Here is a 57,671-nt window from a genome sequence, read left to right on the forward strand (position 1 = left end):
CATTCGCCATCACGTCCTTCATCTGCCTTTTCGACGGCAGCAATGAAGATTGGTTGAAGGTAAACGCGTTGTCAGTAATTCCCTGGGGTATTATCAAGAATTCTTTATTCGACGAGTTGAGTATGATAGGGCTTACGGTTTCACTCTTGTTCATAGCTTTCTCAAAAGAAAAGGACGAAGATGAATGCATTGCCAATATTCGTTCAAACTCTCTTATCTGGGCTACCATAACAGCGTATTCCCTACTGATAGTATGCACTATGCTGATTTATGACATGCAATATCTTAATTTTGTATTTATAGACTTGTTCATGATATTGTTTCTGTTCATCATAAAGTACAACATTGAACTTTATAAATTTAGGAGGAGCAACAATGACTAATACATTAAGGGTAGAAAGAGCCATCAAGCATATGACCCAACAGCAATTGGCTGAAGCCATAGGAGTGAGCCGGCAAACCATCAATGCCATAGAATCGGGAAAGTATGTCCCTTCCACCTTGCTGTCATTGAAAATATCAGAGATATTCGGAAAGACTGTAAATGAAATTTTCATGTTGGAAGAAAGTGACAGATAAAGAGAAGACTCTAAAAAACTGTTTTAATTTTATTTCAGTTTTCTTCTGAGGCAACCTGAAAAATAAAATTAAAACAGTTTCTAAAACTTGATACGCAGTTGCATCTGCAAGTCCGCTTTCCTATTTCCCGGTATCTCATCATTGCCCGAACCAATCGTCTCCCTATCCTGATAAACCGTCTGTCCGAATTTGGCAAGAAACATGAAGTTCTTACTCAAATCATATCGCAGATGAGCGGAGTAACGGAACCCTTTGCCATAGAAGGAAGGGGTATAGAAAGTATATAACAATCCACGCTCGGAGGCGTAAACACGCGAATCGTAATCGTCCGTATGAAACCAGGTTCCCTGCACGGAAACTGACAGAGGGAAGGGGAAAGTGTACGAGCAAAGTTGAGTACACTGATAACCTTGCCGTCTATCAAAGCGATACCCTTCCCCATCCTGCTGACGGAAGTGGTTATAATCTATTGTAGTACGAAAGATATATCTTCCCGGCATATAGGTCAGCCGATAACGGAGTTTATGGTGATAGATAGGTTCGATAACTGCACCGCTTGTACCCGTCACGTCTCTTTCTTTCTGTTTGTACCGATAATTAAAATACATCGAAAGGCTCTTTCGAGGAGTATAAGTAACCTGAAACATGGCATCCACTCCCTTTGAGGGCTTACTTATACGGTATTTCCACCAAGGAAAAGAAAACACATCCAGTGAAGTGAAAAACTTCCACCGGGCGAAAGGTGTGGCCTCTGCTGCCAGATACCATCCGTTCTCATTCTGCGGCATACTGCTTTCGCCAAAGGAACGCCCAAACAAAGTCCAATAATCATATGAATAATACCGGTGAACAAGTAGCAGATGATAATCGGAAGAAAGATTATACTTCAGCCGGTTCAGCAACGCATAGCCTTTACTGCCGGTTGCCGTTTCCCCCACCCAGACAAAACGGCCCAGACGATACCTATAATCCATGCCCACATTATAGAAATCACTTCCATGAAGATTGTACTTTGCATACTTGTTCAACCGAGGCTTGTAAGGATGGTTGAAAAAATAGTAAATCCCCGTCACTCCCACCTTCAGAGAGTTCTTTTCATAGGTCATGTTTCCACCTATCACCTGCAAGGCAAAGGCATTCATTTTATCTGCCTCCTTCTGCGTGCGATGCAATCCCGTCTTGTAAATGGAAGTTATCTCGCCATCCTCCACCACACCGTCCATGGAGCGATGCGAATAGAAAGCCGAAATATCCAAGTAAGGCAATACTCCCACCGTTGCCGCCACTCCCCGGAAATAATTGTACTCATCAGTAGAACTATGCTTACGGATGCCTCCGGTACGATATTCTGTTGTAGACATAGAGAATGTTTTTCCTAAACGAAAATCCGTACTAAGTACCAGTCCCTGCCCGAAGCTCAGACGGTAATTGCCCAATGCCAAAGCCTTCAGCCGCCCCAGATTCTTTATCAGAAAATAGAAAGAATAGTAATCATAGCCTTTTCTGTTGTGCAGGGCAAAGAAGGGTTCTCCGGCATCCTTCTCTCCCGTCACGCCTATTTGGAGATAATCTCCATAATGAAAATTATAGCGCAAAGAATGGTAAAGGGAAGGTCCCAGGTAATTCTTCTCATATCCTTTACGGATATAGAACGGTACATCCAAACGTGCCAATGTTTCGTGTTTCCCGTATTTCAGTATAGATTTTAAAGCAGGATCCCCCCTACCCGCTTTCACTGCCCGCACACAGACAAAGGGCAGCAGTAGGTCGATGGTACGTTTATCCATCTCCTCCACCAGTTGCAATTCATAAATGGTCTGCATCTGTCCGTATATATAGACATAAGCCAGAAGATTCTCTATCTGTATATCCGTAAGAAAAGGAAACTGCTCCAATTGCTGTTTAGTGGCGGCATTGAGGTTGACAGGCTCTTGCAGACGTCGGGACAACTCCTCCAATTCATCTTCCCAACCGTATTCTTCCTCATTCCTGATGGAAAGTTGTTCCAAATTTTCTTCCAAAAGAAGTAAAGGCTGTTCTTTCTGAAGGCCGGATATATTTTGAGCTTCAAGCATAGGAGTCATTGACAGCATACTTACAAAAACTCCTATCTTGAGTAATTCCATTAATAGTAGGTCACTTTCATGTTTTGGGAAGCGAAGTTACCTTAAATAAGTTAATTGAGCAAGGAAAAATCAACATGATGCAACAACATTACACAGAATGGTGTACTTTTGCAACATGAACGCAAGGCTTAACATAGTAATACTCATCATGTTTCTTTCTCTCGGAAGCCTGAAATGTTTTGCACAGCAGCAACCACAGTCTGCTGCGCAAAAGAGTGTCTATCTTACTCCCATGTGCGTTTACGAAGGAGATACCATCCCTTATGTCAAGCTCCCCACTGTCTACATCTTCAAGCCGCTTAAATTCAAGAACAAGCGCGACATGAACAAGTACTACAAACTCATTCGTGACGTAAAGAAGGTACTTCCCATCTCCAAGGAGATTAACCGTGCCATCATTGAAACCTACGAATACATGATGACCCTGCCCACCGAGAAAGCCCGCCAGAAACACATGAAAGCAGTAGAGAAAAGCTTGAAGGAGCAATACACTCCCCGCATGAAGAAACTTACCTTTGCCCAAGGCAAACTGTTGATAAAACTGGTAGACCGACAGACCAACTCCACCGGATATGAACTGGTAAAAGCTTTTATGGGCCCTTTCAAAGCCGGTTTCTACCAGACTTTTGCCGCACTCTTCGGCGCCAGTCTAAAAAAACAATACGACCCTATGGGAGACGATGCATTGACCGAACGGGTGATATTGATGGTAGAAAGCGGACAATTATAAACTGATGTTTATTCCCGCCTTGCGTGCCTGCGAATGTTGAAATTGGCGTTTCACATTATATGTCTTTCCGTCTTTGACGAACTTAGAACCGGTCTGCTTGAACCAGAAGTCCACTTTATTTTCCACACAAATTCTGCGAAGGTCCATCACCCATTCAAAATCACAAGGGCGGGCTTCGTAACCGGATTCTCCCCCTGCAACTATCTGTTCAATCCATTCGCCAACAGCATAAGTACTTAAATCTATCCTTTCCAGCAGCGGTTCACAGATTATTATCTTATGCTTTATAGGAGCCCTCTTATAAATGGGCAAGCGATAATCGGCGCAAGCCTGGTTTTCAACCGTACAACAAATGGTTACATTATCATATCCGTCTCCCCAATCATCGGGCAGACAGTCAGAAAAACGGTCTATACGCTTGGTAATCATCATAAAATGCAGGTCACTGCGGTAACGAATCATCTCCCATGCTTCGGCCCGCCATTTGTCAGCATCTTCCACAAAGAAATCGGAAGTAAAGCAGGTGTAGACAAATGTTCCAGATGGTATCTTGAATTCTCCGTTACGTTTTTTACGCAAAGGCAGGTCAAAGTTTTTTGTCCGCACCACCACCGAACTGTCCACCTCTCGCCGGGCATCACCACGATAAACATAACAATGCTTGCAACCTGCACTCAATTTATGGCAACCATGCCATAAGTTCCACATCATCGACTTCGCAACAATACCGTTCATTCAAACAAAAAACTTATCGTTAACACCATGTTGAAAACTATGTTAGCAACACAAATAATTAGTTATTAAACAATTGATATTAAGCTATATATTCAGTTAATAATAGAATGAACAATTGTTTATTACTACCTATTCGGGTTGTACCTCTCCTGCCATCGGAAGCTCTTTCCAACCTTCACCAAATGCATCATAAGCATCGGTAACCACTACAAAAGCCTTTGGGTCTACTTCCCTTATCTTCTGCTTGATACCTACCACTTCCTTGTAACTCACCACAAGAAACAGCATTTCCTTGTCTACATTGGTATAAAGACCACTACTCTTGATGCAAGTGGCTGTACGGTCCAAATCTTTAAGAATATAGTCGTGCAAAGCGGTAAGGCGCATATCACTGATGACAAACAGTATCTTGTCATTCTTCTCCCCATTTATCACATAGGCCAATACCCTCGAAGTGACAAAAATAGCTATCAGTGAATAGAAAGACAAATGCCACGAAGGTTGTGTAGCATCATCCGGATTTCCGATACCGAAACCGATAACCAATAGGCCGAATCCCACCACAATGCCATCTACCAGCAGTATCGCCTTTGAAAAACGTATATGACAATATTTCTGCAATATCATCGCCACAATATCCGTACCTCCTGTAGTAGCCCGGCTACGCACTACAATACCACAGCCTATACCGATAACCACCGCACCAATCACAGAAGTCAGCATCAAATGGTCGGACATATTCAGACTGCCACCCAACAACTGTGTAGGGTCCAACTGATGGAGCGCTTCTTCAGAAGGATAGGAGAGGAGAGACAGCACATTCATGGCAAGCGGAGTGAATAGTGCCGCCACGATAGTACGTGCTCCCAATTTTGCTCCCAGTACCAGCACGGAAATGATAAGCAAAGGAATATCAAACATATAACCGAAAGTACCTACCTGAATAGAAGGGAACAGATTATGAAGCACAATACTGGCTCCATACACCCCGCCAGGAACAAGATTATAAGGATTGATAAAGTAAACAAAACCTGCTGCCAGAATAGTACAACCTACAAAAATGCCTATCCATGAAGATATTATCTTTTTCATATCGATATGATTTATATATATTCAGCAAATATACAAAAAATAAGAAAAGACACCAACTGTACAGCAAGTTTTCCACATACAACCGATATGTGTTGAATACATGGTTAACAAAAAGGATAAATTAGGAGATAAAACATTAATTTACAATGAATAAAGTGGTTGATTATAAAAATAAACCACTGTTCATAAAATCTCTCATCATACCTATATAGCTCCAACAAACCCGATATATTGACAGCTTATTAACAGCCCTGTTATTATCTCAGTTTCTTGAATAAATCCCAAATAACAATACCCGCCGTAACCGATACATTCAACGAATGCTTTGTGCCGTATTGAGGAATTTCAATGCAACCGTGCGAATGGTCAATCACTTCTTGTTGAACACCCTTCACTTCATTTCCCATTACCACAGCATACTTTTTAGTCTTGTCCAGCACCAGTTCGTCCAGCATCACACTACCTTCCGCCTGCTCTACAGAATAAACGATGTATCCCTCGGCTTTTAGGTTATCAACAGCTTCAACAGAGTTATCAACATATTTCCAATCTACGGTAAATTCCGCTCCCAAAGCTGTTTTGTGCATCTCCGGATGGGGTGGGATAGCTGTAATGCCACAAAGATAAATGCACTCGATGCGGAAAGCATCCGAAGTACGGAAAACGGAACCTATATTATGGAGACTGCGGATATTATCCAATACCACTACCAAAGGCAGTTTTTCGGCTTCCTTAAATTCCTCTACACTAATACGATTCAGTTCAGTTATCTTCAGTTTACGCATGACAATATACTTTTAAATCTCCCTGCAAAGATACTTTTTTCCGTTTATATCCCGGTTAATAACCGTTGAAAAGGTGTCAATACAATAGGGAAACAATTTTAAAAATAATCCTTGCATTATTCAAAGGTCTGCATATTACAGCAGTGAAACGAACAAACCAAAAAAGTTAAGGAGAATTTTCCAGGCTTCATTCAACATATTTTTCAGCCTGGTTTCATCGGTTTATAACTCTAAAGTTATTAACTTTGCATATTATTAACAACATGTTAATGCTGTTTAGCAGAAGTCTTATTATCAACGGATAAACTTAAAAACCCCGGTTTATAAGCATAAGAGTAAAATTCAGCTTGATACTAATAACTTCATGGGCAAGAAAAATCGTATTTATTTGTCCACACTATTAACAGCCTATCATCACTATCAAAGGATTTTTAAAGAAGAAAGAGAAATTAAAAAATATAATTATGGATAATCTTATAGAAGCTATCAAGCAGCTGAAGAAGGAGAAGAACGCAATCATTCTGGGGCACTACTACCAGAAAGGTGAAATACAAGATATAGCCGATTACGTGGGCGACAGTCTGGCTTTGGCGCAATGGGCGGCCCGAACGGAGGCGGACATCATCGTGATGTGCGGTGTGCACTTCATGGGAGAAACGGCAAAGGTGCTTTGTCCCGACAAGAAGGTGCTGGTGCCCGATATGGCGGCAGGCTGTTCGTTGGCAGACAGTTGTCCGGCAGACAAATTCAGTCAGTTTGTCAAAGAGCATCCCGGATATACGGTGATATCCTATGTGAACACAACGGCTGCCGTAAAGGCGGTGACCGATGTGGTGGTAACTTCTACCAATGCAAAGCAGATTGTGGAAAGCTTCCCCAAAGATGAGAAAATAATCTTTGGCCCGGACCGGAACTTGGGTAATTATATCAACTCCATTACCGGAAGAAATATGTTATTATGGGATGGCGCATGCCATGTACACGAGGAATTCTCGGTTGAAAAGATTGTTGAAATAAAACGGCAGCATCCCGATGCGGTGGTACTGGCACATCCCGAATGCAAGAGTACAGTCTTGAAACTGGCCGATGTGGTAGGCTCTACGGCAGCTTTGCTGAAGTATGCAGTGGCACATCCCGAAAAGAGCTACATTGTAGCTACCGAAAGCGGTATCCTGCACGAGATGCAGAAACAATGCCCGCAGACAACATTTATTCCGGCTCCTCCCAACGACAGCACTTGTGCCTGCAATGAATGCAGTTACATGCGGCTGAATACACTGGAAAAGCTTTATGATTGTTTGAAAAATGAATCACCGGAAATAAAGGTGGATGCTGAGATTGCAGAAAAAGCAGTGAAACCGATTAAGAGGATGTTGGAAATATCGGCTCAACTGGGGTTATAATGTGCTGATATGCTAATGTGCCAATGTGCTAATTGGCTGCGCTGTCACGCCGAAAGGTCATTAGCACATTGGCACATTAGCATATCAGCACATTAAAAACATTATCTCATTAAGAACTTACACAACTTGTTAGTGGCCAATGCCCGGTGACTAATTTTATTCTTCAGTTCATTCCCCATTTCTGCAAAAGTCTGCGTATATCCTTCGGGAATGAATATGGGATCGTAACCGAAGCCTGAAGCGCCTTTTCTGTTTTTCGTGATTTCTCCTTTCACGATGCCTTCAAACAGATGTTCCTTTCCGTCGATGATAAGTACAAATACGGTACGGAATTGTGCCTTACGGTTCTCGATGCCCTCCATATCTTTCAGCAACTTCTTCATGTTTGCTTCCGAATTGTGTGCATCGCCGGCATAACGGGCGGAATATACACCCGGTGCCCCACCAAGGGCCTCCACTTCCAAACCGGTATCATCGGCAAAACAATCCAGATGATAGTTATCGAAGATATATCTTGCTTTCAGCAAAGCATTTCCTTCAAGTGTGTCTGCAGTTTCCGGAATGTCAGTATCGTATTTGATATCCTTCATGCTGAGAAGTTCGACCTTCTCTCCCAAAATGGCAGTCACTTCTTCCAGTTTGTGTGAATTGTTGGTGGCAAATACAAATTTCTTTCTCATATTATGTTCTCCTTATACTTGTGGCTTATACAAGTCCCTATTTCACTTTCAACCGGTCGAAACCTTCTCCGTATACACCGATGACGGAACTTTGGGAAATGAAAGCGTTCGGGTCTATATCTTTCACCATCCGGAATATTTCTACCGATTGGCGTTTGTAGGCAAGGACGACCAGTACCTTCACGTTGTGTTTACTGTACCAGCCGATACCGTCGAGTACCGTTACACCGCGATGGGTTTCTTTGGTGATGCGGTCGGCAATCTTTTCATATTCTTTGGAGAAAATAAAGAACTGGACGGATTGCCGGGCACTGTTGACTATGTAATCCAGTACAAATCCGATAACAAACAAAGTTACAAAACCAAATATCACACGTCGCCAGTCATGGAATACCACATAGCAGGAACTGATGATAATGAAGTCGCAAGCCATAATCATGCGTCCCAGCGTGACATCCTTGTATTTATGGATGATGGCTGCAATGATGTCCGTACCTCCCGTGCTGCCGTTGCAGTTGAACACGATACCCAGTCCGGCACCGCACATTGCCGCACCTATCAGGCAAGCCATGAAGTCTTGTCCTTCGCCCAGCAGTTGGGGAGGGACGCCGTCCGAACCGTTCACCAGCAACTGGAAAAACCATAAGAAGAAAGTGAGTCCGAAGATGGCAAACGTAGTCTTGATACTGAACTTCGGTCCGAGTATCTTGATGGCAAAAGTCATCAGTACGGCATTGATGATGAAGTATGACCACTGGATGGGAAATCCAGTGGCATAATAGATGATGGCACCAATACCGGTAGTACCTCCGGTCGTAATCTGGTAAGGGATGAGGAAAGCTGCCCATCCCAATGCATAGCTGATGAGCCCCAAAGTGATGAAGATATAATCCTTCAGTTCCCTCGTCACTTCCGCTTTGGTTGGTTTTGTAATTTGCATATCTGTTATTTAACAACGATGTTCACAATCTTCTTTGGTACTACGATTACTTTGGCAATGGTCTTGCCTTCTATCCATTTTTCAGAGCGTTCGTCGGCCAATACAGCAGTCTGGATGGCATCCGATGCTGCATCTGCGGGGAATTCCATGTTGAACCGTGCCTTTCCATTGAAGGAAATGGTGTAGTTGACCGTATCTTCCACCAGGTATTCTTCGTTGCATACCGGCCACTTGGCATCGCATACAGAACCTGCATTGTCCAGAGTCTCCCACAATTCTTCGCATACATGCGGAGCAAAGGGAGCCAGAACGATGATGAACTGGTTCAGAATTTCCTTCTTGCTGCATTTCATCCCGAACAACTCGTTTACACAAATCATGAAAGCACTGATACTTGTGTTGTAAGAGAATTGCTCAATGTCTCCCGTCACTTTCTTAATCAGTTTGTGGAGGGATTTCAGTTCTTCCTTGGTGGCAGGTTCATCTGTTACCAGATAATTGTCGTTGCGGTCGTAGAACAGTGACCAGAACTTCTTGATGAAGCGGTGTACACCGTCTATTCCGTTTGTATCCCATGGCTTTGATTGTTCTACCGGGCCGAGGAACATTTCGTACATGCGGAGAGTGTCGGCACCGTATTTGTCGACAATCATATCGGGATTGACAACGTTGAACATGGACTTACTCATCTTTTCCACAGCCCATCCACAGATGTACTTGCCGTCTTCCAGAATAAACTCGGCAGTTGCGTATTCGGGACGCCATGCTTTGAAAGCTTCAAGGTCCAGAACATCATTGGATACGATATTCACATCGACGTGGAGTGGGGTAGTATCGTACTGGTCTTTCAGATTTAGGGACACGAATGTATTGGTATCTTTGATGCGATAGACAAAATTGCTTCGTCCTTGAATCATGCCCTGATTCACCAACTTTTGGAACGGTTCTTCGGCTACGGAAATGCCGAGGTCGTACAGGAACTTATTCCAGAAACGGGAGTATATTAAGTGACCGGTGGCATGTTCGGTACCGCCTACGTAAAGATCTACATTGTGCCAGTATTCATCTACTTTCTTATCTACAAGTGCCTGGTTGTTGTGTGGGTCCATGTAGCGCAGATAATAGGCGCTTGAACCGGCAAATCCGGGCATAGTATTGAGTTCCAGCGGGAAGACGGTGGTGTTGTCTATCTTTTCGTTTTCCACAACACATTTGTTCACAGTATCCCAAGCCCATTTTGTGGCATGTCCCAATGGAGGTTCACCGGTTTCGGTAGGCAGGAATTTGGCAACTTCGGGTAATTCCAGGGGTAGGGCACTTTCATCAATCATATAAGGCATGTTGTCCTTGTAGTAAACTGGGAACGGCTCGCCCCAATAGCGCTGACGTGAGAAAATGGCATCACGCAGACGGAAGTTCACCTTTACACGTCCCAGATTGTGCTCTTTCACATATTTCTTGGTAGCAGCAATCGCTTCTTTGATGGTCAGTCCGTTCAATGAAAGGTCACAATAGGGAGTAACACCTTCTCGTGGAGAGTTGCATACAATACCTTCCTTGGCATCGAAGCTTTCTTCGCTTACATCGCAACCTTCTACCAGCGGGCGGATTTCGAGGCCGAAGTGCTTGGCAAAAGCATAGTCACGGCTGTCGTGTGCAGGCACAGCCATGATGGCACCCGTACCATATCCGGTAAGTACATAGTCACTTATCCAGATGGGTACTGTCTCACCGGTAAAGGGGTTGATAGCATAGCTTCCAGAGAATACACCGGTAACGCTACGGTCGGCAATACGTTCGCGTTCAGTACGTTTTTTGGTGCGTTCCAGATAAGCGTTTACTTCATCTTTCTGTGTGTCGGTGGTAAGTTGCTGTACCAGTTCGCTTTCGGGAGCCAATACCATGAAGGTGACACCGAACATGGTATCTGCACGGGTAGTGAAGATAGTGAATTCCAAATCACTGTCTTTTACTTTGAATTGTATCTCCGCACCTTCACTGCGTCCTATCCAGTTTTTTTGGGTTTCTTTCAAGGATTCGGTCCAATCAATGGTATCGAGTCCATCCAATAAGCGTTGTGCATAGGCAGATACACGGAGACACCATTGGCGCATTTTTTTCTGGATGACGGGGAAACCGCCGCGTTCACTGACACCGTCTATTACTTCGTCATTGGCCAGTACGGTACCGAGTTGTGGACACCAGTTAACCATTGTCTCGCCCAGATAGGCAATACGGTAGTTCATCAGGATTTCCTGCTGTTCCTTTTCACTCTTGGCATTCCATTCTGCGGCGGTAAAACTCAATTCCTCGCCACAAGCCACATTCATTCCTTCAGTACCGGTTTGGCTGAATGTTTCAATCAGTTCCTGGATAGGACGTGCCTGCTTTTTATCGTTGCAGTAGTAACTGTTGAACATTTTGAGGAACGCCCATTGGGTCCAATGGTAATATTCCGGTTCGCAGGTACGAATTTCGCGGTTCCAATCGAAAGAGAAACCTATCTTATCTAACTGTTCACGGTATCGGTTGATATTGTTGACGGTCGTAATTGCAGGGTGCTGTCCCGTTTGTATGGCATATTGCTCTGCTGGAAGACCGTAAGCGTCATATCCCATGGGATTCAGTACATTGAAACCTTGCAGTCGTTTGTAGCGGGCGTAAATATCCGAAGCGATATATCCCAGCGGATGACCTACGTGCAATCCCGCACCGGAGGGGTAGGGGAACATGTTCAGCACATAGAATTTCTTTTTCGTTTCGTCTTCCGTTACTTGGTAGGTTTTGTTTTCCACCCACCTTTTCTGCCATTTCTTTTCAATCTCCCTGAAATTGTATTCCATAGTGGTATTTATTAATATTTTGTTGAAAACATTGTTTATTCCATGGTTAAAACCGGTTAGTATCCGGTTAATATCGGTGCAAAGTTACGGGTTTATTTTCAGATTTGTAGCTAAGTAACATAAAAAACAATGGCAAAGGCTTGATAATTCACTTTTTATTACTTACATTTGTGATGTGCTTTTAAAACTAATTTTTTGTTTGTAATACAAATAATAGCTAAATTAATTCAATAGGATATTTACTAAAAGTATTTAGAATCTCAAAACAACCAAAAATAACCAGAAATATTCAAGCGTAAGTCTTTATCTATCAGAATATTCTAAAAATTAACACTTTTCGGCTGCTTTTTGATGCTTCCCAAATTTCCACATATTTTTGAGACGTATTTCTGACGTGGAGAATTTGCGGAGCTTGTTTTTTGCCACATCGTGCGGACAGTTGACAAGGGTTTACAACCGTTTACGATGAGCGACAACAACCGCCCTGATATGCAGCAATAGTAACATTGTGCAGAAAGGCGACAACGGTTGACCTCCGTTTACATCCGTTCACCATTTCAGAGATATACGATTGAAGGAATGAACCAGTAAACGATAAAAGCAGCATGAAAACAACCAGAAAATGCAATTTTTGCAGCAAGTCATTTGTAACCCGGAGCGGGGTACAGAAATATTGCAGCGAGGCTTGTCAGGCGGAAGCCAAACGAGCTAGAACGGAACAGAAGAACAACCTCTTCAAAGCTGTCCGCCCCTTGATGGAGATACAGCATCAGGAGTATCTCACCTTTTCCAAAGCAGCAGTACTCATGGGCTGTTCCCGACAGTACATCTATAAACTCGTAGCCCTCGGCAAACTGAAAGCCTCACGTATCAGCAACCGCATGGCGTTTATCCGCAAGACAGACATCGAGCGGATGCTGGAGGGCAATCCCTACCACCGTGTCCTGCCCGGCAGTACTTCCACTCCGAGAAAGTCCGCTTCATCTTCCCCGCTTGCCAAAAAAGAAAAAAGGGAAAAGGAAACCTATGAAGTGCTGGACTTCTATTCTGGCGAGGAGGTGATGTCGCTCTTCAAGGTCAGGCAGTCGTGGCTCTATACCACAGCCAAGCGCAACCGCATTCCCATCTGCCGCATCGCAGGGAAAAACTATTACAGCAAGAAACACGTTGACGAGTTCTTCGGTATGGCTATAGATACAAGCAATATCACCGATTGGCTCCTGATTGAAGAAGCGGAAGAACTGTTCGGCATGAAACCCTCCGCACTCCGGGCATACGCCTACCGCCACAAGATACCGACCAAAAGAGAATACGGGCGCACCTATTACTCCAAATCCCATTTGGACGAACTCCGCAGGACAGACCTCGTGAACGATGAACGCTACTACACCGTGGAGCAAGTCCGGCAGATTTACGGGCTTTCCTCCGCCAACATCAGCCATATCGTCAAGGTGAAGCACATCGAAAAGATAAAAGTAGGCGTGAAAAACCTGCTTTTACGCTCCGATGTGGAGCGTGTCATGGCTGAAAGGGAGAAACAACCGTGAGCAACCGACATTGCCGGAAAATTATTTCAAAATGATTGTCGTGGAGGTATTCACGGTTGTTTCACGTTGTTCCTTTGCCACCGTAAACACGGGAACACCCCCGAAAATGTACAACTTAAAACATCATCAATATGAGCAAATGCAAGACAGTTACCTTGCGCAAGCGCAAGATTAAGAACGGAACACAGTATTCGCTGTGTCTGGACTATTATCCCGGCTACCGTGACAACACCACCATGAAGGTGATTACACGTGAAGCTCTTGGGATTTACATCTTCGCCAAACCTGCCAACCAGCAGGAGCGTGATTTCAACGCACGCATGATGAAAAAAGCGGAGATACTGCGTAATAGGCGTTATGAAGCCATCTTCAACGAGAACAACGGCTTCTTTGACAAAGCCAAGATGAAAGGCGATTTCCTCGCCTACTTCAAGGGGTTGGCAGACAGGAAGAATATCAAGTGGCAGCACGTCTATAAACATTTCGAGCGGTTCGTGAACGGCAAATGCACCTTTGAGGAGGTGGACGTGGATTTGTGCCGCAAGTTCATGGAATATCTGCTTAACGCCCCACAATCCATACACACCAGCCAAAAGCTGCATATCAATTCTGCGGCGGGCTACTGGTCGGCTTTCCGTGCGGTACTTCACACCGCCTACCGGGACAGGAAGATAAAGGAGAACCCAAACGGATTCTTAGACCGCATCGAGTGCATTCCCACCATGAGGGAACATCTGAGCCAAGAGGAACTGATACGGCTTGCCGAAACGCCTTGTGAGGAAGAGGTATTGAAAAGGGCGTTCCTTTTCGGTTGTCTGACCGGACTAAGAAAGAGCGACATCAGGCAGCTCACTTGGCAGCAGATACAGCCGTACACCAACGGCAAGATGTTCGTGACCACCCGTATGCAGAAGACCAAACAGATTGTACACAACCCCATCAGCGATGAAGCCTACGGACTGCTTGGGGAACGGCACGAGGGACTTATCTTTGACGGTTTCAAGGACAAGATGCTGCAAGGACCACTCAAACGCTGGCTCTTGGCGGCAGGCATAACCAAGAAGATAACCTTTCACTGCACCCGGCATTCATTCGGAAGCCTGCACGTGGAAATGGGTACGGACATGGCTGTCATCCAAGCCTATCTGGGACACAAGAACATTACCACCACGCAGATTTATTCCAAGATGGCGGCACAGCAGATGTGCGAGGTCGTGGACAAGATAACCCTGAAACGCAAGGAAGCGTAAGGCGGTTCAAAATCCATGATATTCAGAGGGAGCGGTTATTGTTTGGAGCTTTAACCGTTCCTTTTATTTTGGTTGGTACTTAAAGTATGATAATTGAGTATGATTCCGGACATTTGGTGAAAAACATTGAAAAAGAAACCACTGACAAAGGATAATGAGTAATAATTGAAAGAAGACTATTAAATTTGCGAAAACAGTAACAAGTAACAACCGAATAAGACAAAGAATATGGAACCGTCCGTAAAAGACAAACATATCATTTTAGGATTTGTCGGCTTTGCCATCCTCCTAATATCTTCCATAGCGACACTGATTGTCGCTGAGAAATTCAACCAAGACACCTTTGTAAGGCTGATAGTCTTTGTGTGCAGCAACCTGTTGGGGTGGCTGCTCTACTTCTCCTTCCAGACAGTCATTTTCGATACATACGAAATCTACAGAATCAAGTTCGGCAGGAAAAAGACACCTGCCGAAATCACAGAAATTCAGGAAGACCAGTCCCAAGATGCACACAAGCCTGTAATATCGGCATCAATGCCAACAGGTGGAGAAGCGACCCCGGATATAAAACCGACAGAGATTGCCATATCCCCGGAGCTTCACGAGAAGAACCGTGCCGATTACGAGGACAGGGAGCAGCGGGAAAATGAGGAGCGCATCGCTATGGTCATGGAATACATCCATTTCATCATGCCCCGTATTGCTGACAAGGAGACCGTGAACCACATCTGTGCCGAGGTCAACAACTGGATGCGGCTCCACAGTTACAAGCCCAAGCCGATAAAAGGGCGGCTGACCAAAGATATTTCAAACATTCCGCTCCGCCATTTCGTGTGGAATATCTCCGAGCGTTTCATGTACAAGAAATACTACACGGGGGATAACCGTGCCCGCTTCATCAGCACCCTTTTCCCACGGGAGTTTGCCGATACGGACATAGCTACCATCAAGAACTTCAAGGTAGAGCCGTTAAAGACACTGATTCCCATTGACGAGCCTGAAAACGGCAGACTGGATTTCCATTATCCTGCGGATTATGTGCAGGAGAAGCGGATTTAAGCCTGTTTTAGAGTAATCACGATAATAACGACAAACAGCCAAAACTCATAATCCTCTGTTATACAATAATTCCCGAATAACTTTACCCGTCATTTGCGGTTGGGCATCGTTATTCGGGAATTATTTTGCAATGACCTTTCGTGGAGATATTCACGGCTGTATCATTCCAGTCCTTTGCGCCAAGCCTTACAAAAGAGGCGAGTACGCAAATGGAAAAAACAGTGATTACATTCAACGACCTCCCGGAGATTGTGGCTCAGCTTCGGGACGAGGTGATGAGCCTTAGAAGCCTGCTTACTGAGCAGCGCAGTGTGAACAACGCAAGGGCGGTGGACACCCATGTCCCCATGTCAGTGGAAGAGGCGGCGGAATATCTGGGCATTCCCAAAGGCACGCTCTACATGAAGCTGTCGGAGGGAAGCATTCCCGCCACCAAGCCCGGCAAACGATATTGCCTTTACAGGGACGAACTGGACAAATGGCTGGAATCCTCCCGGAAGAATCCCGTACCCCTGTCCGATGAGGAACTGAGCGAATCCTTATATTCTTCCCACCGCCGCAAGCCCGCTCCGCGTAATTGGTAAACGTCATGGAAGAGGACAAGAATTATATCAGTCTGATACATGGCGACCTGACGAGGGCGACCCAAGTACAGCACGGGATGCCGGACAGCATCGGCGTGATGAGTATCAAGACCGCCAACCGGACGATACTCGAAGCATCGCTGCTGCCCACGCCCCGTGCGCTCTGGGACAGTTTCTGGTATGAGGGGGAACTGTCCTGCCTCTTTGCGGATTCCAATGTGGGCAAGTCCATCCTTGCCGTGCAGATAGCCGACCGTATCGCCCGGACTGACGATGTGCTGTATCTGGACTTTGAACTCTCCGAAAAACAGTTCCAGCTACGCTATACCAGCGAGCATGGAACGCCATACATCTTTCCTGAAAGGCTGTACCGGGTATCGCTTGACTGCAATTCGTTGCTGGAAGCCGATTTCGAGGAAGCCATCATGGGAGGCATAGAACAGATGGCTCTGCAAACCGGGTGCAAAATCTTCATCGTTGACAATCTTACCTACCTGTGCTGCGCCATGGAGAAAGGCGATGCGGCAGGACGGCTGATGATACAGCTCAACAACCTCAAAAAGAGATACGGATTGTCCGTCCTTGTTCTGGCACATACACCCAAACGCTCTTTGGACTGTCCCATCACTTCCAACGACCTTGCCGGAAGCAAACGGCTCTACAATTTCTTTGACAGCGTGTTCGCCATCGGGAAGAGTGCGCAGGACGGAGGGCTTCGCTATGTGAAGCAGCTCAAAGTCCGGTACGGGACATTCTCCCACGATGCGGACAATGTAATCATCTACGAGATTGAGAAGGTGGACGCTTTCCTGCAATTCGTGTTCAGGGGTTATTCAACGGAAAAGGAACACCTGAAGAAACTGGGTGACAACGAATCCAGCCAGAGGGATTGCCAAATCCTGCAATTGTCCCAGTCCGGCAAGTCCGTCAGGGAGATAGCCTCACAGGTGAACTGCGGCAAGTCCACCGTCAGCCGGATAATCCAGCGCAGCAAGGAGGACAGGAATGCAGCCGTCCCAAGTGTCCCGCTGTCCCAACAGACAGGAAGTGGGACAATGGGACAGGTGGGACAGCATGGGACAAGCGGGACAGTAAGAGAAACAAAGCAGGCAGAGTTGTTTACAGGATATGGGAAAGAGGAGAATAAGGCATGAAAAAGCAGTCTGCACATAGCTGTATAAAGGATAACCGCTTCATTTACGGTACAAGGGATGATACAGGCAGAAGCCTGATGTCCCAAGGTGTCCCGGGGTGTCCCACTGTCCCAAGTCTTATAGGGACGGGACAATGGGACAGCGGGACAACAATCGAAAAACTCAAAAACAAAGACAAGCCATGAGCAACTATTCGTTACAGAAATATAAAGGAACGGCAACACGGCATACTTGCCCGAATTGCGGGGACAAGCGTTCTTTCACATGTTATGTGGATGAAAGCGGTATGCTCCTGCATCCGTCTGTCGGCAGGTGCAATCATGAGAGCAGTTGCGGGTATCATTATACTCCCAAGGAGTATTTCCACGACCACCCCGAATGCCATACCGACAAGGGGTTCTCTTTTGACAGGCAAAGGTCAGAACGGAAGCCCGGACAGACATCACCAAAAGCAAGCATAGGCTACATACCGCCAAAGTATGTGGAGAGGTCGCAAAGCGTGCACAGCAACTTCTTCCGCTTCATTTCCTCGCTCCTTGATTCCTATTACGGCAGCAAGGCAAAGGAAGTGTTGAAGCGGTTGCTGGAAGAGTACCGTCTTGGAGCAACCCGTGACGGGGCTGTCATCTTCTGGCAGATAGACCGCACAAACAGGGTACGCACGGGCAAGGTGATGCAGTACAATCCAGAGGACGGACACCGTATCAAGGGAGGAGAGGTGTCGGCAGTGGACTGGATACACAGCATACTGAAAAGGCAACGGGTACTGCCGGAGGATTGGCAACTTTCCCAATGCCTGTTCGGGGAACACCTGCTGAATGTCTATCCCGACAAGGTAGCGGTCTTGGTGGAATCCGAAAAGAGTGCCGTTATCGGCTCTGCCCTCTTTCCCGGTTATGTATGGCTGGCGACAGGCGGCAAAAGCCAGTTGAGAGAGGAAAAGCTCCGTGTGCTGAGCGGACGAACCGTGCTTCTCTTTCCCGATGCGGACGGATATTCGGAGTGGAAACAGCATGCCAGGGACATGACCTATTGCAAGGTTGTCGTGTCTGACATCATAGAGAAGAACGCCACACCGGAACAGAAGGCAGCCCATATCGACATAGCCGACTGGATTGTCTTCCAGATACGAGAAAGTAAAATAATGTGTACAGCCAATCATCTTGTAGAGGCGGAAAAAGTCCTCCGGCGGATGATAGAGAAGAACCCCGTCCTGCAAAAGCTGATAGATGATTTCGACCTTGTACTGGTCAGTACATCCCCAATCGGCAGTGGCGATGAAAACCCTCCTTAATGGAGGAGAGCGGAAGCCGTAGGCTGTAGCGGACAGACAAGGGCTTGCCCTTGATATAGCCCACTATAACTACACGCTCCGCTTTCGTAGTTGTGGGCTCTCCCGAGGGGCTGGGCGTTGCCCCGTCCCACTCAGGGCGTTTCACCCCTGAGAACCCCGAGCAAAGAGTGACCCTCTCTTTGCAATCTCCCTTATGGGCACAGCCTCTAAGAACCCCATAGCGGTTATGAGCGAACAGCGGCAAACAACTTTAGTTAATAACCAAATCAACATAAAAATGGCAACAAAATCAAGCATACATATCAAGCCCTGCAGAGTCACATCAAGTGGGGCTCATAACCGGAGAACTGCCGAATATATGCGCAATATCGGCAAGTCTCAAATCTACATCGTACCCGAATTGACTGCCGGTAACGAGCAGTGGATAAACCCGGGCTTCGGCAATCCCGACCTGCAGGCGCACTATGACTACATCAAGCGGATGGTCAAGGAAAAGACAGGACGTGCGATGCAGGAGAAGGAACGTGAACGAAAAGGCAAGAACGGGAAAATCACCAAGGTGGCTGGATGCTCGCCAATCCGTGAGGGCGTGTTGCTCATCAGACCGGACACGACACTGGCAGATGTGTGCAAGTTTGGCGAGGAGTGCCAGAGACGCTGGGGCATCACTCCTCTCCAGATCTTCCTGCACAAGGACGAGGGACACTGGCTGAACGGTCAGCCGGAAGCGGAAGACAGGGAGAGTTTCAAAGTCGGCGAAAGATGGTTCAAGCCGAATTACCATGCCCATATCGTTTTTGACTGGATGAACCATGACACAGGCAAGAGCTGCAAGCTCAATGACAAGGATATGACAGAAATGCAGAATCTGGCATCCGACATACTCCTGATGGAGCGTGGGCAGTCAAAGGCTGTTACAGGCAAGGAACATCAGGAACGTAACGACTTTATCATTGGGAAGCAGAAGGAGGAAATGAAGCGGCTTGATGCCACGAGGCAATACCGGGAACATGAGCTGGAAATGGCGAACAAAAAGATGCATGAAACGGAAAGCATTACCAACGCCCTTATCGAAAAGGCAAATGAAAAGGAACGGCAGAGTGAAGACCTTGACAGGGCTATCAGCGAGAAACGCTCCAGACTGAACAAGGAAAAAGGAAGTGAACTTCTGAACGCCGCTGTCGGCTGGGCTACCGGGAAATCGAAAGCCCTGAAAAATGAAATAGAGGATTTGCGCTGTGAGATTTCCACGCACGAGGAAACCATCGAACGGTTGCAGGATAAAATCCAGACCATACAGAACGACCACAGCCGTGAGCTGATGCAACTGGAGGCCAAACACCGGTCCGAACTGAACCGCAAGGAAACGGAACATGTACAGGAAACTACGAGACTCAAGAACCGGATTGCATGGCAAAGCCATATTATCGGCTGCCTCAGTTTCCTGCTGCTAAAAACAAGCGACATCTTCCGCAAGGCGGTACACAGTATCATCCGTTTTGCCCGTGATTATTACAAGTCCCGTTTTGACACGGAACAGGTATCTGACATCAAGAACGCCCTTAACCTGTTCGGGGATGACAGACAATCACATCAGGCGGCAGGGGATTTCCTGTACTTCACTGCCAGGCAAAAGGGTGAATTTGACAACCGGGAGCAAATCAAAGCCAGACGGGAAGTTGACAATGTGGTGGAAGGGAATTATGACCAGCAGCAGAAAAGAGGTTTTTCGATGAAAAGATAATACCTTTATCTTATAATCCTCGCTTCAGGAGTAACGATAGAAATCAGTGCAGGTTATTTGAATAGCAAATTAAATAATCCGCCACCGATATCAATACCCAATTTGTTGCCTTTATACTGAAAATACGGAGCTACTATCGGAAGCGTTTTCGTTTTATGCAACGGAAAATCGGTATGGCTTCTGACGCCGAAATCCATCCCCCAGTTGGGAATGATGTCATAGGAAACGAATCCCCCGTAATTCGAGGAACTGAAAGGAGAAGAAAGAATGAAGGAGTATGAGGCAAATGTGTTTAGACGAATTTTCTCGTTGACGGGATATGTCAACAGCCCGGACAATCCCAATAGCTGACTCTCGCGTCTGGGGACACTCCATTTTACGGTATATGCCTGCAAGTTAAATGACCAGCAACCGGGAGAATATACATATCCGATACCTGCATAGTTCATTGTTCCCAAGCCGATGAAGTTTTCCTGCCTGCCTATGCCGTAAAAATAGCCGGAAGGATAGCTTTTAATGATACCGGAGGTCGAATATTCCCCCTCATGCAAAGGCGATTTGTCGGTAGGGAATGTCGGATTATATGGGTTCTGCACGTCAAATGTTATCTGGGACGGGCAACTGCCGGAAGAAAGATCAACCGCTTTCCGTATATCCAAAGGCTTTGGGGTAATGCTTCTTTCGTTATGAGGCGAAGTATTTCCTTCCTGAACGGAAACCTTGACGGTGTCACGCGACACTTGAAATTCCTGACCGTAAGAAGCGGCTTTATTTAGAAAAAAGAAAATCACTATAAAACAAGTAAATACTTTCCTGCTCATAAAATGATAATTTTAATATTCGGGACGAACATTTGGCTATATCAGAGATTCGTCCCGAATGATTGGTGAATAATCCGGTTCAATAAGGATTACAATTGCACAGTCATTATTCCGCAGTTTTCTTCACCGGTACCGCGAGTCCACATATACAATTTCGCTCCATTTGGGAAAGGATTGCCCACGATCATAATGTCATGACCGCTTTTCACTTCTTTACCAAATTGTACAGGGCCGTTAGGCGTGTATTTCCAATAGTACGCAGTCGTATATTCCACCCAGCCCCATAAAACTTTTTTAGACGCATTTACACGGATAGCCTGTTGGTTTCCTCGCATACCAATCTGTGCGGTGAACTTTCTTTTCTTCGTTTTCACGTAAACCCTGTTTATACCATTTTCGATCGTTACACCCAGCGGGACAGGATAAAGTAAAGAAAGTTCTTTTTTATATCCGTCATAATTTTCAAACTCCTTCATGTTCTTTCTCTCACCGGCGATACATACGAACCCTTCGGGGGTCAATGTGATTGCCTTGCTTACATTCAACACCGGCATATATATCGACAAATCGGTGCTGTCCTTGTCGTTGAATATAAAATCAGTCTGGTAAGCAGTCTTAATGGATTCATATTCTTCCTTGCATGTGGCGTTTAATATCTGTCCCAAGGCTTCGCTGTGCATCCTGTACATGGAGGTGAAGCCTTTCTGTCCGGATTCCCATTGCAGAAGTTCCTCATCGGACAACGTGCCCAAGGAATCGAGCAAGGCATTGTATTCCTCCTCACTGGAAAAGGAAAGAATATTTTCATGCAAACTTCTGGAGGCCGGGAAAGAATGGTTCTCCTCATTCATCGGATTGTTCACTATGTCATCAGAACTACATGATGATAAGACAGCCATTGCCAAAGCAAGACTAAAAAGCGTTTTTCTCATAATTGAAAAAATTTAATAATTGGTTATTATTTAAACATGGGCACATATAATGATATGCCGAACTCTTTGTTATTCTTTGTATTGGAGGCAAAAGCATTGTCATACAATGGCTTGAAACCATGCTTGTAGGAAGCGGACAATTTCATGCCGTTCTTAAACTCATAGCCTAAGGTGAGGACTATCGGAAAGTCGAAAACCCGCCCTTCCAAGTTTTCCTTCAATTTATCGGTTTTGAAATAACCGGTGGGTTCAATGCCAATACCGGCATACAGTCCGGAACAGATGCGGTAATTGATTGAGCCGTTCAAAGCAAGTCCCCATATCCATGCCTTGTCAGACCAGGGAACAACGTTGTTTCCATTCAAATCGAAGGACTCTGCTTTTCCCTGAACGGCTTTTCCCAATATGGAAGCATCAATCCAGAAACGGTTGGAAAGATCGAAGCCAAACTGGTAGCCCAAATTAAAGCCTACTCCGGGTGTCCATCGGGTTTCGGGGTAGGAAGAGTTGTTCGCCGTTCCCGTACTCATGTAAGCATATCCCGAATATTTTCCCAAATGTCCGTCCGTCACACCGATGATAATGCCGGATTTTTGTGCAAAGCATCCTATTCCTGCCAGCAAGAAAAGCATTGATAAAATTGTCTTTTTCATTTTTTTTATTATTATTTAGTTTTCCTGTAAATTGTCTATCCATTTCGTCTGGAACATCCTGCATCCTCCCACGACACCTATCCCGTTTATGACATTGGTGTAAGTAGAGCGTATGGGAGCCAGTTCAGAGTTTCCAAGCCCGTTGTTTTTCTGGTCGTTCAGTGATTTCAGATACCTGTAAAACTCTTCCGAAAGGCTGTACAGGCTGATTCTGTATTTCACTTGGCGTTTGATATGTTCGGTTCCGTCAGGGGTTATGAAGTCGTCTTCATAGTCTGCCTCGTAATTGGTATTCAGACGAACCGTGTAGCTTTTCCCTTTAATTTTCGTATCGTCCCAGTAATACAAATTCCGGTAGAACCCGTTTTCAATCATCAGGATATCGTCTAACCCGGAAGATGTATTCAGCAGAGGTTCGTCGTCCAAGTTCAACGCGAGGGTACTGCTTTCTTCCGAATACTTGCCATCGTTCCAGAACAGTTGTTTACGCTCCACCTTCAACGCATAATAGTCTTTTGTCTGCGCATTGTCTGTAAAGCCTATCCGAAACTGAAGCAGGTTCGGTTCACCGTCTTTGAGAGCCAATTTGATTGATGTCAAAGGGAATCGGGACGGGACAACCGTAGCGGATGAAACCGCTTTCATTCTTTCTGCCGCTGCGGTTATGTTGACCTTGTCGCCATCTTCATACGCCTTTACCGCGTAATAGCTTTGGGCGGGGACTCCCGGTATGGAATCGTCCGTCCATGCAAGGGGTACCGCTTCACCGTTTACGGACAGGTGGACGTCCGCTCCCTTCAGTCCCCGGACGAGCTCGCCTTTCTGACTGACGGGAAGGCTGCGTGAAAGGTGGACTACCGTTGTGTCGCCGCTTCCCGGATAGCTGTATAGCACCAGTCTGGGAGAAGCGCCCACATCGTCCAGTTCAAAATGATAGGTACAGGACGAAAGTAAGCCGATATACACGGGCAGTAATATATGATATAAATGTTTCATGCACTTAAAATTTGAGGGTATAACTAAACGAGGGTATAATCGGGAAAATGCCAAATCCCTTACCCCTGAAACCGCCGTCGGGCAGACGCTCTATCCGGGTATAAAACGCATTCATACGGCAATAGGCGTTATAAATGCTGACGTTCCAGATACGCTCGAATCCCCTTTTGGTAGTACGCCGGAAATTGACACCCAAATCGAGCCGATGATATGCCGGGAGCGTGATGTTGTTCGGTTTCTCGTAAACCAGTTCCGGTTCGCCTGAATCCGGTATGCCCGGAAAAGAGGGCCCGTTTACATACTGGTTCGGGACGGTGGCACGGTCGCCGCTACGGTAAACCCATGCGGCGTAGGCATCTATACGGTCATTGAACTTATGCCGGTAGGCGATGTTCAGTTTATGCCGGTTGTCGAACTTGCTGGAATACCAGCCGGGATAAAAATCAGTAAACTTTTGCAAGCTCCATGAAAGCGTATATCCTGCTTCGATGACATTGTAACGGTCTTTGTATGCCAATGACAATTCTACGCCGTAAGACTTTCCCTTGCCGGTCTTGACCAGATTGTCCCAGTTCTCGGCAGGAAGCATCAGGCTGTTGCCCCCGTCGTATTCCAGCAGTTGGCTTGTGGTACGGTAATATCCTTCCACGTTCAAACTGATATGCCAAGGCAACTCCGTATATATCCCGGCTGCCACTTGCCTTGAACGCATGGGACGAACTTTGCGTGTGGAAGGAACCCAACTGTCTGTCGGCAGGTTCAGATAGGTGTTTGACAGTTGGTGCGCAAATTGGCTCATTTCCGTATAGGACACTTTCATCGTGGCTTTTTCCGAGCATTGGTAACTCATGGCCAGTCTTGGCTCCAAGGAATGGTACATCTTTCCGTCTGTCTGATAAAGGGTGTAATGCAGTCCCGCGTTTAATTTCGTCCTGGAGGACAGCCGCATTTCATCTTCCACATAAAAAGCGACCTCGTTACCCTTATAGCTGCTTGCGTTTTCTGTCGATAAGGTATCCCTGTCCGTCTGGTTTCTGGAAGCCGTGCTTTGCGGATGATATATGTGATGCAGATAATTGCTGCCAAAGCGTATATGATGATTCGTGCCGGGACGGTAGTCGAACTCCATGCGGTATCCCATGTCGTCGATTGTGGAACGGTTGGACCGTTCCATTCCCGTCATGGAAGTTTGTTCCCCGTCGGAAAAGAAACGGCTGCCTTCCACATAATCATACATGGAGATATTGCGTGAATAGACACCGGTGAAACTGCCGGACAACTTCGGGACGATTTGACAGTTCCACGTCAAAGCCGTAGTCAGGTTGCCCCATTGAGCCTTGAAATCGGAGTCGTAATGTTCCCCGTCTTCGAACGTCTGCCGGGCTTTTGTCTTCAGCAGGTCATTTCCGGAATACACGCTAAGGGACAGTTTATTATTGTCCGAAAAACGGTGGGTGATTTTCCCGTTGATGTCGTGAAAGGCATAGCGCACGTTCTTTTTGTCATCGGGATTGGAACGGTTGAGCAGGAAGAATGCCGGAGCTGTGAAAAGATCTGCCCAACTTCTTCGCATGGCTATGTTGAACGAGGTCTTGTCTTTTATGATCGGGCCTTCAAACTGGACTCTGCCATCGAGCAGCCCCAAGGAGAAAGTCCCGTGAAACTCCTTCATGTTCCCCTCTTTGGTGCGTACATCCACTACGGAAGAAAGTCTGCCGCCGTAACGTGCCGGGAAACCGCTTTTATAGAAATCCACGTTTTTGATAATATCCGTATTGAAAGCGGAGAACAGCCCGCCCAAATGGTTGATCTGGTAAAGCGGTGTTCCGTCCAGCAGAAAAAGGTTCTCATCGTTCTTGCCTCCGTGTACATACATGCCGGAAAGCAGCTCCGTTCCGGAAGCCACACCGGGAATATTCTGGAGGGTCTTTACCAAGTCCGGTGAACTAAGCAGCGAAAACTCCGTATTCAACTGTTCCGAGGTCAGCGACACTTTGCCGGTCTGTGTCGTGCGGAGGGAAGCGTTCAAGTCTGCAACCACTACTACTTCTTTCAGCGAAGTATTGCTTTCTTTCAGGTAGATGACACCGTTGTAATTGGATGTCAAATCCACCTCCTTCACCACATCCTGATAACCTATATAAGAGAAACGAAGTTTGTGTTTCCCCTCCGGCAGCGTAATGCTGAAAAATCCCTGTTCGTTACTCAGTGTTCCCGTTTGGGTATTCAAATCGAAAATGGTCACGTTGATCAGCGTTTCTCCGTTATCCTCGCATATGTGGCCGGAAAAAGTATAGTTGTTCTGGCGGAACAGCAGGACATATTCTCCCTGAATCTCCCATCGGATGCCGGTTCCGCTGAAAATCCTTTTTAGGTTCTCAGGCAAGGAACTGCTCCGCTGGAAGATACCTTTGGGCTTTATATTTGCCAAGGAAGAATCGTATACGAAATGAACAGAATACATTTTTTGCATGGCATCTATGGCTTTTTTCATTTCGGTTGAATCCTGTTGGGCTTTAGCACCCAGAGAGACACACAATATAATCGCAATGATTGTTAACTTCATTGTTTTACTTTTTCTATCTTTACATTCAACACTTTCTCTATAAACCTGATTATTTCATCAAGGCTTTTGTTCTTGAAGCTGGCCGTCAGGCGTTTATTCTCATTGCTTGCGGATAGTTTGACTTTATAATATCGGGACAATTCCTCAAGTACCTTTGGAAGTGGGGCGTTGTCGAAAATAAAGCTGCCCGCTTTCCGTTCTTTGATTACCTGTACGTCCGGTTGTTCTTCCGTCACTTGCGCTGCCATGCCTCCGGTCAGTATCACAACGTCCGGTTGCCCGATTGCTGAGAACTGCACCTTTCCCGATGTGACTTGCACGATAGCTGTGTCTGCACGGCTCTCATCGACGGTAAAGACAGTACCCAATACCCTGACTTGGGACAGTTTCCCTTCTACCGTAAACGGGTGGGCATTGTCATGCTTGACAGAAAACGCGACTTTTCCTTCCATGTGAACTTTGCGGCTGGATTTCCGGTAATCTTTTGCGTGGAAACGGACGGAAGAATGCGGGAACAGGGTTATGGAGGAACTGTCCGGAAGCATATAATCCACGGGGTGCGAGTAAGCCGTTACCTCCTTCCATGCTCCGTTTTCCCGGAAGCGGGGATAAATAAGGACTGCGACCAGAATGGCTGCCGCCATACCGGGAAGTATCCACCACAAGCGGAAGGATTTCCGTTCCTGTTCCGTTATCTGGTATTTCTCTTTGAAAGCCTTCAATGCTTTTTGCGTATCCAACTTGTTCTTCTGATAGTGGCGCAAGACAAAATGAAGGCATTTTTCATCCGTGGTTCTCATACTCTTTTATTTTGGTTTTCGTATTAATGACTGGGATTACAGACAAATTCACTATGCGGAATTTGTGAATATTAGTTAAATAAGAATGCGTAAACTTTCTGTGTCCCTTCCCGTATCAGTCGGAGCGCCTTGCTGATGTGGTTATCCACCGTATTTACGGAAATCTGGAACTTGGCGGCTATCTCCCTGTATTTCATGCCGTCGCGTTTGTTCAGCAGGAATATCTCCCGGCAGCGTTCGGGCAAGGCATCAATGGCAGTCCACATCCGCGCTTCCCTGACCGAACGTTCCTCCGCTTCCTCATCGCTCAACGTATCTTCAAAATCAGAAGGGGAAAGATTCGGATCATAAATCTCCTCCTTCTTCAGATAGTCCAGGCTGCGGTTGCGGGCAGTCGTATAAAGGTAGGCTTTGACATTTTCTATCTCGGCTCCACTGATACTTAATTTCTCCCACAAGGCAGAAAAACTATCTTGTACGATGTCTTCTGCAATATCCGTATCATGGACATAGTGCAGCACGTACAAGCATAACGAACGATAATGGTATTTAAATGTTTCGTCTATGTCTATTGTAAATTTATTCATACAAATAGGCTTATTATTCTGTGTGTCTACATAAAAGGACACAAAATAAGGCAAAATTCACTATTTCATATTGTTAAAGAAATATAACGTACCCCTTTCCCATATACACATGGTGGAAAACATCACGGGGTTTCCGCACTTTCCTTTCCGTTTTTCCACATTCTTTCTTTTTTTCCGTCCTATATCTATCGGAAAATAAAAAATACGTTTATGGAAGAAAAAGAAGTTGCGCAAGGTTTATTTGATGGTGGAGTTCGGAAAACCTTTTGCGGTAAAAAGGAGATGTATGTAGCCCTCATGGCAGAACCAACTTTTTCGCAGTTCTCCAAGTTCATGCCCGTATCCAAGAAAGACGAGGTATCGGCTATGAGAACGCTTATCAAGGACTGCTTCATCGAAGGTGACCACGAACTGGTAAATAATAATTTCCGGTTCCTCTTCGGCTTGATGGGACAACTCACCGACTTATTATCACCCGCTAGAGCACGCTCATAAATTAATAGAATGTTGGGCGGTACGTGACGACCAGCAACATCCGGCAACAGATGATTTACGCGCGTCACTACTTTCCCGGCGTCAACCAACATAAGGTGACGGACGAGGAGCCCGAACAACTTTCGGAAGAAGTACTCTGACTGTACGAACAGGTGATAATAAGTCAAATAAGCTAAGAAATAATAAAAATGTTAAATCTTCATCCTTTAGAATGTACAATTAAAGACAACGACCATATTCCTGACTTATTGCTTATAAAATATTGAGGAATAATTAGTTGTAAATACTTGCTCAGATTTTTAGGATATAGCGAAGGATGAAGTCTGGGAAGATTTCATCCTTCGCGTTATTGTGTTGAAGAAGAAAGTCGTATCTTTGCGCAACTTATCGGAAGTGTATGAACGCAATGAAAAATTATATTTATCATATTGTCGCCGTCCTTACGGTAGGTATTTGGGGTCTGACTTTTATTTCAACGAAAGTATTGATTGGGCATAGCCTTTCCCCGCAGGAAATATTCTTGCTTCGTTTCCTGATAGCTTATCTGGGCATCTGGTTTATTTCTCCCCGAAAACTGTTTGCTGATAATTGGAAAGATGAATCTTGGCTGTTTTTAGGAGGTATAGCAGGCGGTTCATTTTACTTTTTTACGGAAAATACAGCTTTGGAGATTACATTGGCGACGAATGTGGCATTTATTGTCTGTACGGCACCATTGCTCACGACCATTCTTTCTTTGTGGATTTATAAAAAGGAAAAGGTTACCCGTGGATTGATGGCTGGTTCTTTGCTGGCGTTGGTTGGTGTGGCATTGGTGGTTTATAATGGTAGTTTTGTATTAAAGATTTCTCCTTTAGGTGATTTCCTTACTTTACTTGCAGCTTTTTCCTGGGCATTCTATAGTTTAATAATGAGAAAAATGTCCAACCGTTACAGTATAATTTTTATTACCCGTAAGATATTTTTTTATGGGGTATTGACTATTCTTCCTGCATTTCTGATTCATCCCTGGAACTTCGACATTGTCCGTCTTCTCGAGCCGGCTATTTTGTTCAATTTACTTTTCCTGGGTGTATTGGCTTCTTTGATTTGTTTTGTAGTCTGGAACGTAGTCTTAAAACAGCTGGGAACAATAAGAGCTTCCAACTATATTTATCTGAATCCTCTCTTCACTCTGGTAGGTTCTGCTTTTCTGCTTGGCGAACAGCTTACTATAGTTGCTTTGATGGGGGCGGTACTGATATTGGGGGGAGTTTATTGGGCAGGAAAAAAATAAATACAAGATAAATGGAGTTGTGTCTGCAAAGACACAGCCCCATTATTAATGTGATTTAGCAAAATTCTTTTTATAGATTACATTTGAGTTCAGCAGACATTAAATAAGTATTATATGGTAGCCACATAGACATAATGAAATAAAGTATATTTCCTTTGAGTGATATGGGGTGAATATAAGAACCATACAATTGTGAATATTGCCAGCCATCGACTAGTTTTTGTGGTTTACTCCATTCCCCTATAATATGATCTGCTGTTCGGAATGAGATATCATAGCGTGTACTATTGAAATAGAGCAATATCCATTTTTTAAATTCTGGATGATAAGCGATGGAAAGTTCTCCAGATATATCATTGAATAATGGAGTGGCTGCAGTTTCATTTCCTTTAATCCATCCACTTCCATTCCAAAATTCGTATTCTGTTTGATTTTCAATATTTTCTTCTAAAAAACGAGCAAGGTGAGGCTTATTGTCACGTCCAGTAATTGTACCCACCATATAAATATATCCGTCTTTTTTGAAATAGCTTACTTGACCAAAATTACTTGTTGAACCAAATTTTACATTTTGGCAACGTGTCCAAGTAATTCCATTGTCTGAAGATTTGTAAAGACTTGAAAAGTTAGTTATCCATCCTGCCCAATTACGAATATTCATGTAATGAACATAATCTATGCCATTGGCACGAATGGCTGCTGTGGGAATAGAAGTCCAATCTCCATTACCACTTCCATCTTTACCTCCATAACATATTTCACGAGCATTTTTACCACTTTCATCCATAGCAGCACCATTAATGGTGAGCCCATCAGAAAGATCTTGATCGTCAGAGAAAAGCAAAACATTACTTCTCCAGTTACTCCCATTGGGTCCTGGATTTACAAAATTTGGATAAAAGTCACTACCGAATGTATCGCCGAAAAAAAATCCATAATGTCCGGGTTGTAATTCCCAAACAATACCTAAATCTGTACCACCTACATTGTATAATTCATTAGTACGATTATTTACTTCAAATTCTACAATAGGTAATCCGTTTGTGCCATTTATTTCAGCACCAGTAATACGGGATACACATTTTAAATTTGAAAATTTTAATTCTCTAGAATAATTGACGATACCTTTATTGACTATCAATTTGGAAATTTCTGATGACTGATTATTATTATCTACTGCAATAAATTCAAAATAAAATGTAGAAGGATCATCCTTTTTTATAATATATTCAAATATATATTCTGGTGATAAATTTGATTTTATATATTTCTCAGAAATGTTATTAGTATCGTTAATTTTATTTATTACTAAATAAGCTAGTTGATCGAATTCTTTTATTGATACTTTGATAGATATTATACCATTAATCGCAGTAATTTCATTTTGAGAAAGGTTAACTTCTAAATTATAACTATTTACTTTATCTGTATCCGAATTTTCACAACTTGTAAGCCCCCATATAGAAAGGAGGCTTGCAAGTAATAATACATGTATTCGTATCATGATTTTTTATAATTTTGTAATATGTAATAGCGCTCCTCCATCCCTTGCCAGATTCAGTTCAATGATATCCTTCCTTGTAACTTTCCGCACCAGTCTGTTCAGATTGTTTGGATTCCGGTCCACATCCTCCGCATCGGTATAGATCGTTGCTTGGTAGTCCCCCTCACTAAGGAAGTCCAATTTCAATTTCAGATTCCTTTCCGTACCGTTGTTTAGCGAGCCTACCCACCAGTCCGAACCGCTCCTGCGGGCCACCGTGACATGCTCATTCATTTTTGCCAGCGGAACTCTTATCTCATCCCACGTTCCCGGCACGGTACGGAGCACCTCGAACCCCGGTTGACCTTCATAAGCCTTTGGCGTATCGCACAACGAGGTGAGATGGTTTTCCAAAACCACATACATGGCCAACATATGGCAGCGTGTGCTCATTACATGAGGATTTACATACTGTATCTTGAACTCCGAGCGTGGCAGTGCCCTGAACCCTCCCAGGTGATAGTCCGTCGCTCCCGCCAGCATCCTGGTGAAGGGTATCGCAATGTCATGGTCCGCATTCACCAGCGTGTCCCACTTGCATACCTCGTAGTTGAGCGTCCCCTCCCTCGTGAACTCATTCGGATAGGTCCTCACCAGCCCTGAGGGCTTGCTCGATCCGTGGAACTGTATGAAGAGCCTGTGCCTTGCCGCACATTCCAGTATCTCCTCCTGGATACGGATCATTTCCTGGTCATTGCGGTCCATGAAGTCCACCATGAGTCCCCTGACCCCCCATTTCTCATACAGCGTGAATGCCTCCTCCAGCTTGTCATAGAGCGGTCTCCAGTGTACCCACAGATGTATGCCCACCCCCTTGCTCCTTGCATATTCCACAATTCTTGGCATGTTCAGGCATGGTATCGGTTTTGTGATGTCCGCATTGGGTCCCGCCCATCCGAAATTGAAGTTGTCATCATAGTACCAAGGAGTTTCCGCATATCCGTAGATTCCATGTACATCCAAGCCATTGCGCGCAGCAAAATCAATGTAGTACTTGTTCGTGTCGAAATTGTTCCCTGGAGAGAACGTGCTGTCCGGCACGACATTCCCGTTCCACCATGTGAACGTGGTCCGGCAAGGCTTAATCCATGAAGTGTCTTCAATCCTGCATGGTTCGTTCAGACTTGTTAGTATGTTCGTCTCCAGTAATCCTCCTACCCGGTCTGCAACGGATATCACGCGCCACGGGGTACGGTGTGGGAAACTGTCTATTTCAACCTTTATTTTTTCCTGCCCGAGTTTTGGCGAGAGCTTTCCCACCAGTCCACTCTTCTCCTTCACCAGGTACATTCCCGCGTAGTCCCTTATTGCCGCCTCTGTTATTGCCAGGGCCACCCCATTGTCGAATTCGAATGTGGCGGGCATCTCTATCAGCCTCTTCCTTGCGACCTTGTCATATCTTACATGACTGTATACCCCTTCGTGTGTATTTACATACCCGGGCAGGTACATGAGCAACGCCATCGGGTTTCCTTGTAAGTTGAACTGTGTCCTTTCATCGTACATCACGTATGAATTCCATGCTTTCTGCTTGGGAAATTCGTATCTGAATGCTATCCCATCATTGAATGCCCTTACAGCCAGGTTCACCGTTCTCTCCTTCCCGTTCTTCTCCACCAGGGGGACTATCATCTCATTGCAGTGGTTTCTTGCCTTACTGACCTTTCCTACTACCAGCTCGTATGTCTCGTCTATCTTCCTCCTTTGTACCTTTCCCGCCTTGAGTCCTGCCCCGAACTCCCCGCTGTCGAACTCGAATCCCAGCCTTGAGTCCTCCAGCAACTGCTGTTTCCCGTATTTCACGCTGTAAGCCACTTTCTCAGGTGCTATGTCCAGCACAAGCTTCAGCTTCCCGTCGGGAGATGCCACAGAGAACTTCTGCTGGGCTGAAGCGGTACCAAGGCAGAATAGGAGGGCACATATAATAAAAAGTTTTCTCATTTTTATAATAATATATTTAGTTAGAAAATACAAGCGGAATTTACATTTTTCAAATTCCGCTTGAAATATGATAGTATTATTTAGGGTTTTGTACTAAATTAGAATTACGTTGTAGCTGATCAAATGGTATTAGCATGAGATTACGTTTTGTATCATTAGTAGGCTGGTGTTCCCACCAAGTACCTTTTGTGAAATTATTATCAAAACGAATAAGTTGACTTCGACGTAAGCCTTCTAATGCAAATTCTACACCAAGTTCTTGAAGAAAACGACCATATTTTACTGGAACTCCATTATAAATTGTGGTAGCTTCTAATTCTGAACCGGTTAATTCATTGGTTGTATCGAAGTTTCTTCTACGTACTTCATTTACTAATTCGGCAGCTTCTTGTGAGCTACCTCCTGTACGGAGTATACATTCAGCTTTCATCATTAATACTTCGGCATATCTCATAATGACATAATCATTATCAGGAGTACCTGTTGCACCTATTTTGATTTCATATTTGCCAAAACGATACCCTTGATACATGGTAGCATCTCCACTAATATTAGTAACATCTTTGGTATAACTGAGCAGCATTTGTGGGTCTCCGCACCAACCATTTGTCCATAATGGAGTACCATCAAGTGCATATTGTTGTCCCATGCGCCATGTTTTTTCTAAACGCTTATCACCTTCTATATAGTTATCAAAGAAAGTAGGAACTCCGACGCACCCACCATCAAGCCAAGTGGCTTGGAGGTTGAAAGTTTGCATTTGAGAATAGTGTAAAGTTTTGCGTGCCCACATATAAATTTGACCACCTGATTTGGTTTCATCGAATGGAATTACAAACATTGTTTCATTACTCAATTCGTTATTTGTAGAAAATGGGAGTGAATAATCTCCGTCTAGTCTATATTTATTAGTAGCAATAATTTCATTGCATAAATTTTCACATTCATTATACATGGGAGTTCCTATCCATGCTTCAGCATTCAAATATAGACGTGCCAAAAGCATTTTTGCGTTCCATTTATTAAAACGTCCATAGGTGTTTAAGACATCTTCACTTAAGTTATTGATATTATTTTTTAATTCCGACTCAACGAATTCAAAAACTTTAGACCGTGGCTCTGTTGCTGGTAAATAACCATCAGGAACATCAAATCGATCAATAATGGGAACATTACCAAAAGCTTCTAGTAGTAAGTAATAATAAAATGCGCGAGCTACTTTTAATTCTGCAATATAATTTTCTTTACCATTCATTTCTATTGTTGAATTTTCAAATTGGTAAAGAACTCTATTAGCACTTGAGACACCTGAATATAATGCATTCCATATATTGTTTAGATGTGCATCTTCTTCCATCCAAGAATGTTGGTGTAAGCGAATATAAATACCTCCATCATACCATAAGCCATGATTTTTAACTGGAGTAACACAAACATCGGTAGTTTCTTCTAAATCCCACCAGTTTGAATGTTCTGTTAAGGTACGCATACTGGAATATATGGGAACCATGGCTGCCAAGAATTCAGATTCAGTTTTATAAAAGTCTTTTTCAGGGATGCTACTAAAAATTTCTTCATCCAAATTGGTACAAGAACTGAATAAAGAGATAACAGCTAAAAATGCACCAGTAATATATTGTTTTTTGAACATTGCTGTAATTTTTTAAGGTTAAAATAAAAGATTTAAGCCAACAGTGAACTGACGTGTAGTAGGATATAATTCGCCTGCACCAGATCCTTCAACACCAGGAGCAAGTCCTTTAATACTAACTTCTGGATCTAGTCCTTTATAACCAGTCATTGTGAGTAAATTATTGCCTGCTACATATAGACGAAGACGTTGAATGACTTTTTGTTTTTTAAGATTAAATGTATAGCCAACATTTATATTATCCAATTTTACATAATCACCATCTTCTACATAATAACTTTGCATAGCAGGAGCACCTTTTACATATGAATTACTACCAAATGGTTTTTCCAATACTGAGCGAGGTAGATTGCCTTCTCCAATACGTGAGGTTGTTTCCCAATGCATACGTTGGCGGTTCAAGACTTGAAAATTGAATGCACCGCGGAACATAACAGATACGTCGAAACCTTTATAGCTTAATGCTAAATTTAGACTTCCATAAGTTGTTGGAATACCATTACCAATAACTTTTTTGTCGCCATCATCAGCATCAGTCAATAATTTGGGTTGACCATCAGTACCATATACCATCCATAAACCATCAGATGTAAGACTATGAGTCTGGAAACCATGGAAATTACCAACGGGATCACCTTCTCTTACTATGTGAGTATGGGTTTGAATTGGTGAACCGGTAGCTCCTTCATACCAATAATCTTTTTGATAAAGTCCATTTGATAAAGAAATGATTTTATTTTTGTTATAGGAAAATGTTCCTGTAATGTCAAAACGTAAATAGCGTGTTTTAATAGGAGTACCACTTAATAACAATTCGATGCCTTGATTTCTAATTTTTCCAACATTTGCCATCATACTTGATACAATGTAAGGTGGAGTTGGTACTTCATAGGTAGAAAGTAGATCTGAAGTTTCACGGTGATAAATATCAATAGAACCAGAAAGTCTATTTTTTAGGAATGAAAAATCAAGTCCCAAATTTAACTCACTCTTCGTTTCCCATTTTAAATCGGGATTAGGATTTTGGTATGGACCTGCACCTTGTGTCCATTTTCCATTAATATATGCATATCCACCATAATTTAACAAATACATGGATAGTAAATTAGATGTGACTTCATTACCTGTAACGCCATAACCTATGCGAACTTTTAAGTCATCTAACCATTGGATATCTTGCATAAAATTCTCTTTGCTAATGCGCCATCCTGCTGATATAGCAGGAAACCAACCCCATTTATGGTTATCTCCAAAGCGTGATGAACCTTCACGGCGTAAACTGGCCATAAACATATACTTTTCATTGTAATTATAAGTCAATCGACCAAAAAATGAAATTAGTTTATGAGTATTTCTATAACTGGTCATAGCTGCCTTATTATCCTTCATATCATTCATAGAACCAATATTCCAAGGTCCAAACATATCTGTTGGAAAATCTTTTGCCCATTGATATATACCTTTAGCATCATCATCTTGGTAACTATAACCTATCATGGCACCTAGATTGTGTAAACCTAATGATTTGGTATAATCACCTACCAATTCTAAATTCTTTTGCATTGTATTATCAGCCCAATTCCAAACATTACCATAATCTCCGTTTACCACAGTAGTCATATGTTTAAATGTATTGCTTTTATTCTCCATGCGATCAAAACGTTGCATAGCTCCCATCACACTTAGATTAAGACCTTCAATTGGTGATAAAGTTATTTTCCCGCTCATCATTAATTGATTGTATCCTTCTACATCATATTCTTCATTAATCATGGCAACCGGATTATAAGGTTTAAGATTTACTTTATATTCCGTATAATTTCCATTTTCATCATAGATAGGGCGGGTAGGATTTTCTAATAAAGCATTTAAATAGGCTGCATACCATGCACGTTGTTGGGTGACATAACTATCATTTATATTGAATTGAAAGCGTAATTTATTATTGAACATATTATGATTTAGACCTATTTTAGCTGTAATAGATTCACGATCTGTATGACGAATGACACCTTCACGTTTGCGATAATCTATGGAAGCTACGTAATTGGATTCAGCGCTACCACCTTTCAAAGAAAGAAAATGATTGTGGCTGATAGCTGTACGACTAATAGCGTCCACCCAATCAGTGGTAGTTCCCTCATCTTGAATACCTGGAAAATCAGGATCATCTGTTAATCTACGATAATCATTGGCTGTTAACATATCAGCATGTTTTGCAAATGTTTCAAATGAGATAGATCCATTATACTCCATGGAAAGTTTAGTCGCTTTAGCACGATTGGTAGTAATTACAATGACACCATTTGTACCACGAGTACCATAAATAGCAGCTGCAGAACCATCTTTTAGCACATCTATAGATTCTATGTCTTCACTTGAAATAGCTGTTAAACTACCACCTGGAATTCCGTCAATAACGATCAATGGACTAGTATTACCAGATAATGAATTAACACCTCGAATAGTCATTTCGAGTCCTAATACAGGATCACCAGTATAATTTGAAAGTTGAAGACCTGCTACTTTTCCTTGAAGGAGTTGTTCGGGACTTTTTACCATCCCGGCAAGAAAATCGTCTTTTTTTACTGATGTAATAGCACTGGTTACTTCACCTTTTTTCATGGAACCATAACCTACCACTACCACATCATCAAGCTGAAATACATCTTCTTCAAGAATGATGTTTAAAAAAGTAGTTTTATCGTTAGTTGGAATGGTGCGAGTAATGTATCCAATATAACTTACTGTTAATGTACTGCCAGGTCTTAATTTTATCTCAAATATTCCGTCAATATTTGTTGAAACTCCATTACTGGTGCCAGTTTCCAATATTGTAACTCCTGGTAATGTGTTGCCTTTTGCATCTTTTACGACACCTTGGAAGTTTTTGGTTTGTGCAATAGCTAATTGACATATGCATAACATATATAATATTGTCATTAGTCGAATTGTATTGGACAAAGTCCTTTTTTGATAAAAATTTAGCATAGATTCAAAGTGATAAAATGTTTAGATAAATAATTATATATTTCTCAGAGTATTTTAAAAAGGTCGTACAATTTCTAGATCGTCTACTGAAGGTAATGTTGGAAATTTAGCATGTGGTTCAGTTTGATACCAAAATACAACAGAAGAAATGTCTGATTTCTGATCGAGATATCGGCCGTCGTTACGCCATCCAAGATCTTGAATTGTAACTTTTAAATCCTTTTCAAAACGGATTGGATCAAGTATGTGCCAACGATACATGCCAAAACGTTGTTGTGAACGATAAACTCCATCTGGGCGAATAATCTGATGTAATCCTGCATAAGGAGTAGTGAATTCTTCATATTGATGCGTCGTTTTATTTTCAAAGTTGTAAGATCCGCAAAAGTAATCTTCTGTACCAGTACCGCAGATTGTCGGAAATTTCTTATCACCATCCATGAAGAATTTAATTTCACCTTCACCCCACCAACCGTTATTATTCACTTGCCAAGCAATATATGTACCAACGTATTGTCCTTTACCTTTAATACCATCAACCAATACATGGTCAGAATTTATATTAGGATTTGAGCGACGAAATTGTGCATGAAAATAAGCTGCATCCTCAGGAACTTCTGTTAAAGTGTAGTTTATTTGGTAATAAACTCTCATTTCATTATTGGGGTCAATGTTTTCCATTGTAATTTTACATTTTTTGCGGAAAGGCATTTGCCAATAACAATTGAACGCACTACCAGGGTTTACACAAACTGCTAATGAACTTAATGGAGAATATAGTCCCCAACCACTGCAGAAAAAATCACCTATAGGGCACTCTACAGAAGGTTCTTTTTCATCATCCCAATAAAAGCGAATAATTGTTTTTCTCCATTCACCTGTTGGTGTCATCCAAATTTGTTGTATAGAACCAGGGCCTTCGATTTCTGCTAAAGTAAAAGTTTCGTTAGGGCCAATGTTTACATAAGGATTGACTTTCCAGCCTTGCCCTAAAGTTTTAGCTGCATGATGTGCATTAGCTTGATTTATTTTTTCTTTATCTGTAATTGGATCAGCCATACCACCTTTACCTTTCTCACCTGTAAAGTTTTCAGGGCTGATGGAACGTGTCTTGGCATTGGATAAGCGATATAAATTACCCATATTCATGTCAAGTCCATTAAAATTTTGAGCGTAAATGCTTATAGTTGCCATACATAAGGCTGCTAAGATAAAAAATTTGATTTTCATGGTTTAAATAAATTAATAGGTTTGTATATTTAGTTAATGGTTTCAGCAAGTTTTGCCAGTTCAAGATATTTCTTGTATAGTTTTTCGTAGATGAGGGCTCTTTTTTCATCCGGCCGGTATTCAGCTTCGATGTCCGACCCCATGTGCCTTGTCGCTTCATTGATATCCTTGTACACCCCTGCGGCAACTGCCGCGAACATTGCCGCTCCCAAGGCACAGGTCTGTTCCGAGCGGACCACACGGATAGGCATGTCCAGCACGTCTGCCAGCGTCTGCATCACGAAGGGCGCCTTCTTGCTGATACCTCCGATGGCATTGACCGAATCAATGCGCAGCCCCTGGCCCTTCATATGCTCCACAATACGGCGGGAACCGAAGGCGGTGGCTTCCACCAGCGCACGGAATATTTCCGGGGCGCTGGTACCCAACGTGAGTCCCGCAACGGCACCCTTCACGTTCTGGTCCGCATCGGGGGTACGGCGGCCGTTCATCCAGTCCAGGGCGACAACACCGTCCTCGGAGGGTTCCATGTCCTGGGCCTCACGGGTGAGTTCCACCAGCATGCCGTCCAGAACTTTCTGCCTGGCCTCCCCTCCGGGGATATCTTTCAGTGTCCATGCCAGCATTTTCCTGAACCAGGCGTAGATGTCTCCGAAAGCCGACTGTCCGGCTTCGAAACCGATGAATCCCGGAAGCACCGAACCGTCCACCTGGCCGCAGATTCCCTTGATACAGCGTCCGCCTACCTCGTCTTTGCCGGCAACCATGATGTCGCAGGTGGATGTTCCCATGATACGTGTCAGTATCCCCGGGGCGACGGATGCGCCTACGGCTCCCATATGGGCGTCCAGCGCCCCCACAGCCACGGCGATTCCTTGGGGAAGTCCAAGCCTGTCTGCCCACTCGGGTGTCAGTTCCCCTGCCTTGGTGTCGCTGGTGTGGGTTTCTGTGAACAGATGGGGGAGCATTTCCTTCAAGGCCGGATTAAGTTCTTCGAGAACTTCGCCGGAAGGAAGACCCCAACTGGCATGCCACATTGCTTTATGTCCAGCAGCACAACGGCTACGAAAGATCTGTTCCGGAATAGTATTACCAGTTACTAATCCGGTCATCCAATCACAATGTTCTACCCAAGCATAAGCAACATCCTTTATAGCGACGTTTGTGTTAATAATATGTAAAACCTTTGACCATACCCATTCTGATGAATAAGTACCACCTTCATAAAGCAAATAATCAAGGTTGCGTTGATTGATCAGTGCGTTGATTTGCTCAGCTTCTCGAACAGCTGTATGATCTTTCCAAAGAATAAACATAGCATCCGGTTCTTCTGCAAATTCAGGGCGCAAAGCTAATGGCATTCCTGCCTTATCGGTTAAAGCAGGAGTACTACCAGTTGTGTCAAAACATAATCCGCAAATAGAAGTAATTTCTTCTTCCTTCAAATCAGATAAAGCTATATGTACAGCCTCTGTCATGGATTCAATATAATCCAATGGATGTTGGCGATAACGATTGTTGTGTGCATCGCAGTAAAGTCCCGCTTTCCAACGGGGGTAAAAACTTACCCCCGTAGCCATTTCACGGCCAGTATATGTATCCACTACCAGTGCACGACAAGAATCCGTACCAAAATCAAGACCGATAACGTATTTCTTGTTTGATTCCATAGTCTAAAGCATTATTTGGTTGTCAATTCTTGTTTTCTTGCAATGAAGAACCCATAATAGGCAATCACTGCAAAAGCAACGGCCGGTACAACATATGCAGCCATAATACTACCCGTCTGGTCGGAGACAATACCCTGAATTTGGGTCAGAACGGCAGCACCGGCAATAGCCATTACCATGAATGAACCTCCAATCTTAGTATCATCCCCCAAACCTGTAAGACCAAAACCATAAATGGTCGGGAACATCAATGACATACAACCAGAAATGCCCATCAGGCAATAGACGCCGAAACTGCCCTTGCCGAACATGGCACCCAAACAACACATTACAGCAAGAAGCGCAAGTCCTATCAAGAGTTTATAAGCTTTCACATATTTCATCATGGCAGTACATACGAATCTCATTACTACAAAGAGAATAAGTGACATGATATAGTAAGTAGCTGCAGCCTGTTCTGCTGTACGTGGCAGCAAATCATTCAATCCAAGCCATTCACAACAATTATAGAATGCGGCAGCTACCGGTTCCACTCCCCGTAATGCATTTACAACAGCATCTGCAGAAGCAGAATCTCCTAAAGAAGCCAATACACCGTCAAAATTCAGCTGTACCATAGCATAACGGATCACGAATGACCATACGGCTATCTGTGCACCAATATTGAAAAATTGTGCTATTACACCCCATACATAATTCTTATTCTTTATAAGACGACGAAGAGTGGCACCAAACTCTATTTTTTCACCTTTTTCACTAAGATTAGGCATTTTGGTAAGCCGAATAGCAAGTAAGAGCACCAACATCACCAGACCAAGTACCACATAAGCAGTAGTAACAGCATTCAATTCCTGCCCCTGGATGGCGGCCAGCTCCTCAGCCGGAAGTTGGGCACGCTCTGTCGCTGTCATTCCATTCAGTTGTGAGAGGATGAAAATCTGACTGATCACCACTCCCGTAATCGCTCCGAACGGATTGAAGGCCTGAGACAGATTCAAACGGCGTGTCGCGGTACTTTCAGGACCGATTGCCAATACATAAGAATTAGTAGACGTCTCCAGAACTGAAAGTCCGGCAAAGAGAACAAAGATTGCCAGCAGATACATAAAGAAGCTGAAATCAACATTCACTCCCGAGCTAAGCATGGCAGGATAGAACAGTAAAGCCCCAAATGCATATAGACCAAGTCCCAGCATCACGCCTGATTTATAAGTGTATTTCTTGATAAACAAGGCACCGGGAACAGCACAACATCCATATCCCAACAAATAGCACACTACCTGTATCCAAGCTGTTTTTGAGTCACTCATACTCATGATGCGCTTGAAAGCTGCAAGCATAGTATCTGTCAGATTATTCGGCACAGCCCAAGCAAAGAAAAGAGTCGTGAGCAGAATGAATGGGAAGAGGATTCCTTTCGGTATTATTTTATTTGATTCCATACGAATTCTCTATTATATAGTTACCCTATTGAAATTTTGTTTTTATTACATTCAAATCTGCTCCAAATAAATCTTGCACGATAGGAGCCAGTTGTTCATCCTTACCCTGTATATGAATCACCTTTTGCGTATGGACCAATGAGGCACCGGGAGCCAGCTCCGCACCAGGAGAAGACGTTTCAATTTCATAGAAAGGTCCCATTATAGAACCGTCTTCTACCGGACCGTCATTATAAGAGTTGATTACATCTCCGGCAAACGGATCTTCCTGAGGTCCCCATTGACCATTTACGTAGACTGAAGGAGTTTCGGGAAGACTACACCACAGGATTGTGAGTACGCCTTTTGATGAATCATAACTTCCGCAAATATCCGTTGCCCGTGAAGCCGGCAATCCCAGCTTGGAACGATAGAGCCCGTCAATCTTGAAATAGATAATACCATTTTCCTTTATCAGCCTATCCGCCGGTATCTTACCGAAATATTCATCATTCACGATTGTTCCTTCCGCATCTTGCTTATAAGGAATGAATACAGTAGTGGTCGGTGTAGGATTAAAACAGCCGAGCATCCACACAGATACAAGACCACCCTCTTTTGTCCATGCCTTGTCACCTGTATTGGTAATCTTATTCTCACTCTTGTAAGCTACAATTTTCATATCATTTGTAAGCTGGATATTAAAATCGGCAGCCACTTCACCGGCATCCATCAACGATACAGTACGGTCAATATTCATATCAAAAGTAGTACCGGAAGCATTTGTCAAACGAGTATCTTTCACAAAACGGATACTACTGTTGTCTTGCGACTTTATGTCAAAAGCTTCAGTATCAAGTACCGGAGGAACTATCCAATTATCATAAATCTGCTCTTGTCCTTCCTTAAAATAAAGTGAGAACGGACCACCTTCCGGACCAAGCCAGAAGCGTTCCTCACCTCCTACCGGATTAAATTGAGAACTGACTTTGCCTTCATTTATGAAACGATAATTAATCCAGCCGTAACTATCACCTTCATCGCCGGAAGCAGAAGTAGTCATTACACGGCCTTGCCATGCAGGAATAACCATCACTTTAGAATTCCCATCAGCAGATACCAATTCAGTATATTCAATGCCGTGGTCCTTTAAGAACTGGGCATCATAAGCATAACTTCCCATCTTGATTTCTTTTTGTCCGCCGCATGATACAAGTATTGCAGTTGCACCTACCAGCAGAGTGTTTTTCAGTTTGGTTGATTTCAACATAACGCCTGTTTCCTTTATTTATAGAGAGGTCCATAATTCTTGCAAGCTCTATAGTCACTGCCTTCCATATCCTCGCCAAAAGCAGTCCATGCACTGGGACGGAAAATATTTTCCTCAGAAACATTGTGCATGCATACCGGGATACGAAGCATGGAAGCCAGAGTAATCAAGTCAGCACCGATATGACCATAACTGATAGCGCCATGATTAGCCCCCCAGTTATTCATAACAGTATATACATCACGGAAATACCCCTTACCTGTCAGACGTGGAGCGAAGAAAGTGGAAGGCCATGTACGGTCAGTACGTTCATTGATAGCCTTGAAAACATCCTTATCCAAATTTACTGTCCAGCCTTCGGCAATCTGCAATACCGGACCTTGACCTTTTACGAGATTCAAACGGCACATTGTTACCGGCATTTCACCACGAGTCAGGAACTGGGAAGAATAACCACCGCCACGCATATATTCGCGACTGGCCGGATGCCACTTGGTTACAGAAAGACAAGCTTCTACTTCCTCTTCCGTAATTTCCCAGAAAGGCTTCATTACCGGTTTATTGTCACGTGTCTGACAGCCTGTTCCATCAAGCGTACAAGAGCCGGAGTTGATCAGGTGAATGAAACCGTTTGCCGCCTTACCTTCCAATTTCTTACCCGTTACCCGTTCTATGGCATTCGGACTCCAATAAGTACGCACATCCGCAAATATCTGTGCAGTATTGGTCAATAGATGATTGAAGAGCATTGAAGTACAATTCAACGTATCATTTTCCGTAGCGAAAGTAAATGCTTCACGGATACCGTTCCAATCGAAAGAAGTATTCAGTATAGCTTCTGAAAAATCACCGTCAGGCTTATAATCCGTCCACTGGCGCTGTCCCTGGAAACCCGCAGCAATCGCATTGTGTCCCATTGACTCTTCCTTGAACCCCATTTCAGCCAATTTGGGATTGCCAATCATCATATCACGGAAAATAAGAGTCATTTTTACCACGTATTCCCAACGGGCATCTTTCTCTTCACGGGAATATACCAGATGTTCCGGATTAAAGTCTGTCCCTTCATTACTCTTGCAATACTTTTCTGTCCATGCCATGGCACGTGCGAACTCTTCATGGTCATAAATGCCCAACTGGACACGACGTTCTATCTCACTGGCATCCACATACTCATTACGCATGCCCAAATACTCTTGGAAGAAATCAGGATTGGGAATAGAGCCTGCAATGCCCATGGATACACTGCCGATTGAAAGATAGGATTTCCCCTTCATTGTAGCCACAGCTATACCTGCACGGGCAAAGCGCAACAATTTTTCCTGTACATCTTCCGGTATCTCCATATTGGTCACCTCCTGTACATCACGTCCGTAAATGCCAAAAGTAGGCAATCCCTTCTGTGTATGGCTTGCCAATGCTGAAGCCAGGTAAACCGCACCCGGACGTTCTGTACCATTAAAGCCCCAGATGGCTTTTGGCATTTCTCCGTCCATATCAATAGTTTCGAATCCATAACACCAGCAAGGAGTTACAGAAAGTACAACACCGACTCCACTATTACGGAATTTTTCAGCCGCCATGGCAGCTTCAGCCACTCCACCAATAGTTGTATCTGCAATGACGCACTCTACGGAAGTGCCGTCACTATGACGTAAGACAGAAGAATAAAGCTCGGCCACTTTATGGGCCATGGCCATAGTCATATCCTCCAATGACTCACGGATACCTCCACGACGACCGTCAATAATAGGTCTGATACCAATTTTCGGCTTTCCACCGATTAATCTTGAATTTCTCATGGTTCAACTGATTTTATTGAGATTAATATAAAAATTAACTAAATCGATTAAGCTATCATGTAAAAAAAACAGCTCTCCTAAGGAGCCATTTCAATAAATTCTCCCTCGGCAAGCACAGACTGCACTGTATTACCGTTAATAATGATATCTATCAGTATTTCAAGTGCTTTCTGTACTAAAACATCTATAGGCTGCTGAATATAGGATATAGGGGCATCAAAAAAGTCAAATACCGGATTACCGTCAAAACCCACTAAACCTATTTTACCAATAATTCCCTCTCCCATGTCCTTTATTGTATATAAACAAGCCAATGAAATCATGTTAGTGGCAAAAAGAAAAGCGTCTACACCGCCATCAATCATTTTAGGCAACAAACGGTCTGCGGACTTTCTGGGAGCATCCTGCCTCAAAAAGACCACGTTAGCCAAGTTTCTCTTACCGGCTTCATCCATAGCCTTTTTATAACCACGGATACGCTCTTTCATATGGATAAGGTTGACATCATAAGCCACCATACAAGGAGCGTTATAGCCTGCATTCAAAAGATGTTTGGTTGATATATAGGAAGCATTGAAGTTATTCAACGCCACATAGCTGACATTGATTTCCGGAAAATAGCGGTCGAACAAAACAATAGGGATATTATTGTTCACAAGTGAAGCGATGGATTTCTCAGAATTGTCACAAGGAACAATGATGAGTCCATCTACCCCTTTATTAATAAGGTTACTAACAACACGGGTCATCTTATCCTTATCCTCATCTGAACTTCCAAAAAGTACGGTATATCCCCGTTTGGTTGCCTCATCTTCCAATACACGCGCTAATTGAGAAAAAAATGGGTTGGAAATATCAGAAACCACTAATCCTATTGTTTTTGTTTTGCCACTACGAAGACTTTTGGCCGCAAGATTAGGCTGGTAGTTCATTTCATTGGCAATTTTCAATATGCGTTGGGCAGTTTCTTCTCCCACGCGATACTCTTTCTTTTTCCCATTCAAAACGAACGAAACTAATGCTGTTGAAACGCCTGCAGCTTCAGCAATATCCTTCAGCGATATTTTTTTTAGTGACGACATATATTTGTGTAACGTTTTTGCTATATAATAGTATTATACTTTTAGGTTACCTCTTGAATCAGTAGCACTTATCGTATTCTCACGATGCAAATATAAACATAAAAATTAAATCTGCAAATTATTTTGCTAATTCGTTATAACATTTTTATATTTGCAGTACCAAATCATGCTAAAAACGATATGAACTACCATAAACGACACATAAAAATTAATTTTAAACTTTTAAAATCATGAAAACCAAGATTCTATTTACACTTTTATTCTTTGCATGCAGAATACACTACCTTTATGGACAGACTAACCTACAAATAGCTCCGGAAACTTTAGCAACTCCAGAAAAAAATGGAATATGGTTACAACCTGCTCAAAATACAAAAGCACAACCCATTTGGGGATTTGCAAATGGTATCCGAATAGGAATTGCTCCATTAGGAGGTCCACGTGGGCTAATTCGTATCTATACACCTTATTTAGAACATGATGAATTTGTTGTTACCAATTTCATTGCTTTTGAACCAATTGATAAAGCAAAAAATAATAGGGGGCTCTCAGAATTGGAATGGAGTCAACTTGATAATGTTCGTGGAAAACGTTTTTGGAGTGGGAATACTCCTGAAGCTCCCTCATTCCCAGATCAATATTATCCAGCTCACGGAGTAATAGCAAAGGAAAATGGAGTTGAAACACTTACTGTGTATTTCTTTTGTGAAACTTTTGATAATGGTGCGGATATCTATGTCCGGACTAAATTCACAGAAGGAAAGCCTTATGAGTTTGAATTAACTACGTATACCACGGAAGAATCAGATGAGCTAAATCGTTTTATACTCACAGCTACTATGGGAAACAAAGCAAGACTTAGGACATTACATCTCGCAGATGGTAAAACGAAAGAAGCCGGCCAATTATGGCCGAGCTATAAAGATTCTAATTTCACAGAACATAACCATACTCCAGTGGCAGAAATGATAAAAGATAAAAATGGAGGTGTATGGTTTATAGCGTCACCTGATGAGAAAGACCCTACAAAAGCTGTATATGCTGAAGATACACATACACATTGGAAATATACTGGTAAAAAAGCAACGCAATATTGGTATTGTTCCAATCCAAGTAATGAGTTAGAAGGAGTTGTGAATGGTCGTTATACTTATTGGGCAAGTAAATCTCCGATACCTGGTGGTATCGCTTATGAGAACTTTGAACTGACTGAACCATTTCAGTCTGGTCAAAGCTATATTTTTGGTATCACACCTCTTTCACCGGAAGAATTAATAAACCACATTATGAAATAAGAACGGACTACTTTTTGGGTAGAACTTCTTTTCCTCCTTATTTATCCCCTCTTTTGTTCTTAATTTATAGAACAGAAAAGGATAAAAGGTGGATAAAAATAAGAAAAGGATAAATTACAAAACTTACTAAATAGCTTATTACTCTAATGAGAGCAGCAGAAAATAGATACTCTATTTCTACTGTTCTCATTTTTTATATATATACAACTTTTCATAGTATAAAATCTCAAAACAATCTTTTAAAGTCAATTTAAGAGATACTTCTTAACTATTGTTGGGGTCTTCCTTCCGGCGAAGTTCTCGAAGAACTTAATCCGGCCTTGAAGGAAATGCTCCCCCATCTGTTCACAGAAACCCACACCAGCGACACCAAGGCAGGGGAACTGACACCCGAGTGGGCAGACAGGCTTGGACTTCCCCAAGGAATCGCCGTGGCTGTGGGGGCGCTGGACGCCCATATGGGAGCCGTAGGCGCATCCGTCGCCCCGGGGATACTGACACGTATCATGGGAACATCCACCTGCGACATCATGGTTGCCGGCAAAGACGAGGTAGGCGGACGCTGTATCAAGGGAATCTGCGGCCAGGTGGACGGTTCGGTGCTTCCGGGATTCATCGGTTTCGAAGCCGGACAGTCGGCTTTCGGAGACATCTACGCCTGGTTCAGGAAAATGCTGGCATGGACACTGAAAGATATCCCCGGAGGGGAGGCCAGGCAGAAAGTTCTGGACGGCATGCTGGTGGAACTCACCCGTGAGGCCCAGGACATGGAACCCTCCGAGGACGGTGTTGTCGCCCTGGACTGGATGAACGGCCGCCGTACCCCCGATGCGGACCAGAACGTGAAGGGTGCCGTTGCGGGACTCACGTTGGGTACCAGCGCCCCGGAAATATTCCGTGCGCTGGTGGAAGCCACCGCCTTCGGTTCCCGCCGTATTGTGGAGCATATGAAGGGCCAGGGGCTGCGCATTGATTCGGTCAATGCCATCGGAGGTATCAGCAAGAAGGCGCCCTTCGTGATGCAGACGCTGGCAGACGTGCTGGACATGCCTATCCGTGTGGTCCGCTCGGAACAGACCTGTGCCTTGGGAGCGGCAATGTTCGCGGCAGTTGCCGCAGGGGTGTACAAGGATATCAATGAAGCGACAAGGCACATGGGGTCGGACATCGAAGCTGAATACCGGCCGGATGAAAAAAGAGCCCTCATCTACGAAAAACTATACAAGAAATATCTTGAACTGGCAAAACTTGCTGAAACCATTAACTAAGTATACAAACCATTAATCTATTTAAAACATGAGAATCAAATCATTAATTTTAGCGGCCTTATGCATGGTCACCGTGAGTGTTTACGCCCAAAGCAACTACCCGTTCAACGGTCTGGACATGAACATGGGTAACCTGTCAAGACTGTCCGATGCGAAGACACGTTCCATTAGCCCCGAGAACTTCACGGGCGAGAAGGGCAAGGGCGGCATGGCCGACCCGGTCAGGGACAAGGACCAGCGGAATGTGGCCAACGCCCACCATGCGGCCAAGGACCTGGGCAAGGGTTGGAAGGTAAACCCCTTCATCATCGTGAAACCGGGAGAGACAATCACGATTGCGGAAATCGAGGGTCCGGGAGCCATCCAGCAGATCTGGATGACACCGACCGGGAACTGGCGCTTCTCCATCCTGAGAATGTACTGGGACGACGAGAAGGAGCCTTCCGTCGAATGTCCGGTGGGTGACTTCTTCTGCAGCGCATACAATGAATATGCACAGCTATCCTCACTGGCCGTCTGCGTGAATCCGGGCAGCGCCTTCAACTGCTACTGGAAGATGCCTTTCCGCAAGAAAGCCCGTATCACGCTGGAGAACATCAACACCGCCGAGGAGATGCGTCTGTACTACCAAATCAACTACACCCTGACAGAAGTTCCCGAGGACGAGGCCTACTTCCATGCGCAGTTCCGCCGCTCCAACCCGACCCAGGGGTCGCTGCACACGTTGATTGACGGTGTGAAGGGCAAGGGACAGTATGTGGGTACCTACCTGGCGTGGCGTGTAAACGACAACTGCTGGTGGGGTGAAGGGGAAATCAAGTTCTACATGGACGGTGACAAGGAATATCCGACTATCTGTGGAACCGGGGCTGAAGACTACTTCTGCGGCTCGTATAATTTCGAGAACCAGAAGACGCACCAGTACCAGGAGTTCACCACCCCTTATGCCGGCATGCACCAGGTAATCCGTCCCGACGGGCTGTACCGTGCAGTGACCGCTTTCGGGCTGTACCGCTGGCATATCCTTGACCCGATACGCTTCGACAAGGACCTGAAAGTCACGATACAGGATTTGGGATGGCGTCATGACGGACGCTACAACAACCAGAAGTCGGATATCTCGTCGACCACTTTCTGGTACCAGGCCGAGCCGCATGCCAAATTCCCGGCTTTGCCGAGCAAGGACGATTTGGAAATTCCAAGATGGTAAAATTGGGTATACCCGATATTTAAAATTACGTTGTTTTTTTATTAACTATTAAATCAAAGTATTATGAGGATTTCTTTTAAAAGGAATGGTTTCATAGCATTGGCATCAATGCTATCATTTGCAGTGTATGCAGGGGATAATTTGCCCCTTGCAACCGCTGCATCGGGGACAAATGGATCTATTCAAGTATCTGAGTATGGCGTAGATACTTCTAATGAGATTCAACAAGCGAGAGTAATACAAGGAACAGTTCTGGAAGAAGGGACTAATGAACCTCTTATTGGGGTAAATGTTGTCGTTAAAGGAACTACTATAGGTACAACGACTGATGTGGAGGGAAAATATTCGATAAGAATACCTTCTGATAATGCTGTGTTAGTCTTTTCTTATATTGGTCAAAAAACAGAAGAATATTCTGTTAAAGGCTTGAAATCTTTGGATGTTATTATGAAAAGTGATGCTACGATGTTGTCTGAAGTCGTTGTATACACTGGTTATATGACTCAGAAAAAAGCTGACTTAACCGGATCGGTTGCATTGGCGGATTCAAAAGACATCAAGAAGACTTCCGCTAACGTTATGAAAGCTATGCAGGGTAAGATGGCCGGTGTGAAAATTAGCAACAATGGCGGTAATCCTGCAGAAGATATAGGCATTCAAATTCGTGGTCTTTCTTCTTTGTCTGGAGCTGTTACTCCATTAATTGTATTGGATGGTATGCCAGCTGAAGGTCTGAATCTACGTGACATAAATTCAGGAGATATTGAATCTATTCAGGTATTGAAAGATGCTGCTTCTGCCTCAATTTATGGTGCACGTGCTTCTGGTGGTGTGATTTTAGTCCAAACTAAAAAAGGTAAAGCTGGTAAGACTACCATTGACTATAATGGTAGTGTTTCTGTAAGTTCTATAATAAATAGACCGGAAATGATGAACGCCACAGAATGGGGTACTGCTGCCTTCCGCGCTGCTGCTTATGATGAGTGGGCTTATGGCTCAGGCCTATTATTACCCAATGGCTTTGAGTATGAGTATCATAGAGGTGATAATGGAATGCTGGTATTGGATAATATGAAAATGAAAGAATATTTGGATAATAATCAATTGGTAAAAGCAACTGATACAAATTGGATGGATGAGATTTTCCGTACAGCAGTTTCTACAAATCATCAGTTGACTATTTCTAATGGTTCGGATAAAGCTAAAAGTTTGTTTTCATTAGGGTATACTAACAACCAAGGTACACAAATTTATTCTTTTTTCAAACAATATTCTGTACGTGCTAATACGGAATATAGTTTGATTAAAGATCGTTTGAAAGTAGGAGAAAACTTAGCTATTTCTTATTTGCAGTATAAAAGTCAATGGGAAACCTTTTTGGCTATGATTATGCCACCTATGGTTCCTGTTTATGATGTAAATGGTAATTGGGCAGGACCTGCAGGACTTGATGATTTTGATAATCCAGTACGTAAAATGACTATGGGTAAAGATAATATCAATAATTATGTGAAAATTATTGGTAATGTTTTTGCAGATTTGAATATTTGGAATGGTATATCTGCTAGAACTCAGTTTGGTATAAATTATGGTAACTCTTATAGTAGAACAGTAGATGGGGCTTATGTGGAGACAGGTTTTAGAGGCAATGATAAAAATTATGTAAGAAATAACCAGTCCCATCCGTTAAATTATGTATGGACTAATACTTTGTCCTATAATAAAAGTTTTGGAAAACACCATATTGATGCTGTATTTGGTAGTGAGTTTACCCGTTATGTACAAGAAGGTTTTTATGCAAGTAGAGAAGGACTTTATTTGGAAGATCGTGATTTTGCCGGTCTTAGTGTTGCTACCGGTGATGAAATTGATGTAAGTAGTTCTGCTGATGAATATACTTATTTCTCTCTTTTTGCTAAGGCCAATTATTCATATGCTGGTAAATATTTGTTGTCTGCAACTGTACGTCGTGATGGTTCTTCTTTGTTTGGTGTCAATAATCGTTATGGTATATTTCCTGCATTTTCTGCTGGTTGGAGAATTAAGGATGAAACTTTTATGGAAGATGCGGACTGGTTGTCTGATCTGAAAATTCGTTTCAGTTGGGGTACGAATGGTAGTGTACAAGGATTACCTCGTGGTTACACAACTACTCCATTTACTACTAATTATTTTGATACTGCTTATCCTATTAAGGGACAAGAAACTGGTGCTTTGCAGTCTGGCTATAGAAGAACTTGGATTGGTAACCCTGATTTGAAATGGGAAACAACCAAACAAACAGACTTTGGTGTTGACTTTGGATTTTTCAATCAACGTTTGACTGGTTCTTTTGACTATTACTATAAGAAAACAAATGATATCTTGGTCCAGACTCCATATATCGCAGCAATGGGTGAAGGTGGTGAACCTTGGGTTAATGGTGCTAGTATGAATAACCAAGGTGTAGAATTTACAGTATCTTTCAAGAGTGACCCCTCCAGTGAATTCCAGTGGGCTGTTAGTGCCAATATTGGTACATACAAAACTGAATTGACTGACCTTCCTTCCAATGTAATCAATAAGTATGCTGGTGATGGTGTACACGATTTGATTTTAGGCCGTTCTCCAAATTCTGCTTATGGTTTGGTAGCTGATGGTATTTTCAAAACTCAAGAGGAAGTTGATGCTCATGCAGACCAGCCAGGTAAAGCAGTTGGACGTATTCGCTACAAGGACTTGGATGGGGATGGTGTAATCAATGAAACATATGATAGAACTTGGATAGGTTGCTATGACCCGGATTTCTTTGGAGGTCTTAATTTTGATTTCGCTTATAAGGGCTTTGATTTGAACTTGTTCTTTGAGGGTATGTTCGGTAATGATGTAAATAGCGACTGGAAGAAAGAGAGTGATATTTGGCTTTTCACCAATCCTGCATGGAAAAATCATGCAACTCGTATGTTGGGCGGTTGGTCACCTGACAATCCGAATTCTGATATTCCGGCTATCTCGAATAATACTGCCAATCAGGAACAAAGATTCTCTTCTTGGTTCATAGAAGATGGTTCATACATTAAGTTGAGAAATATTGAATTAGGTTATACATTCCCGACTAAACTTATCCAAAAAATGCATATGAGTAACTTGCGTTTGTATGCTGCTGCACACAATGTATTTACTTTGAAGAAGTTTTGGGGAGATGACAAATATACAAGTTTCGATCCTGAAAGACCTTCTTATCATTATTTGACACCGTTTACTTTCAATTTCGGTATCAATGTTTCTTTTTAAACTTAATTAATAAATTATTATGAAAAGCAAATATATAACCTTGTCAATTGCTCTATGCTCTCTGTTGGGAGTCAGCAGTTGTGATTCATATTTGGATATCAATCCTAAACAAGTTTTGGACCAAAATATACTTAACAAACCTAGCGATATAGAAGGTTTTGTCACAGCAGCCTATGCTCGTATGTGTGAGATGGGTTCATTGGATTCCTCTCCTTATATGTATTGGTGGAGTGGTTCTATGCGTTCAGATGATTGTTATAAAGGTGGTGGTGGTGTTGCTGATGCCGTAGGTTCCTTTGGTAATATATCACTTTTTACTTATGTAAATCCTAATACCGGTGCATTGGATGGAACTTGGTATAATTCTTATCAAGTTATTCAAAGATGTAATACAGCAATTCAAAGAATGGCAGATTTTACGGAAGAAGAATTGCCTAATAAGAACAGTTTTATGGGTGAAATGCTTTTTATCCGTTCATTTACGTTGTATCGTTTGAAAAAACTTTGGAAATATGTACCTTATATTGATGAGAATGTAGTAGGTATGTCAGATGCTTTTGAAGCAGTGCCTAACCGTGAACTGGATAAAGGGAATGATCTCTACTTATGGCAACGTATTCTTGATGATTTTAAGAAAGCTGAAGAATTATTGCCTTTGGATCAGATGGATAAAGGTCGTGTAAGTCGTAATGCTGCTACTGCTATGGTTGCTAGGACAATATTAAATATGGCTTACGAGCAGGATGACCGTCATCAGGTGATAAATATCAATAAGGAATTACTTGCAGAGGCTTTGCCTTATATTGATAAAATTATTGATCAAGAAGGTGGTCGTGTAGGTTTGGAATCTGATTTTGGTAATAACTTTTTGGTAGAGTATGATAACGCTACTAAAGAATCCATTTGGGAATTACAATTTTCTCTTGATAATAATTTTAGTACGGCAGGTCGATTTAATCGCGCTGAAGGTTTGAATCATCCATGGATGTGGCCCGAAATACAACCTGGTAATTTTGTATTTAAGTGTTGTGACTTTAACCATGCTAGCTATACGTTGACTAATGCGTTTAAGACTGATGAAAACGGTTTACCCCGTTTCGAGGATTATAATGAGGATGATTATGGTCAATATATTAAAAATTCAGATGGTTCTTATAATTTGGATATCGTTAATTCTGGTGCTAAGCCTTACTTTGATAAGTATACATGGGATCCCCGATTTAGCCATACTATCGTAGCTCCTGGACAGCCTTGGAAGTATGATCCTGATTTATTATTCCATTCAACTGCTACTCGTGATCCGATTACTTATAGTTTCTTGAAACCCATCAAAGATATGCCACATCCTGATTGTGGTTGTATTGCTTATGATGGATGGCAATTTAATTCTATGAATAAAAAGATGATTCGTTACGATGACGTGTTGCTGTGGAAAGCTGAGATTTTGATTCAATTGGATAGAGAAATGGAAGCCCTGCCATATATTAATCAGATTCGTACTCGTGCTGCCAATAGTTTGGTTCGTTTGACTCAAGCTGACGGTTCATATACAATGAATTATCATATTGCTACTTATCAGCCGGGTATTAACTGTAATTGGACTAAGGACTTTGCATGGAAAGCCTTAATGTGGGAAAACCGTCTTGAATTTGCTTGCGAAGGTCATCGTTTCTTTGATTTGCAGCGTTGGGGGTTGTTGGAAAAGACAATGAATGAGTACTTTGCTATTGAAAGAACTCGCTTCGATTGGTTCAATGATGCTCGTTTTACTGCCGGTCGTGATGAGTACTTCCCAATTTCCCAACCACAAATGAATTATTCAAAGGGTAACTATACGCAGAATCCGGGATATTAATGTTTAACTATTAAGAAGAAAATTATGAAAAAGATAGTAACCATTTTTACAATATTGTTGGTAGTGTTATCACTGTCCAGCTGCTATGACAGAGATGTGCTTGATGACAAGGGCTTGAATTATTTCATGCCTATGCCTGAGAATGTGCAGTATAATCAAGATAATGCTACTGCAGTGACATTGACTTGGAGTATTCCTTCAGTAATTCCAGAAGACTTCAGACGTCCTATTTCAGTACAGATTCAAATAGTGGAAAATAACATTTATAGAGATAGAATAACCTTGGTAAATGAGGAGACTTCTCATACTTTCACTATTGATCCTGCTAAAAAGTATCGCTATATTGTTAAATTGGTAGGTACTTTTACTGAGGAAAACCAAGAAACAGGACGTACATCTACTGTTACTTCTGAGGGTGTAATAGTTAATGTCGAATAGTTTCGAGAAGAATTTTGTAGTTAATGATAGAGAGTGGGTTTTTACTGGTATTTTTCTGAGTCAGCTCACTCTCTATTTTAATATTCGTGATATAAGAAGAATGGGTTATCTGGTTACGATAAATTGAAAAATGAATCAATAGACATGAAAAACATATTATTTATAGCATTCTCTTCGTTTATACTTTTATTCGTTTCTTGTACTTCTGAACAAGAAACTGAAACTTATATTCCTATTGATGAAATTATACCTTTGGATACTTATTTGATTCCAAATAAGGATACAAAAATTGTATCAACAACATTGAATTTTAAGGATATTGATGCCATAGATTATTTGCTGGTTAGAAAGAGTGTAGGTGACAGCTATTCAGCTAAGATAAATCAAAGCGAACTTACGTCTGATTATATTTTCAATTATACCATTCAAAAAACAGATCCACAGAATTTTCGGCTAGTATTGGCTGCCTTTTACAAAGATGGTAATATGTCGAAAGAGCTCTCTTTGAATGTGGATAACCGTTGGGGTTTTTTTATTCGTAATGTTACTCGTATAGCTCGTGTTACAGGGAGTATAATAAATGGAGAAAACTTTCCAAGTCCTAATAATACTGCGACAAAATGGAATGTAGGAGGAACAGATCTTGGCATTATTTGGGAGATGCAGCCCGGAAAATATGGAATTTTCTTTGGTGATACTTTTGGGTATGACTTTAAGCCTAATCCGGCTAATCCTGGACCTAACGGAGGGAGTTGGCGTAGTAATGTGCTGGCTTTCTCGGAGGATAATGATTTAGAAGATGGATTGTCATTCAGCAATATGGTTACTGATGATAAAGGGTATGCCCGCGAGATAATATATGGAGGAAAAGATTCGTCAGGTAATGGTGATTGGACTTCTATCCCAACAGCTGCTATTCGTGCTAATGGAATAGATTATGTGCATTATTTTAATATGAGAAATTGGACAGGATGGGTTACAAATTATTCGGGAATATATAAGTCGGCTGATAATGGTTTGACATGGGCTAAATGTAAAGATATAACCTTCTCATCTTATAGTTTTTTTGGTCAGGTAGGGTACTTTAAGAAAGATGGATATGTTTATATGATAGGTACTCAAACGGGGAGGGATAGCAATGCTAAATTAGCACGGTTTCATGAAACAGATATTGAGAATAAGACAGCTTATGAATATTGGAATGCTTCTACTAATCAATGGATAAAAGGCAATGAAAATGAGGCAACAGTATTAATAGAAGATAAGGTTGGTGAACTTTCTTTTATATATAATGAAACACATAAGAAATGGATAATTGCTTATTTCAATGCAGATAGATATAATATAACTATGCGTACGGCAGAAGACATAACTGGCCCATGGAGTGAACCCTATGAGCTTGCTAATGGTAGAGAGTATGCCCAATTGTATGGTTCTTACATTCATCCGTTTTCGGTAACTGGTGATAATTTATATTTTACGATGTCAATGTGGATGCCTTATAATGTTTTTTTAATGAAGGCTGAATTGGCTGATATGGGAGAGTTTTAATTATATTGACAAATATAATATCATGAACACACGCACATTAATTATAACTTTTGTTTGGATGATAATGTCCAACATAGGCATCTGTGCTCAAGAGCATTGGGATGCACAAGAGAGAATTGAGTTGAATAAGGGTGTTTTTCCGAAGAATTTTAGTAAAGCTATTGATGCTATACAGTATGATTTATTAGGAATTGAGAGAGGAAAAAGCCATGTGAAAGTGATAGATAACAACACTTTGTACATAAACCTTTCTTTTTCGCTTAAAAACTCTGTTCAACAAGGTGATTGGCGTATAGCGGTAAAGCCGGATTTTTTACCTTCATTCCATTGGGCGCCACATCTTACTCCTACTGATAGAAATGTCATCGATCAACATGTATTCCGTTCTCCTGCCCTTATTGTAGCAGACGATCATCAAACTCTTATTCTTATCCCCGATTTGGATATTATGCAGAAGGGGACTCCTGTACGATGGTATATGGATATGGACGCATCCTCTAATACACTTA

The 57,671-nt window shown here is 43.0% G+C and carries 45 protein-coding genes (2 of these 45 cut by a window edge); 21 read left to right on the top strand and 24 right to left on the bottom strand.

Features of this window, described 5'->3' with window-relative positions; genetic code table 11:
• Nucleotides 1-383 carry the 3' portion of a hypothetical protein gene (locus ITJ87_RS03940; RefSeq protein ID WP_117588639.1) on the top strand. It extends 61 nt beyond the left edge of the window, so the window shows 383 of its 444 coding nt (coding positions 62-444); the start codon falls outside the window, past its left edge; the stop codon is at nucleotides 381-383.
• On the top strand, nucleotides 376-579 hold the full coding sequence (locus ITJ87_RS03945; RefSeq protein ID WP_008662275.1) for a helix-turn-helix transcriptional regulator: 204 nt from the start codon (nucleotides 376-378) through the stop codon (nucleotides 577-579). The genes ITJ87_RS03940 and ITJ87_RS03945 overlap by 8 nt, the downstream gene beginning before the upstream one ends.
• Before the next feature lie 80 nt (nucleotides 580-659).
• Here the strand turns inward: ITJ87_RS03945 and ITJ87_RS03950 are convergent, their stop codons facing one another.
• Entirely contained in the window at nucleotides 660-2,705 is a 2,046-nt protein-coding gene (locus ITJ87_RS03950) for a helix-hairpin-helix domain-containing protein (protein ID WP_117965068.1), read from the bottom strand.
• A gap of 97 nt (nucleotides 2,706-2,802) precedes the next feature.
• Here ITJ87_RS03950 and ITJ87_RS03955 point away from each other — a divergent pair, with 97 nt between their 5' ends.
• The gene (locus ITJ87_RS03955; protein ID WP_005833968.1) at nucleotides 2,803-3,435 is read left to right on the top strand and encodes a DUF4294 domain-containing protein; all 633 of its coding nucleotides are present in this window, start codon (nucleotides 2,803-2,805) and stop codon (nucleotides 3,433-3,435) included.
• On the opposite strand, the gene ITJ87_RS03960 is transcribed toward ITJ87_RS03955, so the two are convergent.
• From ITJ87_RS03960 to ITJ87_RS03970, 3 genes are all read right to left on the bottom strand, one after another.
• Nucleotides 3,430-4,170, bottom strand: coding sequence for a DUF5131 family protein (locus tag ITJ87_RS03960; RefSeq protein WP_117965070.1), 741 nt, complete (start codon nucleotides 4,168-4,170; stop codon nucleotides 3,430-3,432). The two genes, ITJ87_RS03955 and ITJ87_RS03960, sit on opposite strands and share 6 nt — an antisense overlap.
• 129 nt (nucleotides 4,171-4,299) lie before the next feature.
• Entirely contained in the window at nucleotides 4,300-5,262 is a 963-nt protein-coding gene (locus tag ITJ87_RS03965) for a YitT family protein (RefSeq protein WP_005825206.1), read from the bottom strand.
• Nucleotides 5,263-5,519: 257 nt separating this feature from the next.
• Nucleotides 5,520-6,047 carry an RNA methyltransferase gene (locus tag ITJ87_RS03970; RefSeq protein ID WP_117688942.1) on the bottom strand — a complete coding sequence of 176 codons (528 nt, stop codon included), beginning with the start codon at nucleotides 6,045-6,047 and terminating at the stop codon, nucleotides 5,520-5,522.
• Between the two features lie 464 nt (nucleotides 6,048-6,511).
• Here ITJ87_RS03970 and nadA point away from each other — a divergent pair, with 464 nt between their 5' ends.
• Complete coding sequence (gene nadA / locus ITJ87_RS03975) at nucleotides 6,512-7,450, top strand: quinolinate synthase NadA (protein ID WP_005825202.1); 939 nt, start codon at nucleotides 6,512-6,514, stop codon at nucleotides 7,448-7,450.
• A gap of 101 nt (nucleotides 7,451-7,551) precedes the next feature.
• Here nadA and ITJ87_RS03980 read toward each other — a convergent pair whose 3' ends face one another.
• From ITJ87_RS03980 to leuS, 3 genes are read right to left on the bottom strand one after another with little or no spacing between them, the layout of a single operon-like run.
• Nucleotides 7,552-8,130, bottom strand: coding sequence for a non-canonical purine NTP diphosphatase (locus ITJ87_RS03980; RefSeq protein WP_117965072.1), 579 nt, complete (start codon nucleotides 8,128-8,130; stop codon nucleotides 7,552-7,554).
• 37 nt (nucleotides 8,131-8,167) lie between these two features.
• A complete protein-coding gene (locus ITJ87_RS03985) occupies nucleotides 8,168-9,070 on the bottom strand; it encodes a YitT family protein (protein WP_005825197.1) in 903 nt (300 codons plus the stop codon).
• A gap of 5 nt (nucleotides 9,071-9,075) precedes the next feature.
• On the bottom strand, nucleotides 9,076-11,913 hold the full coding sequence (leuS, locus tag ITJ87_RS03990) for a leucine--tRNA ligase (protein ID WP_196096313.1): 2,838 nt from the start codon (nucleotides 11,911-11,913) through the stop codon (nucleotides 9,076-9,078).
• Between the two features lie 605 nt (nucleotides 11,914-12,518).
• Between leuS and ITJ87_RS03995 the strand changes: the two genes are divergently transcribed.
• From ITJ87_RS03995 to ITJ87_RS04025, 7 genes are all read left to right on the top strand, one after another.
• Nucleotides 12,519-13,460 (top strand): helix-turn-helix domain-containing protein, encoded by a 942-nt coding sequence (locus ITJ87_RS03995; RefSeq protein ID WP_007557696.1) that lies wholly within the window; start codon nucleotides 12,519-12,521, stop codon nucleotides 13,458-13,460.
• 131 nt (nucleotides 13,461-13,591) lie between these two features.
• Nucleotides 13,592-14,710: a tyrosine-type recombinase/integrase gene (locus tag ITJ87_RS04000; RefSeq protein WP_007557695.1), complete on the top strand. Its 1,119-nt coding sequence runs from the start codon at nucleotides 13,592-13,594 to the stop codon at nucleotides 14,708-14,710.
• Nucleotides 14,711-14,938: 228 nt separating this feature from the next.
• A complete protein-coding gene (locus ITJ87_RS04005; protein WP_007557693.1) occupies nucleotides 14,939-15,769 on the top strand; it encodes a hypothetical protein in 831 nt (276 codons plus the stop codon).
• Between the two features lie 209 nt (nucleotides 15,770-15,978).
• Nucleotides 15,979-16,353: a helix-turn-helix domain-containing protein gene (locus ITJ87_RS04010; RefSeq protein ID WP_040312055.1), complete on the top strand. Its 375-nt coding sequence runs from the start codon at nucleotides 15,979-15,981 to the stop codon at nucleotides 16,351-16,353.
• Nucleotides 16,354-16,358: 5 nt separating this feature from the next.
• Nucleotides 16,359-17,507: an AAA family ATPase gene (locus ITJ87_RS04015; RefSeq protein WP_007558561.1), complete on the top strand. Its 1,149-nt coding sequence runs from the start codon at nucleotides 16,359-16,361 to the stop codon at nucleotides 17,505-17,507.
• A gap of 181 nt (nucleotides 17,508-17,688) precedes the next feature.
• A complete protein-coding gene (locus tag ITJ87_RS04020; protein WP_040312054.1) occupies nucleotides 17,689-18,801 on the top strand; it encodes a DUF6371 domain-containing protein in 1,113 nt (370 codons plus the stop codon).
• Nucleotides 18,802-19,078: 277 nt separating this feature from the next.
• Complete coding sequence (locus ITJ87_RS04025; protein ID WP_181987234.1) at nucleotides 19,079-20,545, top strand: mobilization protein; 1,467 nt, start codon at nucleotides 19,079-19,081, stop codon at nucleotides 20,543-20,545.
• A 53-nt stretch (nucleotides 20,546-20,598) separates the two neighbouring features.
• Here ITJ87_RS04025 and ITJ87_RS04030 read toward each other — a convergent pair whose 3' ends face one another.
• From ITJ87_RS04030 to ITJ87_RS04060, 7 genes are all read right to left on the bottom strand, one after another.
• Nucleotides 20,599-21,366: a hypothetical protein gene (locus ITJ87_RS04030; protein ID WP_007558554.1), complete on the bottom strand. Its 768-nt coding sequence runs from the start codon at nucleotides 21,364-21,366 to the stop codon at nucleotides 20,599-20,601.
• 89 nt (nucleotides 21,367-21,455) lie between these two features.
• On the bottom strand, nucleotides 21,456-22,298 hold the full coding sequence (locus tag ITJ87_RS04035) for a DUF4848 domain-containing protein (RefSeq protein ID WP_007558552.1): 843 nt from the start codon (nucleotides 22,296-22,298) through the stop codon (nucleotides 21,456-21,458).
• Between the two features lie 26 nt (nucleotides 22,299-22,324).
• Nucleotides 22,325-22,951: a hypothetical protein gene (locus ITJ87_RS04040; RefSeq protein WP_007558550.1), complete on the bottom strand. Its 627-nt coding sequence runs from the start codon at nucleotides 22,949-22,951 to the stop codon at nucleotides 22,325-22,327.
• Nucleotides 22,952-22,966: 15 nt separating this feature from the next.
• A complete protein-coding gene (locus ITJ87_RS04045; RefSeq protein WP_117985014.1) occupies nucleotides 22,967-23,947 on the bottom strand; it encodes a DUF4249 domain-containing protein in 981 nt (326 codons plus the stop codon).
• Nucleotides 23,948-23,951: 4 nt separating this feature from the next.
• Nucleotides 23,952-26,513, bottom strand: a complete 2,562-nt coding sequence (locus tag ITJ87_RS04050; RefSeq protein ID WP_117985015.1) for a TonB-dependent receptor domain-containing protein — start codon at nucleotides 26,511-26,513, stop codon at nucleotides 23,952-23,954.
• Nucleotides 26,510-27,313, bottom strand: a complete 804-nt coding sequence (locus ITJ87_RS04055; RefSeq protein WP_007558542.1) for a FecR family protein — start codon at nucleotides 27,311-27,313, stop codon at nucleotides 26,510-26,512. Before ITJ87_RS04055 ends, ITJ87_RS04050 begins: the two co-directional genes overlap by 4 nt.
• Nucleotides 27,314-27,384: 71 nt before the next feature.
• Entirely contained in the window at nucleotides 27,385-27,900 is a 516-nt protein-coding gene (locus ITJ87_RS04060) for an RNA polymerase sigma-70 factor (protein ID WP_007558540.1), read from the bottom strand.
• A 210-nt stretch (nucleotides 27,901-28,110) separates the two neighbouring features.
• Between ITJ87_RS04060 and ITJ87_RS04065 the strand changes: the two genes are divergently transcribed.
• Both ITJ87_RS04065 and ITJ87_RS04070 read left to right on the top strand, forming a co-directional pair.
• On the top strand, nucleotides 28,111-28,395 hold the full coding sequence (locus ITJ87_RS04065) for a hypothetical protein (RefSeq protein WP_007558537.1): 285 nt from the start codon (nucleotides 28,111-28,113) through the stop codon (nucleotides 28,393-28,395).
• Nucleotides 28,396-28,792: 397 nt separating this feature from the next.
• Complete coding sequence (locus tag ITJ87_RS04070; protein ID WP_117965076.1) at nucleotides 28,793-29,671, top strand: DMT family transporter; 879 nt, start codon at nucleotides 28,793-28,795, stop codon at nucleotides 29,669-29,671.
• Between the two features lie 70 nt (nucleotides 29,672-29,741).
• On the opposite strand, the gene ITJ87_RS04075 is transcribed toward ITJ87_RS04070, so the two are convergent.
• The 10 genes from ITJ87_RS04075 to ITJ87_RS04120 all read right to left on the bottom strand — a co-directional run bounded on the left by ITJ87_RS04075 (nucleotide 29,742) and on the right by ITJ87_RS04120 (nucleotide 46,272).
• Entirely contained in the window at nucleotides 29,742-31,175 is a 1,434-nt protein-coding gene (locus tag ITJ87_RS04075; RefSeq protein ID WP_117974552.1) for a DUF4185 domain-containing protein, read from the bottom strand.
• 6 nt (nucleotides 31,176-31,181) lie between these two features.
• Entirely contained in the window at nucleotides 31,182-33,155 is a 1,974-nt protein-coding gene (locus ITJ87_RS04080) for a glycoside hydrolase family 97 protein (protein ID WP_117974554.1), read from the bottom strand.
• Between the two features lie 76 nt (nucleotides 33,156-33,231).
• A complete protein-coding gene (locus ITJ87_RS04085; protein WP_057282217.1) occupies nucleotides 33,232-34,806 on the bottom strand; it encodes a RagB/SusD family nutrient uptake outer membrane protein in 1,575 nt (524 codons plus the stop codon).
• Nucleotides 34,807-34,824: 18 nt separating this feature from the next.
• Nucleotides 34,825-37,749 (bottom strand): TonB-dependent receptor, encoded by a 2,925-nt coding sequence (locus ITJ87_RS04090; RefSeq protein WP_230391790.1) that lies wholly within the window; start codon nucleotides 37,747-37,749, stop codon nucleotides 34,825-34,827.
• A gap of 102 nt (nucleotides 37,750-37,851) precedes the next feature.
• A complete protein-coding gene (locus tag ITJ87_RS04095; RefSeq protein ID WP_005824687.1) occupies nucleotides 37,852-39,027 on the bottom strand; it encodes a glycoside hydrolase family 172 protein in 1,176 nt (391 codons plus the stop codon).
• 29 nt (nucleotides 39,028-39,056) lie between these two features.
• Nucleotides 39,057-40,697: a ribulokinase gene (locus ITJ87_RS04100; protein WP_117967164.1), complete on the bottom strand. Its 1,641-nt coding sequence runs from the start codon at nucleotides 40,695-40,697 to the stop codon at nucleotides 39,057-39,059.
• 11 nt (nucleotides 40,698-40,708) lie between these two features.
• A complete protein-coding gene (gene fucP / locus ITJ87_RS04105; protein ID WP_016272203.1) occupies nucleotides 40,709-42,139 on the bottom strand; it encodes an L-fucose:H+ symporter permease in 1,431 nt (476 codons plus the stop codon).
• Nucleotides 42,140-42,164: 25 nt separating this feature from the next.
• Complete coding sequence (locus ITJ87_RS04110; protein ID WP_117967161.1) at nucleotides 42,165-43,388, bottom strand: DUF6786 family protein; 1,224 nt, start codon at nucleotides 43,386-43,388, stop codon at nucleotides 42,165-42,167.
• A gap of 14 nt (nucleotides 43,389-43,402) precedes the next feature.
• Entirely contained in the window at nucleotides 43,403-45,190 is a 1,788-nt protein-coding gene (locus tag ITJ87_RS04115) for an L-fucose isomerase (RefSeq protein WP_005824683.1), read from the bottom strand.
• 77 nt (nucleotides 45,191-45,267) lie between these two features.
• Nucleotides 45,268-46,272, bottom strand: coding sequence for a LacI family DNA-binding transcriptional regulator (locus ITJ87_RS04120; RefSeq protein WP_005824684.1), 1,005 nt, complete (start codon nucleotides 46,270-46,272; stop codon nucleotides 45,268-45,270).
• Between the two features lie 230 nt (nucleotides 46,273-46,502).
• Here ITJ87_RS04120 and ITJ87_RS04125 point away from each other — a divergent pair, with 230 nt between their 5' ends.
• The 8 genes from ITJ87_RS04125 to ITJ87_RS04160 all read left to right on the top strand — a co-directional run.
• Nucleotides 46,503-47,567, top strand: coding sequence for a hypothetical protein (locus ITJ87_RS04125; RefSeq protein ID WP_117967158.1), 1,065 nt, complete (start codon nucleotides 46,503-46,505; stop codon nucleotides 47,565-47,567).
• Between the two features lie 329 nt (nucleotides 47,568-47,896).
• Nucleotides 47,897-48,835: an FGGY-family carbohydrate kinase gene (locus ITJ87_RS04130; protein ID WP_230391800.1), complete on the top strand. Its 939-nt coding sequence runs from the start codon at nucleotides 47,897-47,899 to the stop codon at nucleotides 48,833-48,835.
• Nucleotides 48,836-48,863: 28 nt separating this feature from the next.
• Nucleotides 48,864-50,045 carry a glycoside hydrolase family 172 protein gene (locus tag ITJ87_RS04135; RefSeq protein WP_117967107.1) on the top strand — a complete coding sequence of 394 codons (1,182 nt, stop codon included), beginning with the start codon at nucleotides 48,864-48,866 and terminating at the stop codon, nucleotides 50,043-50,045.
• A gap of 63 nt (nucleotides 50,046-50,108) precedes the next feature.
• Nucleotides 50,109-53,318, top strand: a complete 3,210-nt coding sequence (locus ITJ87_RS04140; RefSeq protein ID WP_117967109.1) for a TonB-dependent receptor — start codon at nucleotides 50,109-50,111, stop codon at nucleotides 53,316-53,318.
• Between the two features lie 19 nt (nucleotides 53,319-53,337).
• Complete coding sequence (locus ITJ87_RS04145; RefSeq protein ID WP_117967112.1) at nucleotides 53,338-55,173, top strand: RagB/SusD family nutrient uptake outer membrane protein; 1,836 nt, start codon at nucleotides 53,338-53,340, stop codon at nucleotides 55,171-55,173.
• Between the two features lie 24 nt (nucleotides 55,174-55,197).
• Nucleotides 55,198-55,611, top strand: coding sequence for a DUF4945 domain-containing protein (locus ITJ87_RS04150; RefSeq protein WP_117967114.1), 414 nt, complete (start codon nucleotides 55,198-55,200; stop codon nucleotides 55,609-55,611).
• 144 nt (nucleotides 55,612-55,755) lie between these two features.
• Nucleotides 55,756-57,162 carry a DUF4185 domain-containing protein gene (locus ITJ87_RS04155; RefSeq protein WP_117967117.1) on the top strand — a complete coding sequence of 469 codons (1,407 nt, stop codon included), beginning with the start codon at nucleotides 55,756-55,758 and terminating at the stop codon, nucleotides 57,160-57,162.
• A 22-nt stretch (nucleotides 57,163-57,184) separates the two neighbouring features.
• Nucleotides 57,185-57,671 carry the 5' end (the start) of a hypothetical protein gene (locus ITJ87_RS04160; protein ID WP_117967120.1) on the top strand. The gene runs 1,610 nt beyond the window's last position, so only the first 487 of its 2,097 coding nucleotides appear in the window; its start codon is at nucleotides 57,185-57,187; its stop codon lies off the right edge, out of view.

Origin of the sequence: Bacteroides sp. HF-162 (assembly GCF_015679285.1) — a bacterium.
Lineage (GTDB): Bacteria > Bacteroidota > Bacteroidia > Bacteroidales > Bacteroidaceae > Bacteroides > Bacteroides uniformis.

Excerpts from the sequence above, each read along its gene's own strand:
- ITJ87_RS03985 (WP_005825197.1), bottom strand. The coding sequence starts at position 9,070 with ATGCAAATTACAAAACCAACCAAAGCGGAAGTGACGAGGGAACTGAAG.
- ITJ87_RS04125 (WP_117967158.1), top strand. The coding sequence starts at position 46,503 with ATGAAAACCAAGATTCTATTTACACTTTTATTCTTTGCATGCAGAATA.
- ITJ87_RS04140 (WP_117967109.1), top strand. The coding sequence starts at position 50,109 with ATGAGGATTTCTTTTAAAAGGAATGGTTTCATAGCATTGGCATCAATG.
- ITJ87_RS04030 (WP_007558554.1), bottom strand. The coding sequence starts at position 21,366 with ATGAGCAGGAAAGTATTTACTTGTTTTATAGTGATTTTCTTTTTTCTA.
- ITJ87_RS04040 (WP_007558550.1), bottom strand. The coding sequence starts at position 22,951 with ATGAAAAAGACAATTTTATCAATGCTTTTCTTGCTGGCAGGAATAGGA.
- ITJ87_RS04085 (WP_057282217.1), bottom strand. The coding sequence starts at position 34,806 with ATGTTCAAAAAACAATATATTACTGGTGCATTTTTAGCTGTTATCTCT.
- leuS (WP_196096313.1), bottom strand. The coding sequence starts at position 11,913 with ATGGAATACAATTTCAGGGAGATTGAAAAGAAATGGCAGAAAAGGTGG.
- ITJ87_RS04055 (WP_007558542.1), bottom strand. The coding sequence starts at position 27,313 with ATGAGAACCACGGATGAAAAATGCCTTCATTTTGTCTTGCGCCACTAT.
- ITJ87_RS04120 (WP_005824684.1), bottom strand. The coding sequence starts at position 46,272 with ATGTCGTCACTAAAAAAAATATCGCTGAAGGATATTGCTGAAGCTGCA.
- ITJ87_RS04130 (WP_230391800.1), top strand. The coding sequence starts at position 47,897 with ATGCTCCCCCATCTGTTCACAGAAACCCACACCAGCGACACCAAGGCA.
- ITJ87_RS04060 (WP_007558540.1), bottom strand. The coding sequence starts at position 27,900 with ATGAATAAATTTACAATAGACATAGACGAAACATTTAAATACCATTAT.
- fucP (WP_016272203.1), bottom strand. The coding sequence starts at position 42,139 with ATGGAATCAAATAAAATAATACCGAAAGGAATCCTCTTCCCATTCATT.
- ITJ87_RS04015 (WP_007558561.1), top strand. The coding sequence starts at position 16,359 with ATGGAAGAGGACAAGAATTATATCAGTCTGATACATGGCGACCTGACG.
- ITJ87_RS04010 (WP_040312055.1), top strand. The coding sequence starts at position 15,979 with ATGGAAAAAACAGTGATTACATTCAACGACCTCCCGGAGATTGTGGCT.
- ITJ87_RS04135 (WP_117967107.1), top strand. The coding sequence starts at position 48,864 with ATGAGAATCAAATCATTAATTTTAGCGGCCTTATGCATGGTCACCGTG.
- ITJ87_RS04045 (WP_117985014.1), bottom strand. The coding sequence starts at position 23,947 with ATGAAACATTTATATCATATATTACTGCCCGTGTATATCGGCTTACTT.
- ITJ87_RS04145 (WP_117967112.1), top strand. The coding sequence starts at position 53,338 with ATGAAAAGCAAATATATAACCTTGTCAATTGCTCTATGCTCTCTGTTG.
- ITJ87_RS04020 (WP_040312054.1), top strand. The coding sequence starts at position 17,689 with ATGAGCAACTATTCGTTACAGAAATATAAAGGAACGGCAACACGGCAT.
- ITJ87_RS04065 (WP_007558537.1), top strand. The coding sequence starts at position 28,111 with ATGGAAGAAAAAGAAGTTGCGCAAGGTTTATTTGATGGTGGAGTTCGG.
- nadA (WP_005825202.1), top strand. The coding sequence starts at position 6,512 with ATGGATAATCTTATAGAAGCTATCAAGCAGCTGAAGAAGGAGAAGAAC.
- ITJ87_RS03945 (WP_008662275.1), top strand. The coding sequence starts at position 376 with ATGACTAATACATTAAGGGTAGAAAGAGCCATCAAGCATATGACCCAA.
- ITJ87_RS04115 (WP_005824683.1), bottom strand. The coding sequence starts at position 45,190 with ATGAGAAATTCAAGATTAATCGGTGGAAAGCCGAAAATTGGTATCAGA.
- ITJ87_RS04075 (WP_117974552.1), bottom strand. The coding sequence starts at position 31,175 with ATGATACGAATACATGTATTATTACTTGCAAGCCTCCTTTCTATATGG.
- ITJ87_RS04025 (WP_181987234.1), top strand. The coding sequence starts at position 19,079 with ATGGCAACAAAATCAAGCATACATATCAAGCCCTGCAGAGTCACATCA.
- ITJ87_RS03950 (WP_117965068.1), bottom strand. The coding sequence starts at position 2,705 with ATGGAATTACTCAAGATAGGAGTTTTTGTAAGTATGCTGTCAATGACT.
- ITJ87_RS04050 (WP_117985015.1), bottom strand. The coding sequence starts at position 26,513 with ATGAAGTTAACAATCATTGCGATTATATTGTGTGTCTCTCTGGGTGCT.
- ITJ87_RS04070 (WP_117965076.1), top strand. The coding sequence starts at position 28,793 with ATGAACGCAATGAAAAATTATATTTATCATATTGTCGCCGTCCTTACG.
- ITJ87_RS04155 (WP_117967117.1), top strand. The coding sequence starts at position 55,756 with ATGAAAAACATATTATTTATAGCATTCTCTTCGTTTATACTTTTATTC.
- ITJ87_RS04110 (WP_117967161.1), bottom strand. The coding sequence starts at position 43,388 with ATGTTGAAATCAACCAAACTGAAAAACACTCTGCTGGTAGGTGCAACT.
- ITJ87_RS04000 (WP_007557695.1), top strand. The coding sequence starts at position 13,592 with ATGAGCAAATGCAAGACAGTTACCTTGCGCAAGCGCAAGATTAAGAAC.
- ITJ87_RS04150 (WP_117967114.1), top strand. The coding sequence starts at position 55,198 with ATGAAAAAGATAGTAACCATTTTTACAATATTGTTGGTAGTGTTATCA.
- ITJ87_RS03955 (WP_005833968.1), top strand. The coding sequence starts at position 2,803 with ATGGTGTACTTTTGCAACATGAACGCAAGGCTTAACATAGTAATACTC.
- ITJ87_RS04080 (WP_117974554.1), bottom strand. The coding sequence starts at position 33,155 with ATGAGAAAACTTTTTATTATATGTGCCCTCCTATTCTGCCTTGGTACC.
- ITJ87_RS03970 (WP_117688942.1), bottom strand. The coding sequence starts at position 6,047 with ATGCGTAAACTGAAGATAACTGAACTGAATCGTATTAGTGTAGAGGAA.
- ITJ87_RS04100 (WP_117967164.1), bottom strand. The coding sequence starts at position 40,697 with ATGGAATCAAACAAGAAATACGTTATCGGTCTTGATTTTGGTACGGAT.
- ITJ87_RS03980 (WP_117965072.1), bottom strand. The coding sequence starts at position 8,130 with ATGAGAAAGAAATTTGTATTTGCCACCAACAATTCACACAAACTGGAA.
- ITJ87_RS03995 (WP_007557696.1), top strand. The coding sequence starts at position 12,519 with ATGAAAACAACCAGAAAATGCAATTTTTGCAGCAAGTCATTTGTAACC.
- ITJ87_RS04090 (WP_230391790.1), bottom strand. The coding sequence starts at position 37,749 with ATGACAATATTATATATGTTATGCATATGTCAATTAGCTATTGCACAA.
- ITJ87_RS04035 (WP_007558552.1), bottom strand. The coding sequence starts at position 22,298 with ATGAGAAAAACGCTTTTTAGTCTTGCTTTGGCAATGGCTGTCTTATCA.
- ITJ87_RS03965 (WP_005825206.1), bottom strand. The coding sequence starts at position 5,262 with ATGAAAAAGATAATATCTTCATGGATAGGCATTTTTGTAGGTTGTACT.
- ITJ87_RS03960 (WP_117965070.1), bottom strand. The coding sequence starts at position 4,170 with ATGAACGGTATTGTTGCGAAGTCGATGATGTGGAACTTATGGCATGGT.
- ITJ87_RS04005 (WP_007557693.1), top strand. The coding sequence starts at position 14,939 with ATGGAACCGTCCGTAAAAGACAAACATATCATTTTAGGATTTGTCGGC.
- ITJ87_RS04095 (WP_005824687.1), bottom strand. The coding sequence starts at position 39,027 with ATGAAAATCAAATTTTTTATCTTAGCAGCCTTATGTATGGCAACTATA.